The organism is Zoogloea sp. (assembly GCF_041908905.1).
Taxonomy (GTDB): Bacteria; Pseudomonadota; Gammaproteobacteria; order Burkholderiales; family Rhodocyclaceae; genus Zoogloea.
Map to the genome: position 1 here is coordinate 1 of NZ_JAYREK010000033.1, position 40,405 is coordinate 40,405.

Below are 40,405 nucleotides of genomic sequence, written 5' to 3' on the forward strand. Positions count from 1 at the left end.
CACCTGAACAAGCCGGTCGCGCTGCCAATGCGACAGATGCACCAGCGATTGCAGGATATGTTTGAAATCAAGCGGTTTCATCGCCACCCTCCTGATTGCAGCAAAACTGTATATTCAGACAGATTGCTGGGGGTACGGTTCCACAGGCAACGGTGACATAGCCTTATTTTAAGCCGGCAGGCTCTCGATTGTAGCGGCAAATTTCGGGCATGCTTGCGTCCGTTTGAATCCTGCCGTTTCCGTCTGCCACCATGTCTTCTGCCCTCGTCTGGTTCCGTCGCGATCTGCGCGACTTCGATCATGCGGCGCTCTACCACGCGCTGAAATCCCACCGGCGCGTGTTCTGCGTCTTTGTCTTCGATTCCGAGATCCTCGATGCGCTGCCGGGCCGCGCCGACCGGCGGGTGGAGTTCATCCACGCCAGCGTGGTCGAGCTCGACGCCGCGCTGCGGGCCCGCGGCGGTGGCCTGATCGTGCGCCACGGCCCGGCGCGGGAGGAGATCCCGGCCCTCGCCGCCGCGCTGCAGGTGGATGAGGTGTTCGCCAACCGCGACTACGAGCCCCAGGCCATCGCCCGCGACGCCGACGTGGCCGAGCGCCTGCGGGTGCTGGGCATCGCCTTCAACGACAGCAAGGATCAGGTGGTCTTCGAGAAGAGCGAGGTGCTCACCAAGAGCGCCACGCCGTTCTCGGTGTTCACGCCCTACAAGCGGGCCTGGCTGGCGGCGCTGACGCCCTTCCACCTGAAGCCCTATCCGGTCGACAAATACGCCGCCTCCCTCGCCACACCGGGGCCGGACGAGCGGGTGCCCAGCCTCGCCGACATCGGCTTCGCGCCGACCAACCTGGGCGAGCTGGGCATCGCCTGCGGGATGAGCGGCGGGCGCCGGCTGGTGGATGATTTCATGAAGCGCATCGACCGCTACAAGCGCGGGCGGGATTTCCCGGCCCGCAAGGGCGTCTCCTACCTGTCGGTGCATCTGCGCTTCGGCACCGTGTCGATCCGAGAGCTGGCCGCGGCGGCCCATGCCCGCGGCGGCGAGGGCGCCGAGACCTGGCTCTCCGAGCTGATCTGGCGGGACTTTTACTTCCAGATCCTGTGGCACAACCCGCGGGTGGTGGGCGGCAGCTTCCGCCCGGAGTTCGACCGCATCGCCTGGGACGACGCGCCGGAGCTGTTTGCCGCGTGGTGCGAGGGCCGCACCGGCTACCCCATCGTGGATGCGGCGATGCGCCAGATCAACCACAGCGGCTACATGCACAACCGCCTGCGGATGATCGTCGCGTCTTTTCTGACCAAGGACCTGGGCATCGACTGGCGGTGGGGCGAAAAATACTTCGCCGACCACCTCAACGACTTCGACCTGGCCGCCAACAACGGTGGCTGGCAGTGGGCCGCGTCGACGGGTTGCGACGCCCAGCCATGGTTCCGCATCTTCAACCCGGTGACCCAGTCCGAGAAGTTCGACCCGGAGGGTGCCTTCATCCGCCGCTACCTGCCCGAGCTGGCCAGGGTGCCCGACAAGTACATCCACGCGCCGTGGACCCTGCCGCCCATCGACCAGAAGCTGGCCGGCTGCGTGATCGGCGTGGATTACCCGGTGCCGGTGGTGGACCACGCCAAGGCGCGGGAGCGCACGCTGGCGCGCTTCGGCGTGCTGAAGGGGGAGGCCGCGGGCGACGCCGCGGAGGAGTGAGCGGTGGATGTCCGGAGCCTCGTGATCGAGGCTCGAAAGGTCGAGCTTGACCCTCGGAGGCTCGAACTCGACCGTCGGAAGGTCGAGAGCGATGTGCGGAGCCTCGAGGGTCACGCTCGCAAGGTCGAACTCGACCTGCGGCGTGTCGAAGCCCGCGCGCCGCCTGCCGGGCCGGGCTCAGCGTTGGGCGCTGGCGATCAGCACGGTGCTCTCGAAGCAGAAGCCCTGGTCGTCGCGGTGGGCCTCGATGTCGTCGGCGACGGCGGCACGCAGCTGGGCCTGGGTGGTTTCCGGAAGCCGCGCGAGGGCTTCGGCCGCGCCGCCGGCGAGGTCGAGGAAGGCCTGCCAGTAGGCGTCGGCGCTGTCGAAGCGGCAGCTGAAGACATGGGGCGTGATCTCCACCGCGCCGAAGCCGGCGGCGTGGAGCAGCGCCGTGAGCGCCTCCGCCTCGCCCAGCCGGAACACCGACGGGCGCGGCACCTTGGGGGCCGGCAGCAGGCGGGCGATGCAGTCCTGGGCGCGGGAGATCAGCGGAACCCGCTCCCGTTGCCCCCACACCGACAGGGCGACCCGACCGCCCGGGCGCAGCACCCGCCGGACCTCGGCGAGGGCCCGCGCCGGCTGCGGGAAGATGAACAGCCCGAGGCCGATCAGTGCGGCGTCGAAGCAGCCGTCGCCAAACGCCAGGTGCTCGGCGTCGCAGGCGGCGGCCAGCAGATCGGGCAGCCCCTCGGTCGCTGCCCGGCGCTGGCCCTCGGCGAGCATGCCCTCGGCGATGTCGCTGGCGAGCACCCAGCCGCCGGGCAGCACCTGGCGGGCGGCGTCCCGCGCCAGCAGGCCGGGGCCGGCGGCCAGGTCGAGCACGTGCTCGCCGGGGGCGAGGGCAGCGGCGTCCAGCAGCGCGGCCTGCAGGCTGGCGCGTAGCCAGGCGCCGTCGGCGTAGCGGGCGGCGATGCGGTTGAAGCCGTTGCGTTCGAGGGCCTTGAAGCGGCCTTCGTCGAAACCGGGGGGAGGCGTTGTCGTCATCGGGGCAGCAATCCGGCAAATTGGAGGATCGGGTCGAGGTAGTCGCCCCAGCGGGTGAAGCTGTGGTCGCCGCCTTCGAGCACGGTCTGCCGCGCGCCGGGGTAGTGGGCGACGGCGGCGCGGTAGTCGAGCACCTCGTCGCCGGTCTCGACCAGCAGCCAGTAGCGCTCGGGGCGGGTAATGGCGGGCACGTCGAGGGCGCGGAGGGCTTCGATGTGGGCGGTGGTGAATTCGAAGGGCTCGCCGGTGTACATGTGGGTCTGGGGGCCCAGGTAGTCGGACAGGGTGAGCGGGGCGAGCACGCCGGGGTTCACCAGCACCGCCTGGAGGCCGTGGCGTTCGGCGAGCCAGGTGGCGTAGTAGCCGCCCAGGGAGCTGCCGACCAGGGTGGGCGGCGTGGCGCAGCGGGCGATCTGCGCCTCGATGAGGGCGATGGCCTCGGCGGCCGGCACGGGCAGCTGCTCGCACCAGAACGCATCGCCGATGCCGAGGGCGTCCATGCGCGCCTTGAGCGCCCGGGATTTCCAGGATTGGGGGCCGGAGCGGAAGCCGTGGAGGTAGATGATCATTTGAACTCGAAGCGGTCGGTCGGCCGCAGGCGGCCGGGGAGGTCGGTGGCGAGCCAGCGGCGGGCCCGCCCGTCGAGGCCCAGGTGGGCCTGCCAGAAGGCGGTGCTGGCGGCGAGCAGATTGTCGCGGAAAACCGCCGGCTCGCGGCGTATGGCGAACAGGCTCCCCTCGGCGTCGCTGGCCTGGCCGGCAAAGTCGAGGTGGTTGCCGCCGGCGAAGACGAGCAGGTATTTGTCGGGCCCGTCGATGCCGGCCGGGGCGTGGCGGTAGGGCAGCTCGCGGTTGGCGGCGCTGATGTCGGAGAGGCCCATGCCGTCGTCCCGGCTGCCGGTGAGGCCCATGAAGGGCAGCCGCAGGTGGGCGAAGCGCTGGGCGAGGCCCGGCGGGGCGTCGGGCTGACGGGCCGATGGGCTCAGGGCCAGCGTGGCGCGCAGGCGTGGGTCGGGGGGCGTGGCCGGATGGCCGGCGCGGCGTTCGCCGGCCAGCAGCTGCACCGTGACCGCGCCGAAGGAGTGGCCGGCCAGGCCGATCGGGAGGCCGGCGTGGGGCAACTGCGGGTCGTGGCCCAGGCGGCCCAGCACGTAGCGGATGTCGTCGGCGCGGCGGGCCAGCTCGGCGGGGTTCATGGCCGCCTTGAGGGCGCGGCGCAGGCCGAGGGGCGAGCCGGCGCCGAGCACACTCGCGTCGGAGCCCGGGTGCTGCACGGCCAGTGCCGCGAAGCCATGGCTGGCCCAGTGCCGCAGCCACAGGGCGCCGCCCTCGCGGGTGCCGCCGAGGCCGTGGGAGAAGAGGATCAGGCCACCCGGCCGGGGCGCGTCGGGGAGATACAGCTTGAAGGGCAGGGTGCGCGCCCGGTCGGGGTCGCTCAGCTCGCCGTGGCGGGTGCTCACCCGCCACGGGCCGGCGGCGCCCGGGTCGGGCAGGCCGCCATCGGGGATGAGGCTCAGTGGGCCGTCCATTCGACGAGGCCGAAGTGCCAGGTGGCGAGCACGACGATGCCGAAGGCGATGCGATACCAGGCGAAGGGCACGAAGTCGTGGCTGGAGATGTAGCGCAGCAGCCAGCGCACGCACAGGAAGGCGGAGACGAAGGCCGAGATGAAGCCGACGATCCACATGCCCAGGTCGTCGGCGCTGAGGAGGGCGCGTTCCTTGTAGACCTGATACACGGTGGCGACGCCGAGGGTGGGGATCGCCAGGAAGAACGAGAATTCGGTGGCGGCCTGGCGGGACAGGCCGAAGAGCATGCCGCCGATGATCGTCGAGCCCGAGCGGGAGGTGCCGGGGATCAGCGCGAAGGCCTGGGCGATGCCCATCTTCACGGCGTCGAGGGGGCGCATCTCGTCGACGCTGTGGATGCGCACCCGGTGGTTCTTGCGTTCGGCCCACAGGATCACGAAGGCCCCGAGGATGAAGGCGGTGGCCACCGGGATCGGCGCGAACAGGTGGGCCTTGATGGCCTTGCCGAAGGCGAGGCCGAGCACCGCCAGCGGCAGGAAGGCGATGAACAGGTTGAGGACCAGCCGGTTGGCCTCGCGGTCGCGGCCGAGGCCGGCAAAGGTGCGGGCGAGGCGCGCGCGGTATTCCCACACCACGGCGAGGATCGCGCCGGACTGGATGACGATCTCGAACAGCTTGCCGCGGTCGTCATTGAAGTTCAGCAGGTCGCCGGCGAGGATCAGGTGGCCGGTGCTGGAGATCGGCAGGAACTCGGTGAGGCCTTCGACCACGCCCAGGATCAGCGCCTTGAGAAGCAGGATGATGTCCATGAATGATTGATTATGCATTGCAAAAGAAGCCCACATTATAGCGCCCGTATATTTACAGGCTCGTTCGAGGCGCGTCCCCCGGGGCGTGAATCCTTCACATTCCGGTGGTCACGCGGGATATCAAGTCGGGTACGCGGCTGCCGTTATGTAAATCGACAATTCGAAACGTCCGTGCAGGCCCCCCAAGATGCTCAAGAAGATCCCCGTGTCCCGGCTTCGGCCGGGTATGTTCATCAATGAATTCTGTGGTGACTGGATGTCCCACCCGTTCTGGAGGGCCCGGTTCAAGCTGAACGGCGAGGCCGATCTGCGCCGCATCGTCGAATCCGGCATCCAGCATGTGTACATCGACACCGATCGCGGGCTGGACGACGTGGACGCGGTGGCGGCCGAGGAGGTCCAGGCCCAGGTCGAGCGGGAGATCGTCGCCGCGATGGGCCAGCCGGAAGAGCCGGTGGTGCGTGTGTCGGTGCGCGAGGAGATGGACCGCGCCAGGAAGATCCACGAGCAGGCCCACAAGGTTGTGCGTTCGATGATGGGGGATGTGCGCCTCGGCAAGGCGGTGTCCCTCGAGGACGCCGAGCCGGTGGTGGAGGCGATCACCGGCTCGGTGCTGCGCAACAGCGGCGCGCTGCTGGGCCTCGTCGGCATCAAGAACAAGGACGACTACACCTTCCTGCACTCGGTGAGCGTGTGCACCCTGATGATCGCCTTCGGGCGCTCACTCGGGCTGGCCGGCGAAGACCTGCGCCAGGGTGGCATCGGCGGCCTGCTCCACGACCTCGGCAAGATGAAGGTGCCCGATGAGGTGCTCAACAAGCCCGGCCGCCTGACCGACGCGGAGTTCGAGCTCATCAAGCGCCATCCGGGCGACGGCCATGCGGTGCTGCTCGAGACGCCGGGGATCGGGCCGGTGCCGCTGGACATCACCCGCCATCACCACGAGCGCCTCGATGGCAGCGGCTATCCGGACCGCCTGGCGGGTGACGCGATCTCGCCGATGGCGCGCATGGCGGCCATCGTCGACGTGTACGACGCCATCACCGCCGACCGCTGCTACCACAAGGGCATGCCCGCCGCCGAGGCCCTGCGCAAGATGTGGGAGTGGAGCAGCGCCCACTTCGACCAGAAGCTGCTCCAGGCCTTCATGCGCTGCGTGGGCATCTACCCGGTGGGGAGCCTGGTGCGCCTCGAATCCGGCCGCCTGGGTGTGGTGACGGAGCAGAACGAAGCCAACCTGCTCACCCCGCGGCTGCGGGTCTTCTTCAGCACCAAGGCCAACGGCTACATCAAGCCCGAGCTCGTCGACCTGAGCCGCAAGCTCGGCCACGGCGGCGGCGACCGCATCGTGTCGGCGGAGGTGCCCGAGAAGTGGGGAGTGAACCCCCAGCGCTTCCTGCTGGCGGAGTAGGCCCGTCAGCGCCGGCGGCGCAGCTGCAGGTTGAGGCTGTCCACCACCGCACTCCAGTCGGCGTCCTCGGCGATCTCGGCCCTCAGGAAGGCCGCCTGGGCCGGCGTCCAGAACGCGGCGTCGGCCAGCGGCACCGCGTCGGGCAGCGGCGCGTGGGTGCTGATGAAGGCGTCGATGGCTGCGGGTTCGTTGGGCAGGCCGAGCTGCGCGAACAGGTTGGCGAGGGTGTGGATCTGGGATTCCATGGCATTCTCCTGCGGGTTGTCGGCCGAAGTTTGGCTGCCCGGGGACGGGATCGGTTCCATCGTCATTGGCCAGTCTGGCTTGCTGATGTATATTAGACCAACCTTATTTACCCTAAAGGAAGGTCTGCCATGTTCCGCATCGCCCTGATCACCGCCGCCCTCGTCGCCGGTGCCGCCCACGCCCAGGATCTCGACGCCCTCAAGGCCGATACCCGCAAGAACGCCCTGCCGGTGCTGCCCAAGGTGGTCGGCATGATGCAGGAGACCGTCGCCGCCAAGGGCCCGGTCGAGGCGATCCCGGTGTGCAAGGAGAAGGCCCCCGAGCTCCTCAGGGAGCAGGCCGCCAAGACCGGCTGGGAGATGCGCCGGGTCAGCCTCAAGACCCGCAACCCCGAGCGCGGCACGCCGGACGTGTGGGAGGCGCGGCAGTTGGCCGACTTCAACATCCGCGCCGCCAACGGCGAGAAGATCGAGACGCTGGAGACTGGGGAGGTCGTCACCGAGAACGGCAAGCAGGTGTATCGCTACATCCGCGCCATCCCGGTGGGCGACGTGTGCCTCAAGTGCCACGGCCCGGCCGACAAACTCGACGCCGGCCTCAAGGCCCAGCTCGCCAAGAGCTATCCCCACGACAGCGCCTTCGGCTACGAGAAGGGGCAGATCCGCGGCGCGCTCACGGTGAAGCGGCCGCTGTGATCTGCCGCGCCTCGCCGCGCAGAGGCGCCCGCGGGGCTCAGAAGGTCCAGCCGTAGCCCAGGTAGGCGAGCGGCTGGAGGCGCGTCTCGACGATCGGGCTGCCGGCCTGGGCGTCGCCGAGGCGGGTCGCCATCAGCCCGAACAGCACCGAGCCGCGCTGGCCGGCAGGCCAGGCGCCGTTGATGCCGGCCTGCCACTGGGTGCCGGAGCCGGCCCGGTAGGCCGGGCGCCCCGGGGCGACCTCGGTGGGCGAGACGCCGAAGTAGTAGTCGTTCATCCGGCGGTCGTTCCAGGTGAGGCCGACGAGGCCGTTCAGGCGCAGCCCGGGCCCGCGGATCAGCGCACGCACGAACTGCACCTGCACGCTCTGGCCCTTGGAGGCACCGCCCGAGTCGAAGCCCCACTGGGCGTTCAGGGTGCCGTAGTCGGTCTGCCAGCGCAGGACCGGGCCCACGTCCACCGAGAAATCCCGGTCGTGCATGCCCTTCGTGCGCGTGCTGTCGTCGGCGTCCCAGCCGAAGCGGGCGTCCGCGGCGAGGCCGAAGCGCAGCCGGCGGTCGTCGGAATCCACCAGCCAGACGCCGGCCCGCAGCGCGTTGATGTAGAAGCGCTCGCCGAAGCTGGCCTGGATGACGGGCTGCACCATCGTGCGGAGCTCGTTCGAGCCGGAGGTGGCCGGCAGCACGCCGATGCCGAGGCCGTAGAGGTTGCCGGTGCGGGAGATGGCGGTCTCGGTCTGTTTGTCGATGGCCGCGGCGCCGACGGGTGCTGTGCCGAGGAGCGACAGGCTGGCTGCGAGGGTGAGGGCGGAAGGCCGGAGCAGGTGTGTGGTCATGGATAATCCTGATTGAGTCGGGGTGAGTGAGAGGCGTGGAGCGGGCGGTTTGTTCCCGGCGGAGCGCCGGCGAATCAGTCACCGTTCGGGTGTCGGGGGTTCGGTTGCTTGTGGAATAATCCCCGATGCCGTGTCGTATCCGGCCGCGGGCAGTCGTCGGTGTCCGGTTGTTTCGTGTCAATCAAAAAGGAGTGCTTCAATGCAGATCAAGAAACTGATGTTTGCCGCCGTCGCCCTCAGCATCGCCGCGGGCGCCAGCGCCCAGGTGAAGCCGGAAGACCAGATCAAGTACCGCAAGGCCGGCTACAGCTTCATGTCCTGGAACATGGGCAAGATCAAGGCCCAGGTCATCGACAACCCGGGCAGCTTCAACAAGGACCAGGTGGCCGCGGCCGCCAACTCGATCGCGGCGACCGCCAACTCCGGCATGGGCGCCCTGTATGGCCCGGGTACCGACAAGGACGTGGGCAACCAGAAGACCCGCGTCAAGCCGGAGTTCTTCAAGGAGCAGGACGAGGTGCGCAAGGTTGCGATGGCTTTCGCCAAGGAAGCCAACGAGCTGCAGAAGGTGGCCGCAACGGGCGACATCGCCGCCATCAAGGCCCAGTTCGGCAAGACCGGCGAGACCTGCAAGGCCTGCCACGACAAGTTCCGCAAGGACGACTGAGCGTTTCCGGCCCCAGGCGACGAAGGCTGCCGATGGGCAGCCTTCGGGGCTTACCAGGCCGGTGCGGCGGCCGGCTCGGGCGGCGGCGGAGGCGGCACCCAGGCGCCGCTGGCGCCCCAGGCGCTGGCGATGCCCACCCCGAGCGCGAGGATCAGCGCCAGCGCGCCACCACCAGTCGGGGCGCTGGCCGCCTGATCGGCACCGACTTCCCTGGTGCCGCTCAGCATCGGCCCCACCAGCCGTTCGCCCTTCACCCGGGTGTAGAAGACGATCGCCGCGATGTGCAGCGCGACCAGCGTCAGCACCAGCCAGAAGCCCTTCCGGTGCAGGCCGGTGAGCCAGTCGCTGGTATCCTTGCCGATGAGCCCGTAGAGGGGCCCCTGGAAGGCAATGTCATCGTTGGCGAAGAGCCCGCCGGCGGTCTGCAGCCCGATCACCGCAAGCAGGCCGAGCACCGACAGCGCACCCAGCGGATTGTGGCCCACGCCATGCCACTGGCCGCGCAGGTAGGCTGCGATGGCGGACGGGCCGCGCACGAAGCTGGCAAAGCGGGAGTGGGTCGAGCCGACCAGCCCCCAGGCCAGCCGGAAGCCGATGAGCCCGGCGATCAGCACCCCCAGCCGTCCGTGCCAGATCATCAGGTTGCCGCCGATCTGCCCGGTGATGACCGCGGCCGCCACGGCGGCGGCGAGCAGCCAGTGGAACAGCCGCAGGGGCAGATCCCAGACGCGAATGGTTTGCATGAATACACCCGTGGAGCATTGGCCAGCCCTGATTCTGGCATGCCTCCCGATCAAATCAACCTACCCCGACCACCCATGACAGCAATTTCGAAGCAACTCCTGATCCTGACCCTGCTTGCCGGTACCGCCGGCGCCACCTCTGCCTGCGAGCGCGGCCGTGACGACTGGCTGGGACGTGACAAGGCGGCGCATTTTGGTGCCTCCTTCGCCTTCGGCGTGGCCGGCTCGCGCCTGACCACCAGCCCCTGGGAGGCCGTCGGGCTGGCATTGATTCCCGGCGTGGCGAAGGAGCTCTACGATGCCGGGCAGGACTGCAACCGGTTCTCGTGGCGGGACATGGGCTGGAACGTGGCCGGCGCCGTGGCCGGCGTCGGAGGCGGTTACTGGATGTTCGGGCCGTCGGGAGTGAGCTGGCGCGTCCAGTTCTGACGGGTTAGACGCCCGCCTGCTTGGCCGACGGCGCGGGCTGCTCCGCTGCAGGCACCGGCCGGCCACGCGCTGCGGCGGGCGCCGGCGGGCGTGGCGTGCCGGCAGCGGGGGCCGACCGTGCCGGTTCTGGGGGCTTCAGGTGCTCATGCCGCCGGCGATGTAGCCGGACAGCTGGTCGATGGTGGCCTGCTGCTGTTCGATGACCGACTTCACCGCGTCGCCGATGCTGACGATCCCGACGATCGTGCCGCTGCTCACCACCGGGAGGTGGCGGACGTGGTTGTTGGTCATGATGTTCATGCAATCGTCCACGCTGTGGCTCGGGGAGATCGTGAGGATGTTCTGGGTCATCAGGTCGCCGACCCGGGTGTCCTTGGACGCGAGGCCGCGCAGCACGACCTTACGGGCGTAGTCGCGTTCGGTGAAGATGCCCACCAGGCGCGGCCCCTCCATCACCAGCACCGCGCTGATGTTGTGCTGTGCCATGAGCTCGAGGGCTTGCAGCACGGTGGTGTCAGGGCTCACCGAGTGGGTGGAGCCGCTCTTGCCTTCAAGAATTTGCTGGACCGTTACAGCCATTGTCTTTGTCCCTCCTTATTGTTTGTCGTGACCGGCAGGGCGACGCTCATGTCGCCCGCAAGACGCAGTGTATCGCTTCGAGGCCGGATGGCAAGAGCACGGGCCCCGGCGCGTAACCGGCCGTCCCGGCGGGCCCCCGCCGGCAGCACCGGAGCGCGTCGCGGCGTCTCGGGCGTTTATCTTCTTCTCATATCTTTCGCCCCCGCAAAACAATTGGCGTGCCCAGCACAAGCCTGATTGGTGCGCCGCAGGATAATGAGACTGATTCCGGTCATTGATCTGTCCTGACAGCGCGGGTGTCGCCCCGCGATGGGTAACCGGCGAATTCAGCGATTTTGCTTTGAAGAGGCCCGCTGCCATGCACGACATTCTGATGGGATTTTCTGCTCTCCCCGAGCCCGAGGACGGCCGCCCGGACTTCCTGCCGGGGGCTTCGTCGATGCGCATGGCCGTCCTCGGTGAGCAGGGCGGCGGGGCGGACCGGCAGGCCGAGGCACTGGAGGCCCGCGGGCATGTCGTGTGCCGTTATCGCCAGGAGCGCGAGTTGCTGCGCGATGTGGTGCGGGAGAGCTTCGACGTGCTGCTGGTCGACGATACGCTGTTCGGCCTGCGGGGCCGGAGCCTCGTGCTGCGGCTCAAGGGTTTTCCGCGCTTCGATGGGGCGGTCGTGTTCGTCAATTGCGGTCGTGACGAGCTACGTCTGGCCGAAGCTTTGGCGGCGGGGGCGGATGATTTCGTCGCCAGCGACGTCGGCGTCCGGGAGCTCGAGGCCCGCGCGAGGGCGATCCTGCGGCGGCGCTTCTCGCGGCTGTACACGATGGCTGCAGGCCTGACGTTCGGCCCCTATCGTTTCGATCCCTACGGACGCCTGGTCCACTTTAATGGGCTGACGGTGGGCCTGACCCGCAAGGAGCATGGGCTGGCGCTGTTCCTGTTCAGCAACGCCGGGCGCCTGATCTCCCGCGGGCACCTGCTCGACATGGTCTGGCGCCGCCGGACCGTGTCGCCGTCGCGGACCCTCGATTCCCACATCAGCCGGATCCGTCGCAACCTTCAGCTCGATTGCAGCAACGGTTTCGAGCTGGTGGCGGTGTATGGCAGCGGTTACCGGCTCGACCGGTGCCCCGGGGCTGCGCTGGAGGCGCTGCCGGCGCGGCCTGGCGGGCGCAGTCCGGTGCTGCCGTGTGACCGCGTGACGGCCTGAGGGGGCGGAGTGCCTATCCTGGGTACGAGCGTGATCCGCTTGGCACCGGCCGCCTGATTTGAGCGCCGGCGGGCGCGATCCGCCGCGGGGCGTGATCCAGTCGGCGGTCGAGGGCCGATCCAGCTCCTAAGCTGCAAAGATGAAAAGCAGTTCAGGAGTCAAATCATGGAAGCTCTGATGATGAGCGTTATCGGCGTGTTCGCCCTCGGCGTCGTCGGCTGGGAGCTGTGGAGCGCGCGGGCCAGGGCCCAGGACCGGATTCCCGCCGACTGGCAGCTCATGCTGGCGCGGATCGCCAATGAACAGGAGCTCGGCCATCATCGGCACGCGCGGCAGGCCATCCTGCAGGCCTGCCGGCGTATCCACACCGATCAGGACGGCGTCCGCATCGCCCGGCACCTGCATGGGCGCCTCACCCGTCTGCTGTCGCGGGACCCGGTGTATGGCGAGGTGGTGCGGGCGATCCGCTCGGCCTGCGTCGATGAGCCGGCGGTGAGCGAGGTGGCGCTGTGCCTTGCGCTGGGGAATTACCTCATCGAGGATATCCGCCAGTGCATGGCGATCGCCGAGGGGCTGGGCCAGATCCGGCGGCGTGACGACGGCGGCGATGCGCTGGTGATTCCTCGCCCGACGCCAACCGCCTGACCGCCCGGCGATCTCCGCCAAAGCAGAACGCCCGCTTGTCAGCGGGCGTTCTGCTTGTGGGGGCGTCAGATCTCGAGGTTGTCGATGAGGCGGGTGGTGCCGAGCCTGGCGGCTGCCAGCACGACCAGCGCCGCGTCGTCGCCCGCCGGGGGCTGCAGGTCGCTGCGGCGGCGCACGGTGACGTAGTCCGGATGCCAGCCGTGGGCGGCCAGTTCGGCCATCGCCTCGGTTTCGAGGCGCAGGAAGTTGCGTTCGCCGGCCCGCACGCGCTCGCGGATCGACACCAGCTGGCGGTTGAGGCGGGGCGCCTCGGCGCGCTCGGCGGCACTCAGGTAGCCGTTGCGCGACGACAGGGCGAGGCCGTCGTCGGCGCGGATGGTCTCGCCGGGGATGATCTCGATGGGCAGCGCCAGTTCGCGCACCATGTTGGAGAGCACCATCAGCTGCTGATAGTCCTTCTTGCCGAACAGCGCCACCTGGGGCCGGACGATGTTGAACAGCTTCAGCACCACCGTGGCCACGCCGCCGAAATGGCCCGGGCGCACCGCGCCTTCGAGGATGTCGGTGTGGGCCGCATCCGGGACCACGTGGTAGCGCTGGGGCGTGGGGTACATCTCCTGCTCGTCGGGGGCGAAGAGGTGGTCGACGCCGGCTTCGGTGAGCTTGGCGCAGTCCTGCTCGAAGGTGCGCGGGTATTTGTCGAAGTCTTCGCGGGGGCCGAACTGCAGACGGTTCACGAAGATGCTGGCCACCACCACGTCGGCGTGCTGGCGGGCCTGGCGCATCAGGTCGAGGTGACCGTCGTGGAGGTTGCCCATGGTGGGGACGAAGGCGACGCGCCCGGCGCCGGCGAGGGCGGCGCGCAGGCCGGCGATGGTCGGATGGATCTGCATGGCGGTGTTCAGTAGCTGTGTTCGGGGCCGGGGAAGCGGCTTTCGCGCACGTCGGTGACGTAGCGGGTGACGGCGTCGTCGATGCTCGACGCGCCTTCCATGAAGTTCTTGGCGAAGCGCGGCCGCTTGCCGGGGAAGACGCCGATGAGGTCGTGGAGCACCAGCACCTGGCCGTGGCAGTCGACGCCGGCGCCGATGCCGATGGTGGCCATCGTGGTGAGGCTGGCGCTGACTTCGGCGGCGAGGGGCGCGGGCACCATCTCCATCACCATCAGGGAGGCGCCGGCCTGTTCGAGGGCGAGGGCGTCGGCCTTGAGGATGGCGGCGCCCTCGTCGCTGCGGCCCTGCACGCGGTAGCCGCCGAGCTGGTGGACGGCCTGCGGGGTGAGGCCGATGTGGGCACACACCGGCACACCCCGCTCGACCAGGAAGCGCACCGTCTCGGCCATGAAGGCGCCGCCTTCGAGCTTGACCATGTGGGCGCCGGCGGCCATCAGGCGGGCGGCGTTGCGCATGGCCTGGGACGGGCTCTCGGCGTAGCTGCCGAAGGGCATGTCGGTGACGATGAGCGGGCGCGAGCTGCCGCGGGCCACGCACTCGGTGTGGTAGGCCATCTGCTCCATGGTGACCGGCAGGGTCGTCTTCTGGCCCTGCAGCACGTTGCCGAGGGAGTCGCCGACCAGGATCACGTCGACGCCGCAGCGCTCGAGCAGGGCGGCAAAGCTGGCGTCGTAGCCGGTGAGCATGACGATCTTGCGGCCCTCGGCGCGCATCTTGCCGAGTTCGAAAAGGGTGACGGGTTTGCTGTTTTCCTGCAGATAGCTCATTGCGGTTTCCTCCTCGCGGCGCGAGTTAAACGCAATCCTGTGCGGGGCACAAGAGGGCGACGGGGCAAAGACAAGCTGAGGGGCGACGGGCGCCGGGCAGTGTTGCACCGGGGCGACAGCGCGGGAGGGGCGAAGCGGCCCTCCCCGCTGGCCGGCGCGCGCCGGGGTGGGAGTTCAGGCCGAGTAGCCGAAGAACTCGCGGTAGCTGCGCATGGCGTGCAGCCGGGAGTAGAGCAGCTCGAAGTCCTCGTCCTTGTCGACGGGGTTGAGGGTTTCGGCATTCACGATGAAGAGCGGGGCCGCATCGTAGTGGTGGAAGAAGTTGGCATAGTGTTCGGCGACCCGCTGCAGGTAGGCCTCGCTCATCCGGCGCTCGGCCTCGACGCCGCGGTGGCGCACGCGCTCGATCAGGATGTCGGGCTGGGCCTGCAGGTAGATGACGAGGTCGGGCTTGCGGATGCTGGGCTTGAGGCGCTCGTAGAGCTTGCGGTAGAGCTGCAGCTCGTCTTCGGCGAGGTTGAGCTCGGCGAACAGCGGGTCCTTGGCGAGGAGGAAATCCGACACCACCCGGCGGGCCGGGTCGTGGTGCAGGGAGAAGTCCACCAGCTGCTCGCTGCGCTGGAACAGGAAGGCGATCTGGGTCGGCAGTCCCCAGCGCTCCGCGTTCTGGTAGAAGCGCCCGAGGAAGGGATTGGCGGCCGGGTTTTCGAGCAGCACGTCGGCATTCAGGCGTTCGGCCAGGCGCTTGGCGAGGGTCGTCTTGCCGGCGCCGATGGGGCCCTCGACGACGATGTAACGCGCTTTTTCGAGCATGGGGTCTGACCGCCTTTCAGGCGCGGAAGATGAAGTAAACGGCGCCTAGGATACACAGGCCAGCCCACAGATAGTCAAGCTTGAGCGGCTGCTGCATGTAGAAAATGGCAAAGGGCACGAACACCGTCAGGGTGATCGCCTCCTGCATGATCTTGAGCTGGGCGAGGTTGAGTTCGGTGGCGCCGATGCGGTTGGCCGGCACCTGCAGCAGGTACTCGAAGAGGGCGATGCCCCAGCTCACCAGGGCCGCCACGTACCACGGCGCGGTGGCGAGGTTCTTGAGGTGCCCGTACCAGGCGAAGGTCATGAAGACGTTGGAGGCGGCCAGCAGCAGGGCCGTCTGGAACCACACCGGCATTACATCGGCTCGCTGCGTTCGATGGCCTGGCCGGCCACCGCCGGCAGGAAGGCGCGGGCCGCGCCGAGGCCCGGCAAGTCGACATGGGGGGCGATCTCGAGGAGCGGCAGCAGCACGAAGGCCCGCTCGTGCATGCGCGGGTGGGGCAGGGTCAGCTCGGCGCCCCCGACAACGGCCTCGCCGTGCAGCAGCAGGTCGAGGTCGAGGGTGCGCGGGGCGTTGGGCACGCTGCGCACGCGGCCGTGGCGGGCCTCGATGGCGAGCAGGGTGCGCAGCAGCGGCAGGGCTTCGAGGGCGGTGTCGACGGCCACCACCGCGTTGATGAAGTCGGGCTGGTCGACAAGGCCCACCGGAGCGCTGCGGTACAGCGACGAGCGGGCGACGACCCGGGTGCCGGGCAGCGCGTCGAGGTCGGCCACCGCGGCGCGCAGGTGGGCGACGGGCTCGCCGAGGTTGGCGCCCAGCGCCACGTAGGCGCGGGTGGTGCTCATTCGGCGGCCGGTGCCGTGCTGCCGGCGGGCTTCCTGCGGCGGCGGCGTTTCTTGGCGGGGCCGGCCTGGTCGGGCACCAGCATGTCGGCGCGGGCGTCGGGGTTGGCGTCGGCGAAGGCGTCCCACCAGTCGGGCAGCTCCATCGGGAGCTCGCCGGATTCGGCGCGCAGGCGCAGGAAATCCCACCCGGCGCGATAGCGCGGCTGCTCGAGCAGGCGGTAGGGCGTCTTGCCGGCGCGCTTCTCGAAGCGCGGTTGCAGGGCCCAGATCTCCTTGATGTCGCCGGCGATGCGGCGGGTGATCGCCAGCTTGCCCGACTGCTTGTCGAGGACCGCGTCCATCGCCTCGAAGAGGGCGGGCTGGGCGTGCTCGCCGGCGGCCTTGCGGGCCTCCCAGTCGGCCAGCACCTCGTGCCACAGCAGCGTGGCGAACAGGAAGCCCGGCGACACCGGCTTGCCCTGGCGCACGCGCTCGTCGGTGTTCTCGAGGGACAGCCACACGAAGCGCTCGCCCAGCGGCTGTTCGAGGATCACGTCGAGCAGCGGCAGCAGGCCGTGGTGCAGGCCCTCCTCGCGGAGCTGGCGCAGGCACTTGACCGCGTGGCCCGACATCAGGAGCTTGAGCATCTCGTCGAAGAGCCGTGCCGGCGGCACGTTCTCGAGGAGCTCGGCCATCTCGCGGATCGGCGCGCGGGCGGCCGGGTCGATGGAGAGGCCCAGCTTGGCGCCGAGGCGCGCGGCGCGCAGCATGCGCACCGGATCTTCGCGGTAGCGCACGCGGGGGTCGCCGATCATGCGCAGCGTCTTTTGCTGCAGGTCGGCCACGCCGTGGTGGTAGTCGATGACCGTCTCGGTGGAGGGGTCGTAGTACAGCGCGTTGACGGTGAAGTCGCGGCGGGTGGCGTCCTCGGCCATCGAGCCGAACACGTTGTCGCGCAGCACGCGGCCGTGCTCGTCGGTCTCGGTGGATTCGGCGTCCTGCATGGCGCGGAAGGTGGAGACCTCGATGGTCTCGGGGCCGCTCATCACATGCACGATCTTGAAGCGCCGGCCGATGATCCGCGAGCGGCGGAAGAGGGCGCGGACTTCTTCGGGGGTGGCGCTGGTGGCCACGTCGAAATCCTTGGGCACCTGGCCGACGATGATGTCGCGGACGGCGCCGCCGACCACGTAGGCCTTGTGCCCGGCTTCCTGCAGCACGACGCACACCTTGTTGGCGGCGGGGGAGATCGATTCGCGGCGAACACCGTGGCGCTCCACGGGGATCACGGCGGGTTCGGGGAGGGTGTTGGCGGGTGCGGCGCGGCGGAAGACTCGGCGCAGCAGTTTGCGGATCATCAGTGGGGCTTGGTCATTCGTTGTCAAGTCGCGCATGATAACCCATCGACAGGCCCGGATTGACCCGCCCGCGCGGGTTTTGTGATGTGTTTGCCCAGGGGCCTGTCTTCGGCTTGCAACTTTTCTGGTGGGTTCATCGATGCTGCGCTTTTCTGCCAACCTGTCCTTCCTGTTCCTCGACCGTCCCTTCCTCGAACGCTTCGCGGCCGCCGCCGCCTGCGGCTTCAAGGGCGTGGAGTTTCACTTTCCGTACGACTTTCCCGCCGACGAGGTGCGCGACGCGGCGCGCCGGGCCGGGGTCGAGGTGGTGCTGTTCAACTTTCCGCCGGGCGACTGGGCGGGCGGCGAGCGGGGCGTCGCCTGCCTGCCCGACCGGATCGCCGAGTTCCGCGACGGGGTCGAACTGGCGGCGCGCTACGCCGAGGCGCTGGATTGCCCGCGCCTCAACTGCCTCGCCGGCCGACGCCCGGCGGCGTGTAGCGAAACCCTGATCGCGACGACCCTGGTGGACAACCTGCGCCATGCCGCCGACGCCCTTGCGCCGGCCGGCCGCGAGGTGCTCACCGAGCCCCTCAACAGCCGGGACACCCCTGGTTTCTATCTCGACCGCACGGCGCCGGCGCTGGCGCTGCTCGCCGCCGCGGGCCGGCCCAACCTGCGCCTGCAGTACGACCTCTACCACGCCCAGGTGATGGAGGGCGACCTGGCGCGGACCCTGGAGCGTCATCTGCCGGTGATCGGCCACATCCAGCTGGCCGACAACCCGGGGCGCCACGAACCGGGCACCGGCGAGATCAACTTTCCCTTCCTGTTCCGCCATCTGGAGGCCATCGGCTACGACGGCTGGATCGGCGCCGAGTATGTGCCGAGCGCGGCGAGCGCGGCGAGCGAGGCGTCGTTCGGCTGGCTGCGGGGCGTTGAGGCGGACCACGCCGGGCGGGGCTTTACCCCTCTGCCTGCCGGCGTCTAGACTCCGGACACCCATTCCCCAACCCATGCAGGAGGACGGTCGATGCGCGCCATTGCCCCCGACGCAGGTAGTCCCGGCCAGGCCGAGCGTGATTTTTCCCAGGTAGACAAGCATCGCCTGCTCGCCGCGCTGGCCCGGGTGCTGCCGCCCGCCTGCTTGCTCCACGACCCGGAAGACCTGCGCCCCTACGAATGCGACGGCATGGCCGCGCTGCGCCAGCTGCCGCTGCTGGTGGCGCTGCCCGAGACCGAGGCCCAGGTGGTCGAGATCCTCAGGATCTGCTTTGCGCAGGGAGTGCCGGTGGTGGCGCGAGGCGCTGGCACCGGGCTCTCCGGCGGCGCCCAGCCACACCGCTTCGGGCTGGTGCTGTCGCTGGCGCGCCTCAAGAAGATCCTGCACATCGACGCCCACGCCCGCCGGGCGGTGGTGCAGCCCGGCGTGCGCAACCTCGCCATCTCCGAGGCCGCGGCGCCCCACGGGCTGTATTACGCGCCCGACCCGTCTTCGCAGATCGCGTGCACGATAGGGGGCAACGTGGCCGAGAACTCCGGCGGCGTGCATTGCCTCAAGTACGGCCTCACGCTGCACAACCTGCTCAAGGTGCGCGGGGTGACGATGGCCGGCGAGATCGTGGAGTTCGGCAGCCTGGCGCTGGACGCGCCGGGCTACGACCTGCTGCCGCTGGTCACCGGCTCGGAGGGCATGCTGGCGGTGGTCACCGAGGTCACCGTGCGGCTCACCCCCAGGCCCCAGCTCGCCCAGTGCGTGCTGGCGGCCTTCGACGACGTGGTGAAGGCCGGTGACGCGGTGGCGGCGATCATCGCCGCCGGCATCATCCCGGCAGGCCTCGAGATGATGGACCAGCCGGCCACCGCGGCGGTCGAGGAGTTCGTGCGCGCCGGCTACCCCCTCGACGCCCAGGCGATCCTGCTGTGCGAGGCCGACGGCACGCCCGAGGAGGTCGCCGAGGAGATCGCCCGGGTGCGGGCGCTGCTCGAAGCCGGCGGCGCCACCGAGGTCCGCGTGTCCCGCGACGAGGCCGAGCGCCTGCGCTTCTGGGCCGGGCGCAAGGCGGCCTTTCCGGCGGCCGGGCGGATCTCGCCCGATTACTACTGCATGGACGGCACCATCCCCCGCAAGCGCCTCGGCGAGATGCTGCAGGCCATCCAGGCGATGGAGCGCAGACACGGCCTGCGCTGCATCAACGTCTTCCACGCGGGCGACGGCAACCTGCACCCGCTGATCCTCTTCGACGCCAACCAGCCCGGCGAGCAGCACCGGGCCGAGGCCTTCGGTGCCGAGATCCTCGAGCTGTCGGTAACCCTGGGGGGCACCATCACCGGCGAACACGGCGTGGGCATCGAGAAGATCAACCAGATGTGCAGCCAGTTTGCGACGCCCGAGATCCTGGCCTTCCACCGGGTCAAGGCGGCCTTCGACCCAGCCGGCCTGCTCAACCCGGGCAAGGCCATCCCGACCCTCAACCGCTGCGCCGAATACGGCCGCGAGCGGATGGGCGGCGCCCATCCGGCAGCCCATCCCGAGCTGCCCCGCTTCTGATGGAAACGATGTCCGAGGGCTGGCTGCAGTTCCTGTTCATTGCGGTGCCGGTGTTGTCCCTGATCGGCTCGTGGATGGCCTTGCGCACCGCGGGGCGGCTCGCCGAGCGCCGGCGCGAGGGCGCCAACAAAGTGGAGGGAGATCCCCGTGAATGATCAGATCGACGCCTGGCGCGAGCAGGTGCGGGCCGCCGCGGCGGCCGGCGGCCACCTCGCCATCCGGGGCGGCGGCACCAAGGCCTTTTACGGCCGCGCCGAGGCGGGCGTGCCCCTCGACACTCGCGCCTGGCGCGGCATCGTCAATTACGAACCCTCCGAGCTGGTGGTGACGGTGCGCGCCGGCACGCCGCTGGCCGAGCTCGAAGCCCTGCTGGCGGCGCACGGGCAGATGCTCGCCTTCGAGCCGCCGCGCTTCGCGCCCGGCGGCACGGTGGGCGGTTGCGTGGCGGCGGGCCTCGCGGGGCCGAGGCGGGCGGCGGTGGGGGGCGTGCGCGACTTCGTGCTCGGCGCCCGCCTCATCGACGGTCGCGGCGAGCTGCTGCGTTTCGGTGGCGAGGTCATGAAGAACGTGGCTGGCTACGACGTCTCCCGGGCCCTGGCCGGCAGCCTCGGCACCCTGGGGCTGATCGTCGAGGTGTCGCTCAAGGTGCTGCCGCGTCCCCCCGCCGAGGCCAGCCTGCGCTTCGCGCTCGACGAAGCGGCGGCCCTGCACCGGCTCAATGCCTGGGCGGGCCAGCCGCTGCCGATCTCGGCCAGTGTCTGGGCGGGCGGCGTGCTCACGCTGCGGCTCTCCGGCGCGGCGGCGGCGGTGGAGGCGGCCCTCGGCCGGCTCGGCGGCGAGCACCTGCCGGACGCGGAGGCCGACGCCCTGTGGGCCGGCCTGCGGGACCACGGCGACCCCTTCTTCGCCGGCGAGGCGCCCCTGTGGCGGCTGTCGGTGCCCAGCGACGCGCTGGCGGTGGCGCTGCCCGGCACCCAGCTGGTGGAGTGGGGCGGTGCCCAGCGCTGGCTGCGCGCCGACGCGTCGGCGGAGGCGATCCGCGCCCGCGCCGCGGCCCTCGGCGGCCACGCCACCCTGTTCCGCCACGGCGAGCGCAGCGGCGAGGTCTTCCATCCGCTCCCGGCGCCCCTGTGGGCGCTGCAGCGCACTCTCAAGCAGGCGTTCGACCCGGCCGGCGTGTTCAACCCCGGCCGTCTTTACGGAGGGCTGTGAGCCATGCAGACGCATCTCGCCGATTTCATCCGCGACACGCCCGATGGCCGCGAGGCCGAGACGATCCTGCGCAAATGCGTCCATTGCGGCTTCTGCACCGCCACCTGCCCGACCTACCAGCTGCTCGGCGACGAGCTGGACGGCCCGCGGGGGCGCATCTACCTCATCAAGCAGGTGCTCGAGGGCCAGCCCGCCACCGGCAAGACCCGGCTCCATCTCGACCGCTGCCTGAGCTGCCGCGCCTGCGAGACCACCTGTCCGTCGGGCGTCGAGTACGGCCACCTGCTAGACATCGGGCGGCGGGTCGTCGACGCCCAGGTGCCGCGCAGCGGGGCCGACGCCCTCAAGCGGGCCGCCCTGCGCGAGGTGCTGCCGCGGAGCACGCTGTTCGGCGCGGCGCTGGGGCTGGGGCGGCGCTTCAGGCCCCTGTTGCCCAAGCCTCTCGCCGACAAGGTGTCGCCCGCCGAGCCGGCCGGCCCGTGGCCGGCGCCGTGCCACGCCCGCCGGATGATCGCGCTGGCGGGCTGCGTCCAGCCGTCGCTGCGGCCGTCCATCAACGCCGCCACGGCGCGGCTGCTCGACACCCTGGGCATCTCGCTGGTCGAGATGGCCACTGCCGGGTGCTGCGGCGCGCTGCGTTTCCACCTCGACGATCAGGACGGCGGCCGCGACGACGCGCGGCGCAACATCGACGCCTGGTGGCCGGAGATCGAGGCGGGGAGGGTGGAGGCCATCGTGGTCACCGCCTCGGGCTGTGGCGTGCAGGTCCGCGACTACGGGCACCTGCTGAAGGACGACTCCCGCTATGCCGCCCGGGCCGCCCGCGTCTCGGCGCTGGCCCGCGATGTGGCCGAGGTGCTGGGCGCCGAGGCGGCGCGCCTGAAGCCCCTGCTGGCGTCCCGTGCCACCGGTCGGCCCCGGCGGCGCATCGCCTTCCATGCCCCCTGCAGTCTGCAGCATGGCCTGAAGATCCGCGGGGTCGCCGAGGATCTGCTGGTGGCCGCCGGCTTCGAGCTGGTGCCGGTGCGCGACGGCCATCTGTGCTGCGGTTCGGCGGGCACCTATTCGTTATTGCAGCCCGAAATTTCCGCCCGCCTGCGGGACGCCAAGCTGGACGCACTGCAGGCCGGCGGGGCTGAATGCATCGCTTCCGCGAACATCGGCTGCATCGCCCATCTGGCCGGTGGCGCCGATGTTCCTTTAAGGCATTGGGTGGAGCTGCTGTGGGCCGATGAAAATGTCACATGAACCCCCGGAAAGCCCAATCGGGCCTTTAGTTTAGGCGAGATAAACAGTTAAACTTCGTAAATCGAATATGACGTGTCTGCGTCACGGAGCACCCCCATGAACGAGCAGTTCCCTTGTTGTTGCCGGTCGTCCGGGTCGCGCAGCGCGGGGGCCTGTCCAGTTGCCGAAGCCTGCCGGCGCCGCCGTGCGGGCGAGGGTTTGGTGTCCGGAGCGCAGTTTTCGTGTTAACGTCCTGAGTGTCATGCTGAATCCGCCCCTCTCGTCCCTTTCCGCGCCCGATTCGGTTAGCGCAAAAAAGCGTTACCAGGCCGAGGCCTGCGTCGCCAAACACACGGGTGACCGTACCGAGCAGCAGGATCGCGCCGCGGTCTTTGCGCACCCCACCCGCAAAGGCACCCTGATGGCCGTGCTCGCCGACGGCATGGGGGGGCATTCGGGGGGCGCGATGGCGGCCGAACAGGTGATCCTCAAGGCCAAGCAGAACTTCGAAGCCTTCGCGCCGGCCTCGGAAAGCCCCGAGGAGCTCCTGCGCAGCATCATCGACGAGGCGCACATCGTCATCAAGCTGACCCGCTTCACCAGCGAGCAGGACCCGCACAGCACCGCGGTGGTCTTCATGATGCAGCCCGACCGTGCCGACTGGGCCCACTGCGGCGATTCCCGTTTCTACCATTTCCGGCGCGGTCAGCTGGTCACCCGCAGCCTCGATCATTCGCTCGTCGAGGAGCTCGTCCGCAAGGGCCGCCTCGACGCCGAAGGCGCCCTGCGCCACCCCAACCGCAACGTGCTGCTGTCCTGCCTCGGCTCCGAGCGCGAGCCGCGCGTCGATCTGGGGCATGCCTCGCCCCTCGCCGGCGGCGACGCCTTCCTGCTCTGTTCCGACGGCCTGTGGGCCTACATCCCCGAGCAGGAGATGGGGCAGATCCTCGACACCCATTCGCCCCGCGAGGCCGCGTCCATGCTCATCGAGCTGGCCCGCCAGCGCGCCCGGGGCGGCGGCGACAACATCTCCCTGGCGGTGGTCAAGCTGGTCGAGATGGACCCCAAGCCGCGCATCGAAGTGGCCCGCTACGGCGCCTGAGCCGGCCCCCGGGCGGGCCGCCGGTCAACGGGTCTTCAGCCAGTTGCGGCGCCAGAAGGCCGCGGCCATCACCGCGGCGGCGCTGCCCATCACCCCCAGCGCGATCCAGAACCCGTCCCGCTCGTCGAGGAGCGGCATGTGCTGGAAATTCATCCCGAACACCCCGGCGATCAGCGTCGCCGGCATGAACAGCGTCGTCAGCACGGTGAGGATGCGTACCTCGGTGTTCAGCCGGTTGCTGACGCTCGACAGGTAGATGTCGAGCAGGTCGGCCAGCAGGTCGCGCACGGACTCCAGCGATTCGAGCACGTGCACCGTGTGATCATAGACATCCCGTAGGTAGAGCCGCGTGTCGGCGCAGAAAAAGCCGTTGTCGGCCCGTGACAGGGTGTTGAGGATCTCCCGCAGCGGCCAGATCGCCCGGCGCAGCACCAGCGCCTCGTGCTTGACCCGGTTGATCTCGGCCAGCAGGGCCGGGTTGGGGCGGCTGAGGGCCTGGTCCTCGAGTTCCTCGGCCATGTCCGAGAGGTGGTCCAGCATCACGAAATAGCGGTCCACCAGGGTGTCCAGCAGGGCGTAGGCCAGGTAGTCGGGGCCGTGGGCGCGCATCGCGCCGTGCTCCGCGCGCAGGCGTTCGCGCACCGCCTCGAAGGCGCCGGTGGCGCGTTCCTGGAAGGTGAGCAAGAAATTGCGGCCCAGCACGATGCTGACCTGGTCCGAGGTGAGGCTGCGGGTCTCGGGGTCGAAGTCGAAGCAGCGGGCGACGATGTACTGGTAGTCGGCAAACTCGTCGCACTTCGGGCGCTGGTGGGTGTTCAGGATGTCTTCCTGCACCAGGGGGTGCAGCCTGAAACGCCGGCCGATCTCGGCCATCACCGCCGGGTCGTGCAGCCCATACACGTTGAGCCAGCGTTTCTCGCGGGTGGCATGGTGGTCGCGGGAGGCCTCGATGGACTCGAATCGGGTTTCGGTGACGCCATGGGCATCGAACTCGATCAGCGTGATGCTGGGCTTTTCAGTCTTGATCTCGCCGATATGTATCAGTGAACCTGGGGGTAACCCTAGCTTTCGGGTTGGGCGGGTTTGTTTCTTGCTAGACTTTGCCATCGCTACCCAGCTATTTGAATGAAATGATCGATTTCTCCCGCCACGGGCAGGCTGACTGCCACGTATGCTGGCCGGAGAACGTACCAGATAAACGTCCGGGCGCGCAGCCTGCGCGCGACGGCAGCCGAATTCCAACTACCTACTGAGGAGCTTCCATGCCTCTGGTCATCGGTGTGACCAAAGAGTTTACGCCGGGTGAGCGCCGCGTTGCGCTCGTTCCGGACGTAGCCAAGAAATATCAAGGGCTTGGCGCAGCTTTGCTGCTCCAGGCGGGGGCCGGCGCGTCGGCTTACTACCGCGACGAGGACTTCGGCGCCGCCGAGCTGCTGGCCGACGCCGGCGCGGTGCTGGCCAAGGCCGACGTCGTGCTGCAGGTCCAGCCGCTGAGCCTCGAAGACATCGCGATACTCAAGCCGGGCTGTGTGCTGGTCGGCCTGCAGCAGCCGTGGTCGAGCGCCGAACGTGTGAAGCTTTTGATCGAAAAGAAGATCACCTGCTTCGCCCTGGAGCTGCTGCCGCGCATCTCCCGTGCCCAGAGCATGGACGTGCTGTCCAGCCAGGCGGCGGTGTCGGGCTACGAGTGCGCGCTGATCGCCGCCGACCACTCCCCGAAGTTCTTCCCGATGCTCACCTACGCCGCCGGCACGATCCGTCCGGCCAAGGTGCTGGTGATCGGTGCCGGCGTGGCCGGCCTGCAGGCCATCGCCACCGCCAAGCGCCTCGGCGCGATGGTGTCGGGTTATGACGTGCGCCCCGAGACCAAGGAGCAGATCGAGTCCCTCGGCGCCAAGTTCGTCGATACCGGCGTCTCGGCGGCGGGTACGGGCGGCTATGCCCGTGAGCTGACCGACGAGGAGAAGCGCATCCAGGCCGACAAGCTCGGCAAGGCCATCGCCGAGTGCGACGCGCTGATCACCACCGCGGCGATCCCCGGCAAGAAGGCGCCGCTGATCGTCACCGCCGACATGGTGGCGCGCATGAAGCCGGGCTCGGTGGTGGTCGACATGGCCGCCGAGAGCGGCGGCAACGTGGCGGGCACCCAGGCCGGTGAGAAGACCCTGGTCGGCGAGACCCTGGTGATCGGCCCGGTCCAGATCCCCAGCCGCATGCCGGTGCATGCCTCCGAGATGTACGCCAAGAACCTCTACAACTTCATCTCGCCCTTCATCAAGGATGGCGTGCTCAGCCTCGACTGGGAAGACGAGGTGCTCGCCGGTGCCTGCCTGACCCACGCCGGCGAGCTCCGCCACGCGGGCGTCAAGGCCGCGCTGGGCCTGTAAGGAGAATCCCCATGGATGGAATGCTTGCTCTCTATATCTTCATGCTCGCGGCCTTCACCGGCTACGAGGTGATCTCCCGTGTGCCGGTGATCCTGCACACCCCGCTGATGTCCGGCTCCAACTTCGTCCACGGCGTGGTGCTGGTGGGCGGCATGATCGCCCTCGGCCAGGCCGAGACGCCCCTCGAGCAGGTCATCGGCTTCGTTGCGGTGCTGCTCGGCGCGGCCAACGCGGCCGGCGGTTACGTGGTGACCGAGCGGATGCTCGCCATGTTCAAGGCTAAGGAGAAGAACTGATGGCTATCAAGTGGCTGATCGACGCGAGCTACTTCGTCGCCGCGATCCTCTTCATTCTGGGCCTCAAGGGCATGAGCTCGCCGGTCTCGGCGCGCAAGGGCATCGTGTGGGCCGGTGTCGGCATGGTGCTCGCCACGGTGGTCACCTTCCTGACCCCCGGCATGGGCAACATGCTGCTGATGATCATCGCCATCGCCCTCGGCGGCGCGCTGGCCTGGGTCTCCGGCAAGCGGGTCGCGATGACCGACATGCCCCAGATGGTCGCCATCTACAATGGCATGGGCGGCGGCGCGGCGGCGGCGATCGCGGCGGTCGAGTTTGCCCGCGGCGAGATGCACGGCACCGTGGTGACCCTGCTGGCCACCCTCGGCGCGCTGATCGGCGCGGTGTCCTTCTCGGGTTCGGTGGTGGCCTGGGCCAAGCTCCAGGGCGTGATGAACAAGGCCTTCCGCTTGCCGGCGCAGAACGCCGTCAACGTGGTGCTGGCCCTGATCACCCTCGGCCTCGGCGTCGCCATCGTGATCGCCCCGGCGATCGACCCGATGCTGGTGGGCGCCTTCTTCGTACTCGCGCTGGTGCTCGGCGCCGTCATCACGCTGCCGATCGGCGGCGCGGACATGCCGGTGGTGATCTCGCTGTTCAACGCCTTCACCGGCCTCGCGGTGGGTTTTGAAGGCTTCGTGATGGGCATTCCGGCGCTGATCATCGCCGGTATCGTGGTCGGTGCGGCCGGCACCCTGCTCACCCAGCTGATGGCCAAGGCGATGAACCGCCCGATCAGCAACATCCTCTTCGTGCCGATGGCTGCGGCCGGCGGCGGCGAGGCGGTCGAGGGCGAGCAGAAGGAAGTCGGCGCGATGGACGCGGCGGCGATGATGCGTTACGCCAGCAAGGTCATCATCGTGCCGGGTTACGGCATGGCGGTGGCCGGCGCCCAGCACAAGGTGTGGGAGATGACCGAGCTGCTCGAGGAAGCCGGCGTCGAGGTGGTCTTCGCGATCCACCCGGTGGCGGGCCGCATGCCGGGCCACATGAACGTGCTGCTGGCCGAGGCCGGCGTGCCCTACGACAAGATCTTCGACCTCGAGGAAATCAACGCCGACTTCGCCCAGGCGGACGTGGCGCTGGTGATCGGTGCCAACGACGTGGTGAACCCGTCGGCGCGCACCGACAAGTCGAGCCCGATCTACGGCATGCCGATCCTCAACGCCGACATGGCGCAGAACGTGATCGTCGTGAAGCGTGGCAAGGGCACCGGCTACTCGGGCATCGAGAACGCCCTGTTCTACAAGGACAACACCCGGCTGCTGTACGGCTCCGCCCAGCAGGCGATCGCCGAGGTGATCCAGCACGTCAAGGCGATGTCGGTTTAAGTCGCCACCGTTCCCCGCTGCGGCGGGGACGGCGCAGCCACGCACGAGCCGCCTTCGGGCGGCTCGTTTATTTTGGCCGGGTCAAGGTGGAGGCCAGGCCAGTCCCCATTCGGAAAGGGAGCCGCGCCTGCGGCCGGAGCGGTGACGGGAGACGCACCGGGCAGGGCGTTGCGCGGGGTCGTGTTATCCGGGAGGCGCCGCTGTTCAGCGGCGGCGGAGGGGGTTCAGACCAGGTCGGCCGGCACCACCGCGCGCAGTACGGTCTGGGTCTCGTCGTCGCGGACGCGGTTGGTGAACCACCACAGGGCGCCTTTCTTGATTGTCCAGTCGGCTTCCTGGCCGGACAGCAGCAAGGAAGCGAGGCGTCCGAGCTCGGGCTGATGGCCGACCACCAGCACCGAGCCGCCGGCGTCGGGCCAGCCGCAGGCGGCCAGTATGGTGGTGATGTCGTTACCCGGTGCGAGGCCAGGGACGACCTCGAAGTTCTGGGTGAAGGCGCTGGCCGTCTGGCGGGTGCGGGTGGTGGGGCTGACCAGCACGCGCAGCTTCTTGGGGCGGCGCTTCTCCAGCCACTCGGCCACCTTGTGGGCTTGCTTGATGCCCCGCTCGGTGAGTTCGCGGGTGTTGTCGGGCACGCCGTCCACGGCCTCGGCATGGCGCCACAGCAGCAGGTCCATGGTCTCCTCCTCTTTTATCGAAGGCCGGGAGTCTAGGGGCCGCAGGTTACCGCCTGATGACCCGCTCATCGCCGCCACGGGGCCTTGCCCCACAGGATGGGTTCGAGGGCGGGGAGGACGCTGCGGCGCAGGCGGGCGATCTTGGGGGCGTGCCAGCCGGCGACGAAGGCGGCGCCGCTGCGCAGCTCCGGGTCCTTGCCGGCCCAGGCCTTCAGGCGGCCGCGGGCGACGGCCTCGTCGTTGATGTAGCCGAGGGTGTCCTGGATCTCGGCCAGCTCGTTGGCGAAGCGGACGGTGGCCTTCTCGGGGAGCAGCGGCAGCAGGAACTCGATGGCGTAGCGCAGCCGCTTGAGGGAGACGCGCAGCTCGTGGAGCTGCTCGGCGTGCAGTTCGGCGGCGGCCGCGTAGCGCTTGCGGGCGCGCTTCCGGAGCTGGGTGAGCTGCAGCCGGGCGAAGGTGGTGAGGTTGGCCGACTTGACCAGCGCGTCGCTCTGCAGGCCGTAGAGATCGGCGGCGAGGGCCAGCATCTGGCGGCCGTGGCTGGCGGCGAGGAGTTGTTCGCGGGCGGCGGTCTTCTCGCGGTCGCGGCGGTCGACGGCCATCGCGATGAGGCGCTGGGTGGCCTCGTCGGCGAGGCCGGATTCGGCCACCGGGCTGAGCACCTCGGCGAGCATCACGTCGAGGTCGCGGGCGGCGCCGAGGCCGTCGGCAGCGTCCTTGAGGCCGTCGGACCAGCGGCTCACGAAGTCGGCCGGCAGGGCCGGGCTGAACAGGCGCAGGGCCGAACGCAGGCGGCGCAGGGCGACGCGGAGCTGGTGGATGAACTCGGGGTCGTCGCTCTCCCGGGCGCCGGATTCGTTGGCCTGCCACAGGGCCAGGCAGTCGAAGGCGATGATCCGGAAGGCGTCCACCGGCGACTGCTCGGCGGATAGCCGCGACGGCCGGGCCTTGGCGGGGCGCAGGGCGTGGTTGGAGAACAGGCGGTAGCCGCGCTCGGCCTTGCTGACGTTCTCGGGGGTGAGGGGCAGGGTCTCGGCGAGCTGCAGGGCGAGGGTGTACAGCTCGGTCGGGTCGCCTTCGACGAGCTCGAGCTCGAGCTCGCACAGGGGCAGGTTGCGCCCGGCGGCCTCGATGTGGCCGTTGTCGATCATCGCCAGCACCTTCACGCCCTCCCGCGGGGTCAGTACGACCGTTTCGCGGCGGAAGTGGGTGGTGAACACCGGCACCAGCTGCGGCTGCAGCGCCTCGAGGCGCCGGCGCAGGTCGTCACGGTCGATGGCCGAGAAGTCGAAGCAGGCGTTGGCGTAGGGCTGCTCCCATTCGGGCCGGGCCGACAGGCCGCCGACGGATTCCGCGGCGCACTTGACCGTCTGCAGCCAGCGGTTGCCGGCCTTGCGGGTGCGCACGGCCATGCGGCGCTCGCGCAGTTCGAGATCGACGGTGTCGAAGTAGGTGTTCTCGAGAGTGCAGGCGCGGCCGTCGCGGGGGGCATCGGCAATCAGCGGGTGGCGGCGCAGCGCGGGCAGGGCCTTCTGGGGGAGGGTCAGCTTGAGTTCGATCTCGTGGCTCATGGCAGTGCCATCGGGTGGGCAGGGTTTCCGCGGGATGCGAAAAGTGCGGGCAATTCTAGTCCCGATGGCGGCGCGCTGTCTTGCGCGCCCGTGTGACAGTGGCGGGCCGCTCAGCCGGCGGCGAAAACCGCCTCGGCGCTGCCGCGCTGCCCCTTGTTGTCGAGCCAGGCGACGGCCAGCTTGTCGCCGGCCTTGACGCCCGCAAACTGGAAGCCGAACAAGGGGTTGGCCGACACCGCGGTGCCGAGCGCGCCTTCGATCACCGGGCGGCCGTTGATGCTGAGGGTGACGGAGGTGATGAAGTGGGCCGGCAGCGGCTGCCCGGAGGCGTCGCGGCGCTGACCGGACTCCATGGGGTGGGGCAGCAGCACGCGCACTTCGCCGTCGCTGCCCTTGACGGTGGCGCGGATCTTGATGGGGTCGGACATGGGGCTCTCCTGGTGTGGTCAGCCGCAGCCGCCGGCGGTGACCTTGACCTCGCGGAACACCGTGTAATGCCTGCCGCCGGCGGTGGCCACGACGCGCAGGCGGGAGCTTTCGCCCATCTTGAGCTTGGCCTGGAAGCGCGCGACGGCCGGCGGGGCGAAGTTGAACTGCAGCGCGAGGGGGAAGGGGTTCTTGTCCACCAGCACCGACAGGCGCGTGGTGCCCGGGATGTTGCTGATCACCTCGATCGGCACGGCGGCACCGTTCTCGGCGATCTCGGGGGTCTTGAGGACGATGTCGGCGCTGGCCTCGGCACCGGCGGCGCCAATGAGCCGCAGGGCGTCGGTGGCCGACCTGGCCTCGAAGGGCGCGCGGTTGAAATCCACCGCGAGGGCCCGGGCCGGGCGCAGCAGCCCGCTCCCGACGAGGCCGGCGAGCAGGGAGGCGCTACCGAAGGCTTGCATGAAATTGCGACGGGGCTGATCCATGGTCCGTGTCCGAGTGCTGACCCGCGGATTGTCCCATACCTCTTCCCTCCGCTGCCGTTCAGAGGAATGCGGAGCCACGTTTCCTTGCGGAAAATTTATCCCGTGAGTCTTTCTCTCCCCTACAATTCGGGCGGCTCACGTTGAGTTTGATACACATGTCCTGCCTCTACCCATGAAGACGGAAGCGCTCGTCCTTTTGCTTGGCTCCTTACTGCTGGCTTCCCTGTTTGTCTTCCGTTTGCAGGATGTGACCCGTCTGGGTCGGTGCGTGGCGGCTTTCGTGGCGGGCCTGGTCATCGTCCAGGTCGTGTTGGGAGTGGTCCTGTCCGTTTTCCATCTGGAGCGCCAGAGTTACTTCCTGATGGTCGCCAACGCGGTGAAGGCGAGGCTCGAAAAAACCTCGGCCCAGCCGGTCTTCCTCGTAGGGGCCAGCCGTACCGCCCGGGATGTGGACGGCTCCCTGCTGGAGCGGCGGATGATGGAAGCCGGTATCCACCACCCGCTGGTGCAGTTGAGCTATCCCGGGCGCTACGCCTTTGAACAGGAGTTCTATCTGGAGCGCCTGCTCAAGGAGTCGGGGGTCAAGCCCAAGCTGATGCTGATCGAGCTGGGCTCCGACCTGCGCGCGGCGCTGGCAAACGTCAACAGGTTCAAGAACGAACCGATCGCCTTTCATGATGCGCCCCGTGTCTACGAGATGCTGCGCATCCAGCTCGGGCTGGGGGATTACGAGGGGGCCCTGGTCAGCCTGCGCCACATGGCGGCCCATTATCTGAACATGGGTATCGCGCGCAACCTGGCCCGCGAGGGGAGCCAGGTGAGGCTGGGTTTCATGCCTGAAGAGGCCACCCCTTCGGCGCCGTCCGCCGAGCGCCTCGCCGCGGAACTAGCGCAGGAGGGGGATACGCAGCGGGTGGAGATTGCCGAGGTCCTGCTCGATTTCCGTCGGAGGCAAAGGGCCCGGCTGGAGCGCCTCGGGGTCGAGCAGGTGATCTATGTGCATTACCCGAGTGCGGCCTCCAATACGCGGGCGCGGCTCGATGTGCTCTGCCAGCGCCTCCAGCCTTGCATCTCCCTCAACGATCCGGGGCTCAGGCGGCAACTCAACGGGCCCTTCTGGACCGACATGGGCCACCTGACCGCAGGTGGCGCGCGCATCCTGACCGAGGCCTACGCAAAGATTCTGGTTCCCGAGATTGGCAGGCATGACGCCCGGTGATTTTTCCTTCCTCGTGTTCTTCGCGGCCGTCTTCCTGTGTTTCGGGCGGCTGCCGAGCGTGGCGCTGCGCCAGCATCTGCTGGCCTGGAGCAGCGTGGCGCTGTATGCCCTGTGGGACTGGCGGTTCGTGCCGGTGTTGCTGGGCGTCACCGCGACCGCCTGGCTGGGCGGCATGGCGATCGGGGGCGCCCGGACCCGCGTGCGCCTGGTGACCACCTGCGCGGTGGGGGCGGTGCTGCTGATCCTGTCCGGCTTCAAGTATCTCGGCTTCCTCGCCGGCGTGCTCGCGTCCCTGGGCCTCTCGGCGGACAGCGAGTTCCGTTTGACGCTGATCTTCCCGCTCGGGATCAGCTACTACAGCTTCCGGGCCATCAGCTACCTGGTCGACGTGCGCCGCGGCAACGCCGAGGTCGAACGTCGTTTCCACCTGATGCTGTTGTACATCGGTTTCTTTCCGATCATCGCCGCGGGCCCGATCACCCGCGCCTCGGCCTTCCTGTCCCAGGCCGATACGCTAGACCGGGCCTCGCCGCAGGCGCTCTCGCAGGCGGCCTACAAGTTTGCGGTGGGTTTCGTGATGAAGGCGGTGATCGCCGATGCCCTGGTCGGGATCGCGGCCCCGGTCCTGACCAACCCCGGCGAGTGGAGCCAGAGCGCGGTGTGGGTCGCCAGCTTTGCCTGCTACGCGCAGCTGTATTTCGACTTTGCCGGCTATTCCCTCATGGCGATCGGCTGCGCGGCGTGGCTGGGGTTCAAGGTGCCGCCCAACTTCAACTGGCCGACCCTCGCCGTATCGATCGGGGACTACTGGCGCCGCTGGCACATGTCCCTCTCCAGCTGGCTGCGCGACTATCTGTACATTCCCCTGGGCGGCAGCCAGAAAGGGGCGCTGCGGGCCTATGGAAACCTGTTTCTGGTGATGCTGCTCAGCGGCATCTGGCACGGCCCGTCATGGAACTTCGTGGCCTGGGGCGGCATGCACGGACTGGCGCTGGTGGTGTTCAAGTTCTGGCGCCAGCAGCTGCCCGGCCATTTGCTGAAGATGCTCGACGCCTCCATGATCTGGACAGTGGGTTGTTTCCTGCTTACCCAGTTCTGGATCTTCCTGTCCCGCATCGTGTTCGGCACCGCCTCGATCGACAAGGCGGGGGCTGTCGTGACGGCGCTGTTCGAGGCCAACCCGGGCGCGTCCAACGACTATCCCCTGTGGCTGGCCCTGGCGATCGCAACGCCCCTGGTGCTGGACGGCGTCATCGGCCCGCGGACCCTGGGCATGAACCGGGCGAAGGCGATCTCCCCCGTGGCCGGGGCCCTGGCGCTGGGCGCGATGATGGGCGTCGCGCTGTGGCTGCTGCCCTTGACGCGGGCCCCGTTCATCTACGTCCAGTACTGAGCTTGCCGGCGGGGCCGGGCGCCGCTCAGCCGGCGGCCTTCCAGTGCCCCGACTTGCCGCCTTCCTTCTCCAGCAGGCGGATGCCTTCCATGGTCATGCCCTTGTCGATGGCCTTGCACATGTCGTAGATGGTGAGTAGCCCGACCTGCACCGCGGTCAGGGCTTCCATCTCCACGCCGGTGCGGCCGACGGTTTCGGCGGTGACGGTGCAGCGGATGGTGGTGTCGCCCTCGATGCTGAAATCGGCGGCGACGCGGGTCAGGAAGATCGGGTGGCACAGGGGAATCAGGTCGGCGGTGCGCTTGGCGCCCTGGATGGCGGCGAGGCGGGCAATGCCGATCACGTCGCCCTTCTTGTTGTCGCCGGCGAGGATGCGGGCCAGGGTGGCGGGCTGCATCACGATGCGCCCCTCGGCGCGGGCGACGCGGCGGGTTTCCGATTTGGCGGAGACGTCCACCATGTGGGCCTGGCCCTGGGCGTCGAAGTGGGTGAGCGTGTCGGTCATGGTGCTTGCGGAGGTGGGTCGGGGAACGTTCCGGGGTGGTCGCGTATCATAGACGCTATCGTGAAAAATCGCCTTCTTGCCGCACTGCTGTGCGCGTCCATCTCCGCCAACAGCCTCGCCCAGACCTTGCCGGATCTGGGCGACAGCGCCTCGGTGGATCTCTCGCCGCTGGCCGAGCAGCGCCTCGGTGCCCAGATCATGCGCGAGATCCGCTGGCGCGATCCGGCCTACCTGCGCGACCTGGAGATCGAGGATTACCTCAACGCCCTGGGCGGACGCCTGGTGGCGGTGAGCGACGGGGCGGGGCTGCCCTTTTCGTTCTTCGCGGTCGACGACCGTTCCCTCAACGCCTTCGCGATGCCGGGCGGCAACATCGGAGTGCACACCGGGCTGATCCTCGCCGCCCAGAGCGAGTCCGAACTGGCCGGGGTGATGGCCCACGAAGTGGCCCACGTCACCCAGCGCCACATCGCGCGGATGGTGGGGCGCCAGAGCGAGACCGGGCTGCTGATGCTGGCCTCGCTGCTGGTGGCGGTGCTGGCGGCCAAGTCCAGCCCGCAGATGAGCCAGGCGGCGGTGATGGGCGGCCAGGCCGCGGGCATGAGTTCCCAGCTGGCCTATTCGCGGAGCTTCGAGAACGAGGCGGACCGCATCGGTCTGCAGAACCTCACCGCGGCGGGCTTCGACGTGCGGGGGATGTCGTCCTTCTTCGAGCGGCTGCAGAAGAACAGCCGGCTCTACGAGAACAACGCGCCGGCCTACCTGCGCACCCACCCGCTCACCGGCGAGCGGATCTCCGAAATGGAGAGCCGGGTGATGCAGCTGCCCTACCGGCAGGTGCCGGATTCCCTCGATTTCCAGCTGGTGCGTGCCAAGCTCAAGGTGGGCGTGGTGGCCTCGCGGGAAGTGGTGGAGGCCTTCGAGCGCGCCACGGCGGTGGCGGCACCACCGGTGCCGGCCCAGTACGGCCTGGTCCGCGCCTATCTGAGCACCCGCCGCCTCGACGAGGCCGACCGGGCGATGGTGGCCTTGCGCCAGTCCCACGCCGTCTCGCCGCTGATCGCCGGCCTGGAGGCCGAGCTGCGCCTGGCCCATGGCGACCCGCTGGGGGCTGCGAAGATCTTCCGGGAGGCCCGCGGGCGTTTCCCCCAGTCCCGCCGCCTGCTGCATGGCGAGCTGGAGGCGCTGCTGGACGCCCGCCGGCCAGCCGAGGCGCTGGCCCTCGCCAAGGCGGAGACCCTCGCCACGCCGGGCAGTGCGGGCCTGTGGGAGCTGCGGGCGAGGGCGGAGGCGGCCCTCGGCAAGCGCCTCGCCCAGCACCGTTCGCTGGCGGAGGTGTATGTGATCCAGGGCAATTACGCGGAGTCGGCCAACCAGCTCACGCTGGCGCGGGCCGCCGGGGATGGGGATTTCTTCGAGCAGTCGGCGGTGGATTCCCGCCTGCGGGAGGTGCGCGTGTTGCTGGAGGAGCAGCTGCGCGAGTCGCGCCAGCAGCGCTGAGCCGGCGGCCGGGCACGGCCACCGGGGGGGTTACAGCCGGCCGTAGCGCACGCACAGGGCCCACACCAGGTCGGCGAAGGCTTGCTGGTTGAAGCGCGGGCGCCCGCTCACGGTCAGCGCGAGGCGGGTGCGGCCGACGTGCATCGGCCAGAAGCTGAGGCCGCTGATGCCGGCGGCGTCCACGTTGCCCCAGCCGTCGAGCAGGTGGTCGCCCAGCTTGGCCAGTGCCGCCGACTGGCGTTCGGCTACCGACAGCATGTCGGCGCCGAGAGCGGCCAGGGCTTCGCCGGTTTCCTGGGGGTAGCCGGTCATCGCCAGGCAGAAGCCCATGCTGTCGGCCAGCACGGCCTGCCCGCTGTCGCTCAGCTGGGCCAGGAACTCGGGCAGGGTGGTCTCGAGGGTCCCCAGCGGCGCCGAGCGGGCGTTGCTCCAGGCTTCCAGGCTGGCGTCGTTCTGCAGGCCGAGCAGCGGCGTGAGGGCGGCCTCGGCGGTGCGCTCGCCGGTCCAGGCGCAGGCCGCCTCGAGGGTGAGCTGGGGGCTCGTGGCTTCCCTCAGGATGGCCAGCAGGATGCGCCGCTCGGGGCTGTCCTCGGCGCGGGAAACCGCCCGCCAGGCGCCGTAGGGCGTTACCGTGAGGTAATTGCCGGGAATAATCTCAAGCATCGATCAGTCCGGGGTTGAGGGTATAGAGGAGCGCCTTTACCAGCATCGCCACGTCGTCCCGGCTGCGGGCGTCCACCCGGAACACGGCCGGCGGGGCCTGGTGGCCGAGGCTGGCGAGGCAGGCACGGTAGGCATCGAGCCCCGGCGCCTCGGCCCGGTCCATGTGGGTCACGCCGACGGCGACCGCGGTCTTGGAGATGAAGTCCTTGAAGGCGGTCAGGTAGCCCTGCAGGTCGGCCAGCGGGTCGGGGTTGGCGTTGTTGATCAGCAGCACGAGGCCGATGCCGCCCTCCGAGAGGATCTCCCACATGAAGTTGAAGCGTTCCTGCCCCGGGGTGCCGTAGAGCATCACCTTCTCGCCGTCGGGCAGGTTGAGGACACCGTAGTCCATGGCGACGGTGGTGGTTTTCTTCAGCTGGGAGGTCTCGTCGGTGGCGACCGCCTCTGTGGCAACCGGGGGGATGTCGCTGAGGGCTGCGATGGCGGTGCTCTTACCGGCACCCACCGTCCCGGAGAAAATGATCTTGTTGTGTCGGGCGCGTTCAGACCGCATTGAGGAGCTTCCTGAGAATTCTGGACAAAATCGACGGACGTTGTTGGGTTGGTTTGACTTCCTCCGCAGCGGGTTCGGGCTTGCTGGCGGCCGGGACGTTCGGGAGTGCCTGGAGCGTGGGGTCGTCGGGGGCGCTGATCGGGCGCGCCGGCCTGGCGGGTGGAGCCGGCCGGCGGGGGAGGTTGAAATCGATCAGGCCGGCAAAGCGCGCCGACGAATACACCGAGAAGACGTAGCGCTGGGCGATGCCCAGGCGGGTGGCGACCTCGATGGGGCTGGCCCAGCTGCGCGTCCAGAAGGCGGCGATGCGCATCGCGTGGGGCGACATGAAGACCTTGGTGAAGTTGGGCCAGGCGCGCAGCCGGACCGGCCGGTAGGGGTCGGTGCCGGCCGGCAGGCGGCCGCGGGCGGCCCAGGCGGCGACGTTCCAGAGCAGGTCTTCGGAGCTGTGCACCATCTCGTTGCCCGACGATTGCAGCAGGGTCGAGGCGCTGACGATACGGGCCGTGGTGTGGGGCAGCTGGGTCATCGACAGGGGGCGCAGCTGGTTGTCGCGGAAATCGGTGATGCAGGCCGGCACCGGGCTCTGGCGCACGCCGATCAGGCGCGGCAGGCCGGCCACCAGGTGCGGGCGGCCGGTGCTGGCGGCCTGTTCGACGGCCCGGTGGATGTGACCGATGATGTAGTCGTCGGGGTTGAAGAAGAGCTTGTCGGGCAGCGCCTGGCCGGGCGTGGTCGGGATGTCTTCCATGGCGCCGCAGAGGTCGCGCTCGTCTTCGGTCTGCACGCTGCTGCCGAGGGAGGGGGCCGCCTTTTCTTCGGCGACCGGAGGGGGCGGCGGCGGCACGAAGCGGGGCGGCGGCGCGGCGATCACGCGGGAGGCTTCGGTGGCGATGCGACCGAGCATGGCCGGCAGCGCTTCGAGGTTGAGCGGCTTGCCGAGGATGGTGCGGTTGGGAAAGCGCTGGGCGTGGTCCTTGGGGTGAAAGGCGTAGAACACGACACCGGTCCGGGGGTGCGCGGAGAGTTGTTCGATGGCGCTCTCGATGCCCGGGCGGTCGCAGTCGATGAGCACCACCTCCGCTTCATTCAGGGCGCTGGCCAGCCTGACCTGATGCTTCCAGTGGCGCTCGATGGAAAGCCCGATCAGGCGCGCGTCCATGCTGCCCACGTGGAGCAGGTAGAGGGCCGTCTGGGCCTGGCCCGGAGGATTGGAGTGGCGGATCATGAAAGAGTCGGGGAGCGAAGGGCTGCGCGGGAAAGTACCAAATCGGCGGGGGACGCGGAGCTTTGTGGCATGGCTGGCTGTGCCGCGCGTCACGCACTGCGGGCCGAGGCGCCGGGCAGGGTTGTGTTCCGCAGGAAGATACGGGCGCCGGCCACGGGCCGGGCCAGCACGCTGCCGGGCAGGGCGATGCGTGGGTCGTGGCGGTCCACGCCCTGTTGCAGACTCTCGTTGAGATAGATGCCCAGGTCGTGCGTTTCGAGGGCCGCGTAATGGGTGAGCAGCATGCGCGTGCGCAGCTGCTGCCCCAGCGCGCCGAGGACGATCCACAGGTCGATCACCGCGGCGGCGGTGGCCGTCTCGTCGCCGAGGGTGCGCCAGAGCGAGATGCGCTGGAGGTGCAGGTGCAGGTTGGCAGGCTTGCGGCCGATCTCACCGGCCAGCAACGCACCGGTCGCGGGCGAATGCCAGTGCGAGGCGATGCTGAGCGTGCGTACCGGCAGGCCGAACACGGCCGGCGGCGTGGCGGGCCGGATGCGTTCGGGGTGCGTCGTGTCGGTGAGAAAGGGGGTCACTGGGTCAGGGTCGAGATGATGTCGATCATGAATTCGACGTCTTCGTGCTGCACGGGTTGCCAGCTCCGCGCGCCGAGGGCCTCGAGGATGTTGCGGCCCTTGTCGCTTTCATGCATCGATACGAGCAGCGCGGTGAGCTCGTCGGCGCGTTCGGCGAGGGCCGGCCCGGCGAGGAAGACATGCCGGATCACGTAGACTTCGCTCTGGACCAGGGCCCGCAGGTCGCGGCGGATCAGCGGGGACAGGCCTTCGAAGGCTTCCAGCGGCATGAATCCGACATCGGCCTCGTCACGCAGCAGCGCCCGTGCGACCTGGATGTAGGTTTCCCGCCGCTGTTCGACGATGGTGCTGTCGTTGAGGTTGGCGGGCTCGAGCAGGATGCGCCCGACGGTGTTCACGCAGGGATCGTCGCTGCAGGCGAGCCGGGTACCGGGCTGGAGGTCGCGGATCTCCAGGATCGGGCTGTCGGCGCGGGTCAGGACGACCATCTCGTCGGGCGGACCCTCGGGCCGGGCGATGGCGCGGAAACCCTTCTCGCGCACCAGCAGCGAGGCGTCGAAGGGGTTGGCGTAGATGAGGTCGACCTTGCCCTCCTCGATGGCCACGCGCTGGGCGCCGAAGCTGCCGTAGAGCTCGAGGTGGATCGGCAGGGACAGGGCGCGCTGCAGCCAGGTGTTGAAGATGTACCAGTCGGAAATCCGCTCGTTGGGGAAGCTGGGGCTTACCGTGAAATTGAAGGTCATGGTCGGCACATCTCCCGGTATTGGGCTTCGGCGGCGGCGATCTTTTCGGTGGAGGCTTCGCGCCGGACCGAGGTGAAGCCGACGATCCGGCCGTCGCGGATGTTGGGGACGACCGTGGCGTAGACCCAGTAGTGGCCGCCGTCCTTGCGCAGGTTCTTGACGTAGCCGTGCCACTGGCGGCCGGCCTGGACGGTTTCCCAGAGATCGCGGAAAGCCGCGGCGGGCATGTCGGGGTGACGCAGGATGCAGTGGGGCTGGCCGATCAGTTCGACTTCGCTGTAACCCGACATCTCGATGAACGGCGGGTTGCACTGGGTGATGATGCCCTGGGTGTCGGTGCGCGAGACGATCAGCTTGCCGTGGGGGTAGGGCGTTTCAATTTGCGTCACATACACCCGGCGGGTGGTGCCGCCGGTGTAGGTCAGGACATGTTCGACAGCTTCGCCGCGTATGTCGGCGAGGTTCATGTCGTTCAAGGTAGGGCCTCCTTTCAGCCGAGAATCCTGCCGATGGCGTCGGCGGCGCGACGGACGTCGAGGAAGACCAGGCCCAGCTTGGCGTTGGGCTTGGCCATCACCGTCAGGACAGCGTCGGCGCCGGCCTGGACCATCAGAACATAACCTTTCTCACCCTTGATCAGGACCTGATCCAGGCTGCCACGGGCGAGTTCGCGGGCGGTACGGTCGCCCAGGGACAGCATGGCTGCACTCATCGCGCCGACGCGGTCTTCGTCGACGGTGTTGGGCAGCAGGGCGGCCATCATCAGACCGTCCGACGAAATGATGGCCGAGGCCTCGATGTCTGCGGAGGTCCCGTTCAGGTCGTTGAGAACCGTTTGGAGCATGTTTGAGCGCATCGTGCAGTACCTTGAAAGTGTTGGTCAGGGTTATGTGGGAGTCGGCCTCTGGCTGTACCTTGGCTGAAAAATGCCGCTGCAGCAAAGAGTGTCGAGCCGTTTATGTTATGACATAATTTTCGAGTTGTCATTATTTCACAAAGCCCGAAGCATTTTCCCGGAACCGCGACGCTCTTCGTGATGTATGTCGGGTTTTCAGGCTTGGCGGGGTAAAATCGGGTCTTGAAAAATTCAATCGCAACCTGGAGCAAACTAATGGAATTCGACAAGGAAGTGGATGCCCGTGGGCTCAATTGCCCGCTGCCCATTCTACGTGCGAAGAAGGCGCTGGCCGAGATGCAGGCCGGCCAGGTCCTGCGGGTGCTGGCAACCGATCCCGGCTCGGTCAAGGATTTCGCGGCTTTCGCCAGGCAGACCGGCAACGAGCTGGCCGAGCAGAACGCCTTGCCGGATCAATCCCACGAGTTCTTCCTGCGCCGCAAATAAGCGCGGCAGGTACAAAAAAAGAGGCCACGCATCGCGTGGCCTCAGGCTGCTGACGAACCCCCGGTTTTTCCGGGGGTTCGTGCTTTTTGAAGCCCTCTCAGACGACGAGAAACGCTCGGTAGCGGCCAAAGGGTGTGGGGCGCGTTGGGATCGAAATGATGTGTT

At 68.9% G+C, this 40,405-nt stretch carries 47 protein-coding genes; 20 read left to right on the forward strand and 27 right to left on the reverse strand.

What is annotated here, in order from left to right; genetic code table 11:
• The first annotated feature begins 251 nt into the window (after positions 1–251).
• The gene (locus ACE3OU_RS14730; RefSeq protein WP_374242306.1) at positions 252–1,697 is read left to right on the forward strand and encodes a deoxyribodipyrimidine photo-lyase; all 1,446 of its coding nucleotides are present in this window, start codon (positions 252–254) and stop codon (positions 1,695–1,697) included.
• A gap of 177 nt (positions 1,698–1,874) precedes the next feature.
• Here the strand turns inward: ACE3OU_RS14730 and ACE3OU_RS14735 are convergent, their stop codons facing one another.
• The 4 genes from ACE3OU_RS14735 to ACE3OU_RS14750 are packed head-to-tail and all read right to left on the reverse strand — an operon-like array spanning position 1,875 to position 5,060.
• Positions 1,875–2,723: a class I SAM-dependent methyltransferase gene (locus tag ACE3OU_RS14735; protein WP_374242307.1), complete on the reverse strand. Its 849-nt coding sequence runs from the start codon at positions 2,721–2,723 to the stop codon at positions 1,875–1,877.
• Entirely contained in the window at positions 2,720–3,292 is a 573-nt protein-coding gene (locus tag ACE3OU_RS14740) for a YqiA/YcfP family alpha/beta fold hydrolase (protein WP_374242308.1), read from the reverse strand. Before ACE3OU_RS14740 ends, ACE3OU_RS14735 begins: the two co-directional genes overlap by 4 nt.
• Complete coding sequence (locus tag ACE3OU_RS14745) at positions 3,289–4,251, reverse strand: alpha/beta hydrolase family protein (protein ID WP_374242309.1); 963 nt, start codon at positions 4,249–4,251, stop codon at positions 3,289–3,291. The genes ACE3OU_RS14740 and ACE3OU_RS14745 overlap by 4 nt, the downstream gene beginning before the upstream one ends.
• Positions 4,236–5,060, reverse strand: coding sequence for an undecaprenyl-diphosphate phosphatase (locus ACE3OU_RS14750; protein ID WP_374242310.1), 825 nt, complete (start codon positions 5,058–5,060; stop codon positions 4,236–4,238). Before ACE3OU_RS14750 ends, ACE3OU_RS14745 begins: the two co-directional genes overlap by 16 nt.
• Before the next feature lie 187 nt (positions 5,061–5,247).
• Here ACE3OU_RS14750 and ACE3OU_RS14755 point away from each other — a divergent pair, with 187 nt between their 5' ends.
• Positions 5,248–6,471 (forward strand): HD-GYP domain-containing protein, encoded by a 1,224-nt coding sequence (locus tag ACE3OU_RS14755; RefSeq protein WP_374242311.1) that lies wholly within the window; start codon positions 5,248–5,250, stop codon positions 6,469–6,471.
• Between the two features lie 5 nt (positions 6,472–6,476).
• Here ACE3OU_RS14755 and ACE3OU_RS14760 read toward each other — a convergent pair whose 3' ends face one another.
• Entirely contained in the window at positions 6,477–6,716 is a 240-nt protein-coding gene (locus ACE3OU_RS14760; protein ID WP_374242312.1) for a DUF2789 domain-containing protein, read from the reverse strand.
• A 129-nt stretch (positions 6,717–6,845) separates the two neighbouring features.
• On the opposite strand from ACE3OU_RS14760, the gene ACE3OU_RS14765 reads away from it, so the two are divergent.
• Positions 6,846–7,412 carry a DUF3365 domain-containing protein gene (locus tag ACE3OU_RS14765; protein WP_374242313.1) on the forward strand — a complete coding sequence of 189 codons (567 nt, stop codon included), beginning with the start codon at positions 6,846–6,848 and terminating at the stop codon, positions 7,410–7,412.
• A 37-nt stretch (positions 7,413–7,449) separates the two neighbouring features.
• On the opposite strand, the gene ACE3OU_RS14770 is transcribed toward ACE3OU_RS14765, so the two are convergent.
• Positions 7,450–8,247 (reverse strand): MipA/OmpV family protein, encoded by a 798-nt coding sequence (locus ACE3OU_RS14770; RefSeq protein ID WP_374242314.1) that lies wholly within the window; start codon positions 8,245–8,247, stop codon positions 7,450–7,452.
• A gap of 199 nt (positions 8,248–8,446) precedes the next feature.
• Between ACE3OU_RS14770 and ACE3OU_RS14775 the strand changes: the two genes are divergently transcribed.
• Positions 8,447–8,914 carry a cytochrome c gene (locus ACE3OU_RS14775; protein WP_374242315.1) on the forward strand — a complete coding sequence of 156 codons (468 nt, stop codon included), beginning with the start codon at positions 8,447–8,449 and terminating at the stop codon, positions 8,912–8,914.
• A 50-nt stretch (positions 8,915–8,964) separates the two neighbouring features.
• Here ACE3OU_RS14775 and ACE3OU_RS14780 read toward each other — a convergent pair whose 3' ends face one another.
• Positions 8,965–9,657: a cytochrome b/b6 domain-containing protein gene (locus tag ACE3OU_RS14780; RefSeq protein ID WP_374242316.1), complete on the reverse strand. Its 693-nt coding sequence runs from the start codon at positions 9,655–9,657 to the stop codon at positions 8,965–8,967.
• Between the two features lie 75 nt (positions 9,658–9,732).
• Here ACE3OU_RS14780 and ACE3OU_RS14785 point away from each other — a divergent pair, with 75 nt between their 5' ends.
• On the forward strand, positions 9,733–10,086 hold the full coding sequence (locus ACE3OU_RS14785) for a hypothetical protein (protein ID WP_374242317.1): 354 nt from the start codon (positions 9,733–9,735) through the stop codon (positions 10,084–10,086).
• A gap of 135 nt (positions 10,087–10,221) precedes the next feature.
• On the opposite strand, the gene ACE3OU_RS14790 is transcribed toward ACE3OU_RS14785, so the two are convergent.
• Entirely contained in the window at positions 10,222–10,665 is a 444-nt protein-coding gene (locus tag ACE3OU_RS14790) for a CBS domain-containing protein (RefSeq protein WP_374242318.1), read from the reverse strand.
• A gap of 358 nt (positions 10,666–11,023) precedes the next feature.
• Between ACE3OU_RS14790 and ACE3OU_RS14795 the strand changes: the two genes are divergently transcribed.
• Together ACE3OU_RS14795 and ACE3OU_RS14800 are read left to right on the forward strand one after the other, a co-directional pair.
• Positions 11,024–11,869 carry a response regulator transcription factor gene (locus tag ACE3OU_RS14795; RefSeq protein WP_374242319.1) on the forward strand — a complete coding sequence of 282 codons (846 nt, stop codon included), beginning with the start codon at positions 11,024–11,026 and terminating at the stop codon, positions 11,867–11,869.
• Positions 11,870–12,034: 165 nt separating this feature from the next.
• A complete protein-coding gene (locus ACE3OU_RS14800) occupies positions 12,035–12,514 on the forward strand; it encodes a hypothetical protein (protein ID WP_374242320.1) in 480 nt (159 codons plus the stop codon).
• A 65-nt stretch (positions 12,515–12,579) separates the two neighbouring features.
• Here ACE3OU_RS14800 and panC read toward each other — a convergent pair whose 3' ends face one another.
• From panC to pcnB, 6 genes are all read right to left on the reverse strand, one after another.
• On the reverse strand, positions 12,580–13,407 hold the full coding sequence (panC, locus tag ACE3OU_RS14805; RefSeq protein WP_374242321.1) for a pantoate--beta-alanine ligase: 828 nt from the start codon (positions 13,405–13,407) through the stop codon (positions 12,580–12,582).
• Between the two features lie 8 nt (positions 13,408–13,415).
• On the reverse strand, positions 13,416–14,234 hold the full coding sequence (gene panB, locus ACE3OU_RS14810) for a 3-methyl-2-oxobutanoate hydroxymethyltransferase (protein WP_374242322.1): 819 nt from the start codon (positions 14,232–14,234) through the stop codon (positions 13,416–13,418).
• A 174-nt stretch (positions 14,235–14,408) separates the two neighbouring features.
• Complete coding sequence (locus ACE3OU_RS14815; RefSeq protein ID WP_374242323.1) at positions 14,409–15,047, reverse strand: deoxynucleoside kinase; 639 nt, start codon at positions 15,045–15,047, stop codon at positions 14,409–14,411.
• A gap of 16 nt (positions 15,048–15,063) precedes the next feature.
• Positions 15,064–15,405 carry a DMT family protein gene (locus ACE3OU_RS14820; RefSeq protein WP_374242324.1) on the reverse strand — a complete coding sequence of 114 codons (342 nt, stop codon included), beginning with the start codon at positions 15,403–15,405 and terminating at the stop codon, positions 15,064–15,066.
• Positions 15,405–15,896, reverse strand: coding sequence for a 2-amino-4-hydroxy-6-hydroxymethyldihydropteridine diphosphokinase (gene folK, locus ACE3OU_RS14825; RefSeq protein ID WP_374242325.1), 492 nt, complete (start codon positions 15,894–15,896; stop codon positions 15,405–15,407). Before folK ends, ACE3OU_RS14820 begins: the two co-directional genes overlap by 1 nt.
• A complete protein-coding gene (gene pcnB / locus ACE3OU_RS14830; RefSeq protein WP_374242326.1) occupies positions 15,893–17,233 on the reverse strand; it encodes a polynucleotide adenylyltransferase PcnB in 1,341 nt (446 codons plus the stop codon). Before pcnB ends, folK begins: the two co-directional genes overlap by 4 nt.
• A gap of 139 nt (positions 17,234–17,372) precedes the next feature.
• On the opposite strand from pcnB, the gene hyi reads away from it, so the two are divergent.
• From hyi to ACE3OU_RS14860, 6 genes are all read left to right on the forward strand, one after another.
• Entirely contained in the window at positions 17,373–18,203 is an 831-nt protein-coding gene (hyi, locus tag ACE3OU_RS14835; protein WP_374242327.1) for a hydroxypyruvate isomerase, read from the forward strand.
• A 42-nt stretch (positions 18,204–18,245) separates the two neighbouring features.
• Complete coding sequence (locus ACE3OU_RS14840; RefSeq protein WP_374242328.1) at positions 18,246–19,763, forward strand: FAD-linked oxidase C-terminal domain-containing protein; 1,518 nt, start codon at positions 18,246–18,248, stop codon at positions 19,761–19,763.
• Positions 19,763–19,918, forward strand: coding sequence for a hypothetical protein (locus tag ACE3OU_RS14845; protein WP_374242329.1), 156 nt, complete (start codon positions 19,763–19,765; stop codon positions 19,916–19,918). The genes ACE3OU_RS14840 and ACE3OU_RS14845 overlap by 1 nt, the downstream gene beginning before the upstream one ends.
• Complete coding sequence (gene glcE / locus ACE3OU_RS14850) at positions 19,911–20,975, forward strand: glycolate oxidase subunit GlcE (protein WP_374242330.1); 1,065 nt, start codon at positions 19,911–19,913, stop codon at positions 20,973–20,975. The genes ACE3OU_RS14845 and glcE overlap by 8 nt, the downstream gene beginning before the upstream one ends.
• 3 nt (positions 20,976–20,978) lie before the next feature.
• Positions 20,979–22,223: a glycolate oxidase subunit GlcF gene (gene glcF, locus ACE3OU_RS14855; RefSeq protein WP_374242331.1), complete on the forward strand. Its 1,245-nt coding sequence runs from the start codon at positions 20,979–20,981 to the stop codon at positions 22,221–22,223.
• A gap of 241 nt (positions 22,224–22,464) precedes the next feature.
• Positions 22,465–23,304, forward strand: a complete 840-nt coding sequence (locus ACE3OU_RS14860) for a PP2C family serine/threonine-protein phosphatase (RefSeq protein WP_374242332.1) — start codon at positions 22,465–22,467, stop codon at positions 23,302–23,304.
• A 24-nt stretch (positions 23,305–23,328) separates the two neighbouring features.
• On the opposite strand, the gene corA is transcribed toward ACE3OU_RS14860, so the two are convergent.
• The gene (corA, locus tag ACE3OU_RS14865; protein ID WP_374242333.1) at positions 23,329–24,411 is read right to left on the reverse strand and encodes a magnesium/cobalt transporter CorA; all 1,083 of its coding nucleotides are present in this window, start codon (positions 24,409–24,411) and stop codon (positions 23,329–23,331) included.
• Positions 24,412–24,566: 155 nt separating this feature from the next.
• Between corA and ACE3OU_RS14870 the strand changes: the two genes are divergently transcribed.
• Genes ACE3OU_RS14870 through ACE3OU_RS14880 form a run of 3 tightly spaced genes read left to right on the forward strand, consistent with a single transcriptional unit; the run spans position 24,567 to position 27,360 of the window.
• Positions 24,567–25,691 (forward strand): NAD(P) transhydrogenase subunit alpha, encoded by a 1,125-nt coding sequence (locus tag ACE3OU_RS14870; RefSeq protein WP_374242334.1) that lies wholly within the window; start codon positions 24,567–24,569, stop codon positions 25,689–25,691.
• An 11-nt stretch (positions 25,692–25,702) separates the two neighbouring features.
• The gene (locus ACE3OU_RS14875) at positions 25,703–25,987 is read left to right on the forward strand and encodes an NAD(P) transhydrogenase subunit alpha (RefSeq protein ID WP_374242335.1); all 285 of its coding nucleotides are present in this window, start codon (positions 25,703–25,705) and stop codon (positions 25,985–25,987) included.
• A complete protein-coding gene (locus tag ACE3OU_RS14880) occupies positions 25,987–27,360 on the forward strand; it encodes an NAD(P)(+) transhydrogenase (Re/Si-specific) subunit beta (RefSeq protein ID WP_374242336.1) in 1,374 nt (457 codons plus the stop codon). The genes ACE3OU_RS14875 and ACE3OU_RS14880 overlap by 1 nt, the downstream gene beginning before the upstream one ends.
• A gap of 224 nt (positions 27,361–27,584) precedes the next feature.
• On the opposite strand, the gene sixA is transcribed toward ACE3OU_RS14880, so the two are convergent.
• The 4 genes from sixA to ACE3OU_RS14900 form a co-directional block, all read right to left on the reverse strand.
• Positions 27,585–28,037, reverse strand: a complete 453-nt coding sequence (gene sixA / locus ACE3OU_RS14885; RefSeq protein ID WP_374242337.1) for a phosphohistidine phosphatase SixA — start codon at positions 28,035–28,037, stop codon at positions 27,585–27,587.
• A 65-nt stretch (positions 28,038–28,102) separates the two neighbouring features.
• Positions 28,103–29,608, reverse strand: a complete 1,506-nt coding sequence (locus tag ACE3OU_RS14890; protein WP_374242338.1) for a CHAD domain-containing protein — start codon at positions 29,606–29,608, stop codon at positions 28,103–28,105.
• Between the two features lie 110 nt (positions 29,609–29,718).
• Positions 29,719–30,036 carry a thiosulfate oxidation carrier complex protein SoxZ gene (gene soxZ, locus ACE3OU_RS14895; protein WP_374242339.1) on the reverse strand — a complete coding sequence of 106 codons (318 nt, stop codon included), beginning with the start codon at positions 30,034–30,036 and terminating at the stop codon, positions 29,719–29,721.
• Between the two features lie 18 nt (positions 30,037–30,054).
• Entirely contained in the window at positions 30,055–30,522 is a 468-nt protein-coding gene (locus tag ACE3OU_RS14900) for a thiosulfate oxidation carrier protein SoxY (RefSeq protein ID WP_374242340.1), read from the reverse strand.
• A gap of 172 nt (positions 30,523–30,694) precedes the next feature.
• Between ACE3OU_RS14900 and ACE3OU_RS14905 the strand changes: the two genes are divergently transcribed.
• Together ACE3OU_RS14905 and ACE3OU_RS14910 are read left to right on the forward strand one after the other, a co-directional pair.
• The gene (locus ACE3OU_RS14905) at positions 30,695–31,741 is read left to right on the forward strand and encodes a hypothetical protein (RefSeq protein ID WP_374242341.1); all 1,047 of its coding nucleotides are present in this window, start codon (positions 30,695–30,697) and stop codon (positions 31,739–31,741) included.
• The gene (locus ACE3OU_RS14910) at positions 31,728–33,134 is read left to right on the forward strand and encodes an MBOAT family protein (protein ID WP_374242342.1); all 1,407 of its coding nucleotides are present in this window, start codon (positions 31,728–31,730) and stop codon (positions 33,132–33,134) included. The genes ACE3OU_RS14905 and ACE3OU_RS14910 overlap by 14 nt, the downstream gene beginning before the upstream one ends.
• A 25-nt stretch (positions 33,135–33,159) precedes the next feature.
• On the opposite strand, the gene moaC is transcribed toward ACE3OU_RS14910, so the two are convergent.
• Positions 33,160–33,639 (reverse strand): cyclic pyranopterin monophosphate synthase MoaC, encoded by a 480-nt coding sequence (gene moaC / locus ACE3OU_RS14915; protein WP_374242343.1) that lies wholly within the window; start codon positions 33,637–33,639, stop codon positions 33,160–33,162.
• Positions 33,640–33,699: 60 nt separating this feature from the next.
• Between moaC and ACE3OU_RS14920 the strand changes: the two genes are divergently transcribed.
• On the forward strand, positions 33,700–35,139 hold the full coding sequence (locus ACE3OU_RS14920; RefSeq protein ID WP_374242344.1) for a M48 family metallopeptidase: 1,440 nt from the start codon (positions 33,700–33,702) through the stop codon (positions 35,137–35,139).
• Positions 35,140–35,169: 30 nt separating this feature from the next.
• Here the strand turns inward: ACE3OU_RS14920 and ACE3OU_RS14925 are convergent, their stop codons facing one another.
• From ACE3OU_RS14925 to ACE3OU_RS14955, 7 genes are all read right to left on the reverse strand, one after another.
• Positions 35,170–35,802: a hypothetical protein gene (locus ACE3OU_RS14925; RefSeq protein WP_374242345.1), complete on the reverse strand. Its 633-nt coding sequence runs from the start codon at positions 35,800–35,802 to the stop codon at positions 35,170–35,172.
• Positions 35,795–36,355, reverse strand: a complete 561-nt coding sequence (locus ACE3OU_RS14930) for an ATP/GTP-binding protein (protein ID WP_374242346.1) — start codon at positions 36,353–36,355, stop codon at positions 35,795–35,797. Before ACE3OU_RS14930 ends, ACE3OU_RS14925 begins: the two co-directional genes overlap by 8 nt.
• The gene (locus ACE3OU_RS14935; protein WP_374242347.1) at positions 36,345–37,583 is read right to left on the reverse strand and encodes a hypothetical protein; all 1,239 of its coding nucleotides are present in this window, start codon (positions 37,581–37,583) and stop codon (positions 36,345–36,347) included. Before ACE3OU_RS14935 ends, ACE3OU_RS14930 begins: the two co-directional genes overlap by 11 nt.
• Before the next feature lie 89 nt (positions 37,584–37,672).
• Positions 37,673–38,155 (reverse strand): hypothetical protein, encoded by a 483-nt coding sequence (locus tag ACE3OU_RS14940; RefSeq protein WP_374242348.1) that lies wholly within the window; start codon positions 38,153–38,155, stop codon positions 37,673–37,675.
• Entirely contained in the window at positions 38,152–38,898 is a 747-nt protein-coding gene (locus ACE3OU_RS14945) for a phosphate/phosphite/phosphonate ABC transporter substrate-binding protein (protein WP_374242349.1), read from the reverse strand. Before ACE3OU_RS14945 ends, ACE3OU_RS14940 begins: the two co-directional genes overlap by 4 nt.
• Positions 38,895–39,365 (reverse strand): PAS domain-containing protein, encoded by a 471-nt coding sequence (locus ACE3OU_RS14950; protein ID WP_374242351.1) that lies wholly within the window; start codon positions 39,363–39,365, stop codon positions 38,895–38,897. Before ACE3OU_RS14950 ends, ACE3OU_RS14945 begins: the two co-directional genes overlap by 4 nt.
• A 23-nt stretch (positions 39,366–39,388) precedes the next feature.
• On the reverse strand, positions 39,389–39,742 hold the full coding sequence (locus ACE3OU_RS14955; RefSeq protein ID WP_218028706.1) for a roadblock/LC7 domain-containing protein: 354 nt from the start codon (positions 39,740–39,742) through the stop codon (positions 39,389–39,391).
• 267 nt (positions 39,743–40,009) lie between these two features.
• Here ACE3OU_RS14955 and ACE3OU_RS14960 point away from each other — a divergent pair, with 267 nt between their 5' ends.
• On the forward strand, positions 40,010–40,240 hold the full coding sequence (locus ACE3OU_RS14960) for a sulfurtransferase TusA family protein (protein ID WP_374242350.1): 231 nt from the start codon (positions 40,010–40,012) through the stop codon (positions 40,238–40,240).
• The last annotated feature ends 165 nt before the right edge of the window (positions 40,241–40,405 follow it).

Excerpts from the sequence above, each read along its gene's own strand:
- ACE3OU_RS14780 (WP_374242316.1), bottom strand. The coding sequence starts at position 9,657 with ATGCAAACCATTCGCGTCTGGGATCTGCCCCTGCGGCTGTTCCACTGG.
- ACE3OU_RS14870 (WP_374242334.1), top strand. The coding sequence starts at position 24,567 with ATGCCTCTGGTCATCGGTGTGACCAAAGAGTTTACGCCGGGTGAGCGC.
- ACE3OU_RS14930 (WP_374242346.1), bottom strand. The coding sequence starts at position 36,355 with ATGCGGTCTGAACGCGCCCGACACAACAAGATCATTTTCTCCGGGACG.
- ACE3OU_RS14935 (WP_374242347.1), bottom strand. The coding sequence starts at position 37,583 with ATGATCCGCCACTCCAATCCTCCGGGCCAGGCCCAGACGGCCCTCTAC.
- ACE3OU_RS14955 (WP_218028706.1), bottom strand. The coding sequence starts at position 39,742 with ATGCTCCAAACGGTTCTCAACGACCTGAACGGGACCTCCGCAGACATC.
- ACE3OU_RS14890 (WP_374242338.1), bottom strand. The coding sequence starts at position 29,608 with ATGAGCCACGAGATCGAACTCAAGCTGACCCTCCCCCAGAAGGCCCTG.
- ACE3OU_RS14925 (WP_374242345.1), bottom strand. The coding sequence starts at position 35,802 with ATGCTTGAGATTATTCCCGGCAATTACCTCACGGTAACGCCCTACGGC.
- panC (WP_374242321.1), bottom strand. The coding sequence starts at position 13,407 with ATGCAGATCCATCCGACCATCGCCGGCCTGCGCGCCGCCCTCGCCGGC.
- ACE3OU_RS14820 (WP_374242324.1), bottom strand. The coding sequence starts at position 15,405 with ATGCCGGTGTGGTTCCAGACGGCCCTGCTGCTGGCCGCCTCCAACGTC.
- ACE3OU_RS14910 (WP_374242342.1), top strand. The coding sequence starts at position 31,728 with ATGACGCCCGGTGATTTTTCCTTCCTCGTGTTCTTCGCGGCCGTCTTC.
- ACE3OU_RS14750 (WP_374242310.1), bottom strand. The coding sequence starts at position 5,060 with ATGGACATCATCCTGCTTCTCAAGGCGCTGATCCTGGGCGTGGTCGAA.
- soxZ (WP_374242339.1), bottom strand. The coding sequence starts at position 30,036 with ATGTCCGACCCCATCAAGATCCGCGCCACCGTCAAGGGCAGCGACGGC.
- ACE3OU_RS14880 (WP_374242336.1), top strand. The coding sequence starts at position 25,987 with ATGGCTATCAAGTGGCTGATCGACGCGAGCTACTTCGTCGCCGCGATC.
- ACE3OU_RS14845 (WP_374242329.1), top strand. The coding sequence starts at position 19,763 with ATGGAAACGATGTCCGAGGGCTGGCTGCAGTTCCTGTTCATTGCGGTG.
- ACE3OU_RS14905 (WP_374242341.1), top strand. The coding sequence starts at position 30,695 with ATGAAGACGGAAGCGCTCGTCCTTTTGCTTGGCTCCTTACTGCTGGCT.
- moaC (WP_374242343.1), bottom strand. The coding sequence starts at position 33,639 with ATGACCGACACGCTCACCCACTTCGACGCCCAGGGCCAGGCCCACATG.
- ACE3OU_RS14950 (WP_374242351.1), bottom strand. The coding sequence starts at position 39,365 with ATGAACCTCGCCGACATACGCGGCGAAGCTGTCGAACATGTCCTGACC.
- ACE3OU_RS14735 (WP_374242307.1), bottom strand. The coding sequence starts at position 2,723 with ATGACGACAACGCCTCCCCCCGGTTTCGACGAAGGCCGCTTCAAGGCC.
- ACE3OU_RS14775 (WP_374242315.1), top strand. The coding sequence starts at position 8,447 with ATGCAGATCAAGAAACTGATGTTTGCCGCCGTCGCCCTCAGCATCGCC.
- hyi (WP_374242327.1), top strand. The coding sequence starts at position 17,373 with ATGCTGCGCTTTTCTGCCAACCTGTCCTTCCTGTTCCTCGACCGTCCC.
- ACE3OU_RS14875 (WP_374242335.1), top strand. The coding sequence starts at position 25,703 with ATGGATGGAATGCTTGCTCTCTATATCTTCATGCTCGCGGCCTTCACC.
- ACE3OU_RS14770 (WP_374242314.1), bottom strand. The coding sequence starts at position 8,247 with ATGACCACACACCTGCTCCGGCCTTCCGCCCTCACCCTCGCAGCCAGC.
- ACE3OU_RS14945 (WP_374242349.1), bottom strand. The coding sequence starts at position 38,898 with ATGACCTTCAATTTCACGGTAAGCCCCAGCTTCCCCAACGAGCGGATT.
- ACE3OU_RS14900 (WP_374242340.1), bottom strand. The coding sequence starts at position 30,522 with ATGGATCAGCCCCGTCGCAATTTCATGCAAGCCTTCGGTAGCGCCTCC.
- folK (WP_374242325.1), bottom strand. The coding sequence starts at position 15,896 with ATGAGCACCACCCGCGCCTACGTGGCGCTGGGCGCCAACCTCGGCGAG.
- corA (WP_374242333.1), bottom strand. The coding sequence starts at position 24,411 with ATGGCAAAGTCTAGCAAGAAACAAACCCGCCCAACCCGAAAGCTAGGG.
- pcnB (WP_374242326.1), bottom strand. The coding sequence starts at position 17,233 with ATGATCCGCAAACTGCTGCGCCGAGTCTTCCGCCGCGCCGCACCCGCC.
- ACE3OU_RS14840 (WP_374242328.1), top strand. The coding sequence starts at position 18,246 with ATGCGCGCCATTGCCCCCGACGCAGGTAGTCCCGGCCAGGCCGAGCGT.
- ACE3OU_RS14860 (WP_374242332.1), top strand. The coding sequence starts at position 22,465 with ATGCTGAATCCGCCCCTCTCGTCCCTTTCCGCGCCCGATTCGGTTAGC.
- ACE3OU_RS14740 (WP_374242308.1), bottom strand. The coding sequence starts at position 3,292 with ATGATCATCTACCTCCACGGCTTCCGCTCCGGCCCCCAATCCTGGAAA.
- ACE3OU_RS14960 (WP_374242350.1), top strand. The coding sequence starts at position 40,010 with ATGGAATTCGACAAGGAAGTGGATGCCCGTGGGCTCAATTGCCCGCTG.
- sixA (WP_374242337.1), bottom strand. The coding sequence starts at position 28,037 with ATGGACCTGCTGCTGTGGCGCCATGCCGAGGCCGTGGACGGCGTGCCC.
- ACE3OU_RS14800 (WP_374242320.1), top strand. The coding sequence starts at position 12,035 with ATGGAAGCTCTGATGATGAGCGTTATCGGCGTGTTCGCCCTCGGCGTC.
- ACE3OU_RS14795 (WP_374242319.1), top strand. The coding sequence starts at position 11,024 with ATGCACGACATTCTGATGGGATTTTCTGCTCTCCCCGAGCCCGAGGAC.
- panB (WP_374242322.1), bottom strand. The coding sequence starts at position 14,234 with ATGAGCTATCTGCAGGAAAACAGCAAACCCGTCACCCTTTTCGAACTC.
- ACE3OU_RS14790 (WP_374242318.1), bottom strand. The coding sequence starts at position 10,665 with ATGGCTGTAACGGTCCAGCAAATTCTTGAAGGCAAGAGCGGCTCCACC.
- glcF (WP_374242331.1), top strand. The coding sequence starts at position 20,979 with ATGCAGACGCATCTCGCCGATTTCATCCGCGACACGCCCGATGGCCGC.
- ACE3OU_RS14755 (WP_374242311.1), top strand. The coding sequence starts at position 5,248 with ATGCTCAAGAAGATCCCCGTGTCCCGGCTTCGGCCGGGTATGTTCATC.
- ACE3OU_RS14760 (WP_374242312.1), bottom strand. The coding sequence starts at position 6,716 with ATGGAATCCCAGATCCACACCCTCGCCAACCTGTTCGCGCAGCTCGGC.
- ACE3OU_RS14785 (WP_374242317.1), top strand. The coding sequence starts at position 9,733 with ATGACAGCAATTTCGAAGCAACTCCTGATCCTGACCCTGCTTGCCGGT.
- ACE3OU_RS14815 (WP_374242323.1), bottom strand. The coding sequence starts at position 15,047 with ATGCTCGAAAAAGCGCGTTACATCGTCGTCGAGGGCCCCATCGGCGCC.
- ACE3OU_RS14745 (WP_374242309.1), bottom strand. The coding sequence starts at position 4,251 with ATGGACGGCCCACTGAGCCTCATCCCCGATGGCGGCCTGCCCGACCCG.
- ACE3OU_RS14765 (WP_374242313.1), top strand. The coding sequence starts at position 6,846 with ATGTTCCGCATCGCCCTGATCACCGCCGCCCTCGTCGCCGGTGCCGCC.
- ACE3OU_RS14730 (WP_374242306.1), top strand. The coding sequence starts at position 252 with ATGTCTTCTGCCCTCGTCTGGTTCCGTCGCGATCTGCGCGACTTCGAT.